This window comes from Isoptericola sp. NPDC057191 (assembly GCF_042670225.1).
Lineage (GTDB): Bacteria > Actinomycetota > Actinomycetes > Actinomycetales > Cellulomonadaceae > Isoptericola.
This window is the reverse complement of the sequence record NZ_JBHUWC010000006.1, coordinates 1-54,426: the sequence shown is the minus strand read 5'-3', so window position 1 is coordinate 54,426 and position 54,426 is coordinate 1. Positions and strand designations below refer to the sequence as shown.

At 73.3% G+C, this 54,426-nt stretch carries 57 protein-coding genes and 1 other RNA gene (1 of these 58 only partly in view); 29 read left to right on the top strand and 29 right to left on the bottom strand.

Annotated features, from left to right (window positions below; all coding sequences use genetic code 11):
• The 3 genes from ACFT55_RS02390 to ACFT55_RS02380 all read right to left on the bottom strand — a co-directional run.
• Positions 1–524 carry the beginning of a serine/threonine-protein kinase gene (locus tag ACFT55_RS02390; protein WP_380241124.1) on the bottom strand. The gene continues 1,162 nt to the left of window position 1, outside the view, so 524 of the gene's 1,686 nt are visible here — the first part of the coding sequence; its start codon is at positions 522–524; the stop codon falls past the left edge of the window.
• 219 nt (positions 525–743) lie between these two features.
• The gene (locus ACFT55_RS02385) at positions 744–1,307 is read right to left on the bottom strand and encodes a GNAT family N-acetyltransferase (RefSeq protein ID WP_380241122.1); all 564 of its coding nucleotides are present in this window, start codon (positions 1,305–1,307) and stop codon (positions 744–746) included.
• Positions 1,308–1,368: 61 nt separating this feature from the next.
• Positions 1,369–2,784 (bottom strand): dihydrolipoyl dehydrogenase family protein, encoded by a 1,416-nt coding sequence (locus ACFT55_RS02380; RefSeq protein ID WP_380241120.1) that lies wholly within the window; start codon positions 2,782–2,784, stop codon positions 1,369–1,371.
• A 123-nt stretch (positions 2,785–2,907) separates the two neighbouring features.
• Between ACFT55_RS02380 and ACFT55_RS02375 the strand changes: the two genes are divergently transcribed.
• From ACFT55_RS02375 to ACFT55_RS02360, 4 genes are read left to right on the top strand one after another with little or no spacing between them, the layout of a single operon-like run.
• Positions 2,908–4,650 (top strand): bifunctional 3'-5' exonuclease/DNA polymerase, encoded by a 1,743-nt coding sequence (locus tag ACFT55_RS02375; protein WP_380241118.1) that lies wholly within the window; start codon positions 2,908–2,910, stop codon positions 4,648–4,650.
• Between the two features lie 38 nt (positions 4,651–4,688).
• Positions 4,689–5,573 carry a Nif3-like dinuclear metal center hexameric protein gene (locus ACFT55_RS02370; RefSeq protein ID WP_380241116.1) on the top strand — a complete coding sequence of 295 codons (885 nt, stop codon included), beginning with the start codon at positions 4,689–4,691 and terminating at the stop codon, positions 5,571–5,573.
• A 47-nt stretch (positions 5,574–5,620) separates the two neighbouring features.
• Positions 5,621–6,370: a zinc ribbon domain-containing protein gene (locus tag ACFT55_RS02365; protein WP_380241114.1), complete on the top strand. Its 750-nt coding sequence runs from the start codon at positions 5,621–5,623 to the stop codon at positions 6,368–6,370.
• Positions 6,370–7,068, top strand: coding sequence for a histidine phosphatase family protein (locus ACFT55_RS02360; protein ID WP_380241112.1), 699 nt, complete (start codon positions 6,370–6,372; stop codon positions 7,066–7,068). Before ACFT55_RS02365 ends, ACFT55_RS02360 begins: the two co-directional genes overlap by 1 nt.
• Before the next feature lie 23 nt (positions 7,069–7,091).
• On the opposite strand, the gene ACFT55_RS02355 is transcribed toward ACFT55_RS02360, so the two are convergent.
• The gene (locus ACFT55_RS02355) at positions 7,092–7,439 is read right to left on the bottom strand and encodes a TfoX/Sxy family protein (protein WP_380241109.1); all 348 of its coding nucleotides are present in this window, start codon (positions 7,437–7,439) and stop codon (positions 7,092–7,094) included.
• 38 nt (positions 7,440–7,477) lie between these two features.
• On the bottom strand, positions 7,478–8,314 hold the full coding sequence (locus tag ACFT55_RS02350) for a YaaA family protein (protein ID WP_380241107.1): 837 nt from the start codon (positions 8,312–8,314) through the stop codon (positions 7,478–7,480).
• A 77-nt stretch (positions 8,315–8,391) separates the two neighbouring features.
• Here ACFT55_RS02350 and ACFT55_RS02345 point away from each other — a divergent pair, with 77 nt between their 5' ends.
• Both ACFT55_RS02345 and rnpB read left to right on the top strand, forming a co-directional pair.
• Positions 8,392–8,775: a tautomerase family protein gene (locus ACFT55_RS02345; protein ID WP_380241105.1), complete on the top strand. Its 384-nt coding sequence runs from the start codon at positions 8,392–8,394 to the stop codon at positions 8,773–8,775.
• A 48-nt stretch (positions 8,776–8,823) separates the two neighbouring features.
• Positions 8,824–9,228, top strand: an RNA gene (gene rnpB, locus ACFT55_RS02340) — RNase P RNA component class A.
• A gap of 35 nt (positions 9,229–9,263) precedes the next feature.
• Here the strand turns inward: rnpB and ACFT55_RS02335 are convergent.
• Positions 9,264–10,154, bottom strand: coding sequence for an alpha/beta hydrolase (locus ACFT55_RS02335; protein ID WP_380241103.1), 891 nt, complete (start codon positions 10,152–10,154; stop codon positions 9,264–9,266).
• A gap of 123 nt (positions 10,155–10,277) precedes the next feature.
• On the opposite strand from ACFT55_RS02335, the gene ACFT55_RS02330 reads away from it, so the two are divergent.
• Both ACFT55_RS02330 and ACFT55_RS02325 read left to right on the top strand, forming a co-directional pair.
• On the top strand, positions 10,278–10,676 hold the full coding sequence (locus ACFT55_RS02330) for a VOC family protein (protein WP_380241101.1): 399 nt from the start codon (positions 10,278–10,280) through the stop codon (positions 10,674–10,676).
• A 23-nt stretch (positions 10,677–10,699) separates the two neighbouring features.
• The gene (locus ACFT55_RS02325; RefSeq protein ID WP_380241099.1) at positions 10,700–11,353 is read left to right on the top strand and encodes a CatB-related O-acetyltransferase; all 654 of its coding nucleotides are present in this window, start codon (positions 10,700–10,702) and stop codon (positions 11,351–11,353) included.
• A 12-nt stretch (positions 11,354–11,365) separates the two neighbouring features.
• Here the strand turns inward: ACFT55_RS02325 and ACFT55_RS02320 are convergent, their stop codons facing one another.
• A complete protein-coding gene (locus ACFT55_RS02320; RefSeq protein WP_380241097.1) occupies positions 11,366–12,358 on the bottom strand; it encodes a DUF1990 family protein in 993 nt (330 codons plus the stop codon).
• A 47-nt stretch (positions 12,359–12,405) separates the two neighbouring features.
• Entirely contained in the window at positions 12,406–12,867 is a 462-nt protein-coding gene (locus tag ACFT55_RS02315; protein ID WP_380241095.1) for a hypothetical protein, read from the bottom strand.
• Between the two features lie 178 nt (positions 12,868–13,045).
• Between ACFT55_RS02315 and ACFT55_RS02310 the strand changes: the two genes are divergently transcribed.
• From ACFT55_RS02310 to ACFT55_RS02290, 5 genes are all read left to right on the top strand, one after another.
• Positions 13,046–13,495 (top strand): STAS domain-containing protein, encoded by a 450-nt coding sequence (locus ACFT55_RS02310; RefSeq protein WP_380241093.1) that lies wholly within the window; start codon positions 13,046–13,048, stop codon positions 13,493–13,495.
• A gap of 151 nt (positions 13,496–13,646) precedes the next feature.
• The gene (locus ACFT55_RS02305) at positions 13,647–14,546 is read left to right on the top strand and encodes a universal stress protein (protein ID WP_380241091.1); all 900 of its coding nucleotides are present in this window, start codon (positions 13,647–13,649) and stop codon (positions 14,544–14,546) included.
• A 73-nt stretch (positions 14,547–14,619) separates the two neighbouring features.
• Positions 14,620–15,285, top strand: coding sequence for a response regulator transcription factor (locus ACFT55_RS02300; RefSeq protein WP_380241089.1), 666 nt, complete (start codon positions 14,620–14,622; stop codon positions 15,283–15,285).
• Positions 15,282–16,493, top strand: a complete 1,212-nt coding sequence (locus ACFT55_RS02295; protein ID WP_380241087.1) for a hypothetical protein — start codon at positions 15,282–15,284, stop codon at positions 16,491–16,493. The genes ACFT55_RS02300 and ACFT55_RS02295 overlap by 4 nt, the downstream gene beginning before the upstream one ends.
• A gap of 201 nt (positions 16,494–16,694) precedes the next feature.
• Entirely contained in the window at positions 16,695–17,081 is a 387-nt protein-coding gene (locus ACFT55_RS02290; protein ID WP_380241085.1) for an STAS domain-containing protein, read from the top strand.
• 5 nt (positions 17,082–17,086) lie between these two features.
• Here the strand turns inward: ACFT55_RS02290 and ppgK are convergent, their stop codons facing one another.
• Entirely contained in the window at positions 17,087–17,854 is a 768-nt protein-coding gene (ppgK, locus tag ACFT55_RS02285; protein WP_380241083.1) for a polyphosphate--glucose phosphotransferase, read from the bottom strand.
• A 28-nt stretch (positions 17,855–17,882) separates the two neighbouring features.
• On the opposite strand from ppgK, the gene ACFT55_RS02280 reads away from it, so the two are divergent.
• Positions 17,883–18,080 carry an SPOR domain-containing protein gene (locus ACFT55_RS02280; protein ID WP_380241081.1) on the top strand — a complete coding sequence of 66 codons (198 nt, stop codon included), beginning with the start codon at positions 17,883–17,885 and terminating at the stop codon, positions 18,078–18,080.
• Between the two features lie 41 nt (positions 18,081–18,121).
• The gene (locus ACFT55_RS02275) at positions 18,122–18,982 is read left to right on the top strand and encodes an alpha/beta fold hydrolase (RefSeq protein WP_380241079.1); all 861 of its coding nucleotides are present in this window, start codon (positions 18,122–18,124) and stop codon (positions 18,980–18,982) included.
• Between the two features lie 64 nt (positions 18,983–19,046).
• Here ACFT55_RS02275 and ACFT55_RS02270 read toward each other — a convergent pair whose 3' ends face one another.
• A complete protein-coding gene (locus tag ACFT55_RS02270; protein WP_380241077.1) occupies positions 19,047–19,658 on the bottom strand; it encodes a LysE family translocator in 612 nt (203 codons plus the stop codon).
• A gap of 51 nt (positions 19,659–19,709) precedes the next feature.
• The gene (gene panB, locus ACFT55_RS02265) at positions 19,710–20,579 is read right to left on the bottom strand and encodes a 3-methyl-2-oxobutanoate hydroxymethyltransferase (RefSeq protein WP_380241075.1); all 870 of its coding nucleotides are present in this window, start codon (positions 20,577–20,579) and stop codon (positions 19,710–19,712) included.
• Positions 20,580–20,697: 118 nt separating this feature from the next.
• On the opposite strand from panB, the gene glnA (ACFT55_RS02260) reads away from it, so the two are divergent.
• The 3 genes from glnA (ACFT55_RS02260) to ACFT55_RS02250 all read left to right on the top strand — a co-directional run bounded on the left by glnA (ACFT55_RS02260) (position 20,698) and on the right by ACFT55_RS02250 (position 26,369).
• Positions 20,698–22,035 (top strand): type I glutamate--ammonia ligase, encoded by a 1,338-nt coding sequence (glnA, locus tag ACFT55_RS02260; protein WP_380241072.1) that lies wholly within the window; start codon positions 20,698–20,700, stop codon positions 22,033–22,035.
• Positions 22,032–25,208, top strand: coding sequence for a bifunctional [glutamine synthetase] adenylyltransferase/[glutamine synthetase]-adenylyl-L-tyrosine phosphorylase (locus ACFT55_RS02255; RefSeq protein ID WP_380241070.1), 3,177 nt, complete (start codon positions 22,032–22,034; stop codon positions 25,206–25,208). The genes glnA (ACFT55_RS02260) and ACFT55_RS02255 overlap by 4 nt, the downstream gene beginning before the upstream one ends.
• A gap of 132 nt (positions 25,209–25,340) precedes the next feature.
• On the top strand, positions 25,341–26,369 hold the full coding sequence (locus ACFT55_RS02250; protein ID WP_380241068.1) for a DUF808 domain-containing protein: 1,029 nt from the start codon (positions 25,341–25,343) through the stop codon (positions 26,367–26,369).
• Positions 26,370–26,372: 3 nt separating this feature from the next.
• On the opposite strand, the gene ACFT55_RS02245 is transcribed toward ACFT55_RS02250, so the two are convergent.
• The 4 genes from ACFT55_RS02245 to ACFT55_RS02230 are packed head-to-tail and all read right to left on the bottom strand — an operon-like array spanning position 26,373 to position 29,836.
• A complete protein-coding gene (locus ACFT55_RS02245; RefSeq protein WP_380241065.1) occupies positions 26,373–27,086 on the bottom strand; it encodes an ABC transporter permease in 714 nt (237 codons plus the stop codon).
• Positions 27,083–28,033, bottom strand: a complete 951-nt coding sequence (locus ACFT55_RS02240; protein ID WP_380241063.1) for an ABC transporter ATP-binding protein — start codon at positions 28,031–28,033, stop codon at positions 27,083–27,085. The genes ACFT55_RS02245 and ACFT55_RS02240 overlap by 4 nt, the downstream gene beginning before the upstream one ends.
• Positions 28,033–28,935, bottom strand: a complete 903-nt coding sequence (locus tag ACFT55_RS02235; protein ID WP_380241061.1) for an ABC transporter permease — start codon at positions 28,933–28,935, stop codon at positions 28,033–28,035. The genes ACFT55_RS02240 and ACFT55_RS02235 overlap by 1 nt, the downstream gene beginning before the upstream one ends.
• Entirely contained in the window at positions 28,922–29,836 is a 915-nt protein-coding gene (locus ACFT55_RS02230; protein WP_380241058.1) for an ABC transporter ATP-binding protein, read from the bottom strand. Before ACFT55_RS02230 ends, ACFT55_RS02235 begins: the two co-directional genes overlap by 14 nt.
• Before the next feature lie 153 nt (positions 29,837–29,989).
• On the opposite strand from ACFT55_RS02230, the gene ACFT55_RS02225 reads away from it, so the two are divergent.
• Entirely contained in the window at positions 29,990–30,283 is a 294-nt protein-coding gene (locus tag ACFT55_RS02225; RefSeq protein ID WP_380241056.1) for a hypothetical protein, read from the top strand.
• Between the two features lie 58 nt (positions 30,284–30,341).
• Here ACFT55_RS02225 and ACFT55_RS02220 read toward each other — a convergent pair whose 3' ends face one another.
• Complete coding sequence (locus ACFT55_RS02220) at positions 30,342–30,983, bottom strand: hypothetical protein (RefSeq protein ID WP_380241054.1); 642 nt, start codon at positions 30,981–30,983, stop codon at positions 30,342–30,344.
• A 463-nt stretch (positions 30,984–31,446) separates the two neighbouring features.
• Here ACFT55_RS02220 and ACFT55_RS02215 point away from each other — a divergent pair, with 463 nt between their 5' ends.
• Complete coding sequence (locus ACFT55_RS02215) at positions 31,447–32,013, top strand: sce7726 family protein (protein ID WP_380241052.1); 567 nt, start codon at positions 31,447–31,449, stop codon at positions 32,011–32,013.
• Here ACFT55_RS02215 and ACFT55_RS02210 read toward each other — a convergent pair.
• Complete coding sequence (locus ACFT55_RS02210; protein WP_380241050.1) at positions 31,979–33,019, bottom strand: beta family protein; 1,041 nt, start codon at positions 33,017–33,019, stop codon at positions 31,979–31,981. The two genes, ACFT55_RS02215 and ACFT55_RS02210, sit on opposite strands and share 35 nt — an antisense overlap.
• A gap of 250 nt (positions 33,020–33,269) precedes the next feature.
• Here ACFT55_RS02210 and ACFT55_RS02205 point away from each other — a divergent pair, with 250 nt between their 5' ends.
• Entirely contained in the window at positions 33,270–33,563 is a 294-nt protein-coding gene (locus tag ACFT55_RS02205) for a hypothetical protein (RefSeq protein WP_380241047.1), read from the top strand.
• A 110-nt stretch (positions 33,564–33,673) separates the two neighbouring features.
• Here the strand turns inward: ACFT55_RS02205 and ACFT55_RS02200 are convergent, their stop codons facing one another.
• From ACFT55_RS02200 to ACFT55_RS02180, 5 genes are all read right to left on the bottom strand, one after another.
• A complete protein-coding gene (locus ACFT55_RS02200; protein WP_380241045.1) occupies positions 33,674–34,531 on the bottom strand; it encodes a hypothetical protein in 858 nt (285 codons plus the stop codon).
• Positions 34,528–35,016, bottom strand: a complete 489-nt coding sequence (locus ACFT55_RS02195; protein WP_380241043.1) for a hypothetical protein — start codon at positions 35,014–35,016, stop codon at positions 34,528–34,530. The genes ACFT55_RS02200 and ACFT55_RS02195 overlap by 4 nt, the downstream gene beginning before the upstream one ends.
• Before the next feature lie 264 nt (positions 35,017–35,280).
• Positions 35,281–37,677 (bottom strand): bifunctional DNA primase/polymerase, encoded by a 2,397-nt coding sequence (locus ACFT55_RS02190; RefSeq protein ID WP_380241041.1) that lies wholly within the window; start codon positions 37,675–37,677, stop codon positions 35,281–35,283.
• Positions 37,674–37,916 carry a UBP-type zinc finger domain-containing protein gene (locus ACFT55_RS02185; RefSeq protein WP_380241039.1) on the bottom strand — a complete coding sequence of 81 codons (243 nt, stop codon included), beginning with the start codon at positions 37,914–37,916 and terminating at the stop codon, positions 37,674–37,676. Before ACFT55_RS02185 ends, ACFT55_RS02190 begins: the two co-directional genes overlap by 4 nt.
• A gap of 337 nt (positions 37,917–38,253) precedes the next feature.
• On the bottom strand, positions 38,254–38,457 hold the full coding sequence (locus tag ACFT55_RS02180; RefSeq protein ID WP_380241037.1) for a helix-turn-helix transcriptional regulator: 204 nt from the start codon (positions 38,455–38,457) through the stop codon (positions 38,254–38,256).
• A 140-nt stretch (positions 38,458–38,597) separates the two neighbouring features.
• Here ACFT55_RS02180 and ACFT55_RS02175 point away from each other — a divergent pair, with 140 nt between their 5' ends.
• Both ACFT55_RS02175 and ACFT55_RS02170 read left to right on the top strand, forming a co-directional pair.
• Positions 38,598–39,083: a helix-turn-helix domain-containing protein gene (locus ACFT55_RS02175; RefSeq protein WP_380241035.1), complete on the top strand. Its 486-nt coding sequence runs from the start codon at positions 38,598–38,600 to the stop codon at positions 39,081–39,083.
• Positions 39,080–40,282, top strand: coding sequence for a tyrosine-type recombinase/integrase (locus ACFT55_RS02170; protein WP_380241033.1), 1,203 nt, complete (start codon positions 39,080–39,082; stop codon positions 40,280–40,282). Before ACFT55_RS02175 ends, ACFT55_RS02170 begins: the two co-directional genes overlap by 4 nt.
• A 76-nt stretch (positions 40,283–40,358) precedes the next feature.
• Here the strand turns inward: ACFT55_RS02170 and glnA (ACFT55_RS02165) are convergent, their stop codons facing one another.
• Positions 40,359–41,783: a type I glutamate--ammonia ligase gene (gene glnA / locus ACFT55_RS02165; protein WP_380241031.1), complete on the bottom strand. Its 1,425-nt coding sequence runs from the start codon at positions 41,781–41,783 to the stop codon at positions 40,359–40,361.
• A gap of 190 nt (positions 41,784–41,973) precedes the next feature.
• On the opposite strand from glnA (ACFT55_RS02165), the gene ACFT55_RS02160 reads away from it, so the two are divergent.
• Positions 41,974–42,435, top strand: a complete 462-nt coding sequence (locus ACFT55_RS02160; RefSeq protein WP_380241029.1) for an RDD family protein — start codon at positions 41,974–41,976, stop codon at positions 42,433–42,435.
• A 99-nt stretch (positions 42,436–42,534) separates the two neighbouring features.
• On the opposite strand, the gene ACFT55_RS02155 is transcribed toward ACFT55_RS02160, so the two are convergent.
• The 4 genes from ACFT55_RS02155 to ACFT55_RS02140 all read right to left on the bottom strand — a co-directional run bounded on the left by ACFT55_RS02155 (position 42,535) and on the right by ACFT55_RS02140 (position 45,623).
• Positions 42,535–43,284 (bottom strand): DUF4191 domain-containing protein, encoded by a 750-nt coding sequence (locus ACFT55_RS02155; RefSeq protein ID WP_380241027.1) that lies wholly within the window; start codon positions 43,282–43,284, stop codon positions 42,535–42,537.
• 11 nt (positions 43,285–43,295) lie between these two features.
• Positions 43,296–44,306, bottom strand: a complete 1,011-nt coding sequence (gene lipA, locus ACFT55_RS02150) for a lipoyl synthase (RefSeq protein ID WP_380241024.1) — start codon at positions 44,304–44,306, stop codon at positions 43,296–43,298.
• A 119-nt stretch (positions 44,307–44,425) separates the two neighbouring features.
• Positions 44,426–45,091: a lipoyl(octanoyl) transferase LipB gene (lipB, locus tag ACFT55_RS02145; RefSeq protein ID WP_380241135.1), complete on the bottom strand. Its 666-nt coding sequence runs from the start codon at positions 45,089–45,091 to the stop codon at positions 44,426–44,428.
• Between the two features lie 19 nt (positions 45,092–45,110).
• Entirely contained in the window at positions 45,111–45,623 is a 513-nt protein-coding gene (locus tag ACFT55_RS02140; protein WP_380241022.1) for a MarR family winged helix-turn-helix transcriptional regulator, read from the bottom strand.
• Between the two features lie 36 nt (positions 45,624–45,659).
• Between ACFT55_RS02140 and ACFT55_RS02135 the strand changes: the two genes are divergently transcribed.
• On the top strand, positions 45,660–47,951 hold the full coding sequence (locus ACFT55_RS02135; RefSeq protein WP_380241020.1) for an MMPL family transporter: 2,292 nt from the start codon (positions 45,660–45,662) through the stop codon (positions 47,949–47,951).
• Here the strand turns inward: ACFT55_RS02135 and ACFT55_RS02130 are convergent.
• Positions 47,932–48,282 (bottom strand): hypothetical protein, encoded by a 351-nt coding sequence (locus tag ACFT55_RS02130; RefSeq protein WP_380241018.1) that lies wholly within the window; start codon positions 48,280–48,282, stop codon positions 47,932–47,934. The two genes, ACFT55_RS02135 and ACFT55_RS02130, sit on opposite strands and share 20 nt — an antisense overlap.
• Positions 48,283–48,431: 149 nt before the next feature.
• Between ACFT55_RS02130 and ACFT55_RS02125 the strand changes: the two genes are divergently transcribed.
• Positions 48,432–49,523, top strand: coding sequence for a Gfo/Idh/MocA family protein (locus ACFT55_RS02125; protein WP_380241015.1), 1,092 nt, complete (start codon positions 48,432–48,434; stop codon positions 49,521–49,523).
• A gap of 71 nt (positions 49,524–49,594) precedes the next feature.
• A complete protein-coding gene (locus ACFT55_RS02120) occupies positions 49,595–50,995 on the top strand; it encodes a hypothetical protein (RefSeq protein ID WP_380241013.1) in 1,401 nt (466 codons plus the stop codon).
• Positions 50,996–51,090: 95 nt separating this feature from the next.
• Here ACFT55_RS02120 and sucB read toward each other — a convergent pair whose 3' ends face one another.
• The gene (sucB, locus tag ACFT55_RS02115) at positions 51,091–52,899 is read right to left on the bottom strand and encodes a 2-oxoglutarate dehydrogenase, E2 component, dihydrolipoamide succinyltransferase (protein WP_380241011.1); all 1,809 of its coding nucleotides are present in this window, start codon (positions 52,897–52,899) and stop codon (positions 51,091–51,093) included.
• A 252-nt stretch (positions 52,900–53,151) separates the two neighbouring features.
• Here sucB and ACFT55_RS02110 point away from each other — a divergent pair, with 252 nt between their 5' ends.
• Together ACFT55_RS02110 and ACFT55_RS02105 are read left to right on the top strand one after the other, a co-directional pair.
• Positions 53,152–53,496: an oxidoreductase gene (locus ACFT55_RS02110; RefSeq protein WP_380241009.1), complete on the top strand. Its 345-nt coding sequence runs from the start codon at positions 53,152–53,154 to the stop codon at positions 53,494–53,496.
• Positions 53,497–53,503: 7 nt separating this feature from the next.
• On the top strand, positions 53,504–54,319 hold the full coding sequence (locus ACFT55_RS02105) for a class I SAM-dependent methyltransferase (RefSeq protein ID WP_380241007.1): 816 nt from the start codon (positions 53,504–53,506) through the stop codon (positions 54,317–54,319).
• The last annotated feature ends 107 nt before the right edge of the window (positions 54,320–54,426 follow it).

The following is a 54,426-nucleotide window of genomic DNA, read 5'->3' as shown; positions in this document are numbered from 1 at the left end:
ACGACGACGTTGCGGGGCCCGACGTCGCGGTGCACCAGCCCCGCGGCGTGCACGGCCCCGAGCCCGTCGAGCAGCCCCGCCACCACCGCGAGCGCCTCCTGCCACGGCAGGCCGTCGAGCGCCGCCAGGTCGGACAGGGGGGTGCCGGGCAGGCGTCGGGTCAGGATCCAGGGGACGTTCGCGCCCGCGACCTCGTCCTCGCCGGTGTCGAGGACCTTGACCACGCTCGGGTGGTCCACCTGGGCCGAGGCCGCGATCTCGCGCGCGAGCGCGGCGCGTGCCGCCCCGTCGTCGACCAGGTGCGGGTGGAGGACCTTCACGAGGAGCCCGGGCTCGTCCGGTGCGACCTCCGGGCCGTCTTCCGCGGTGCCCTCGTCGCCCTGTCCCGTGTCGGCGGCGGGCACGCGAGAGGCCTCGTAGACGGTGTAGGTGCCCCCGGTGCCGAGGATGTCGCCGAGGACGTACTTCCCGCCGAGCACCACGTGGCCGCCTGCCGACTCCTCGGTCGGTTCCTTCGGTGTCATGCGCTCACCGCTGCCAGGGTCGGGCGTGGAGGGGGCGTGCCGCGCGCGGCGGCGTCGGTGCGGCGATCTCGGTCATTTCAGTCATGGGCCTTCACAGGATATGGGGTGCGGGGAGGTGGTGCACGGGTCGCGCGCACCGCGGGACGGTGGGCCCCCGCTCCCTCTGCTCACGCCGCAGCCGCTCGACCGACCTTCCGCAGCGGCGGCACGGACGACGCTCTACGCAGCGACGACCGCCGCGAGTACGCCGGGGTCGAGCGCCCTGTCCGCGAGCACGAGCCGCACCGCGGCGGGGTCGGGGTTGCCGGCGTCCGGCCCGCGCCACACGAGCCGCAGGCCCGCCTTCTCGGCCGTCGCGCGCGACGCGACGTTGTGCTCCAGCAGGAAGGCGGTGACCGGGATCTCCGGACGTCGTTCCGCGGCGAGGGCCAGCGCCGCCCCGGAGAGCTCCGTCGCGAACCCGCGGCCCTGCTGGTCGGGGGAGAGCCGGTAGTAGAGGTTGAGCACGCCAGCGGGGCGCCACCGCACTCCGCCGATCCCGACGAACGCGCCGTCGTCGCGCCGGCGTGCTGTCCAGTACCCGATCCCGTCCCGCTCCCAGTCGGCCGCGAAGCCCTCGACCTGGCGTGCGGTCTGCTCGCGGCTCGTGTGCCGTCCGCTCGGGAAGTGCTCCCACACGCGTGGGTCGGCGTGCAGGTCGTGCAGCACGTCCAGGTCGCCGGGGGAGACGGGTGCGAGATCGAGGCGGGCGATGGCGCGGGGCTGCGCGGCAGGGGTCGTCACGCCGCGACGGTAGACCGGGGCACCGACACCGGCCCGTCCCGCTCGCTCATCCGTCGGTCGCTCACCCGTCGGCAAGGTCGGCCAGCGCGCTCTCGATCGCACGGTGGAACGTCGGGTAGGCGTAGATCATGCGGCGCAGCTCGGCCACGGGGACCCGCGCCTGCACGGCCAGGGTGAGCACGGCGAGGATCTCGCCGCCCGCCGGGCCGGCGACCGTCGCACCGACCAGCACGCCGGCATCGGCGTCCTCCACCAGCTTGACCAGGCCCTCGTTGCCCGGACCGTGCACGAACCCGCGCGACGAGGCCGCGAGGTCGGTGCTGCCGGTGCGGACGTTCAGCCCGGCGTCGCGCGCCGCGGCCTCCGTCAGCCCGACACCGCCGATCTCGGGGTCCGTGAACGTGACGTGCGGGACGGCGTGGTGGTCGGCCCGCTCCGTGCCGCCCTCGCCGTCCGACGCGAGGATGTCGGCCGCCGCGATGCGCGCGTGGTACATCGACACGTGGGTGAAGGCGCCCTTGCCCGTCACGTCGCCGATCACCCACACGCCGTCGGCCGCGCGGAGACGGTCGTCGACGGCGATCGTGCGTCCGGTGTCGTCGATGCCGACGGTGGCGACGCCCAGCGCGCGCAGGTCGGTGCGGCGCCCCGCGGCCACGAGCAGGCGCTCGGAGGTGAGCTGCGTGCCGTCCTCGAAGGTGAGGGTGAACCCGGAGCCGTCGTGACGCACGCTCGACACCTTCGCCCCCGTGCGGACGCCGATGCCCTCGGCGGCGAACCGCTCGGCGAGCAGCGCGCTCGCCTCCGGCTCGTCGAGGGCGATGAGGCGCGGCGCCGCCTCGACCACCTCGACCGCGGTGCCGAACCGCGCGAACACCTGGGCGAGCTCGCAGCCGATGGCACCGCCGCCGAGCACGGTGAGCGACTCTGGCGCCTCGGTGGCGCGCACCGCGTCGCGGTTGGTCCAGTACGGGGTGTCGGCCAGGCCCTCCACCGGCGGCACCGCGGGCTCGGTGCCCGGGTTGAGCAGCACGCCGCGGGTGGCGCGGAACCGGCGCTCGCCGTCGGGCGTGGCGACGACGACCTCGCCCGGCCCGACCAGGCGTCCGCGGCCCCGCACCAGCCGCGCGCCCGCCTTCTCCAGCCGCTCGACCGCGGCCGTGTCGTCCCAGTCCGCGGTGGCCTCGTCGCGCACGCGCCGTGCGACGGGAGCCCAGTCGGGCGTGACGTTCACGCTGCCGGCGAGCGTGCTCGCCCGCCGCGCCTCGGCGAGCGCGTCCGCGGCGCGCACCATCATCTTGGTCGGGATGCACCCGAAGTAGGGGCACTCACCGCCCACGAGCCGGGCCTCGACGGCCACCACGTCCAGCCCGGCGCGCGCGAGGCGTCCGGTCGCGTCCTCGCCCCCGGGGCCGGTGCCGATCACGACGACGTCGACCGTCTCGACGGACGGCTCGCTGGAGGGTGTGGCGGTCATCGGTGCTCCTGGTGCTCGCGGGCTGCGGTGGGACGGCCGGGACAGGCACGGCCTCGACAAGCGCACCATATCGGCGCGCTCGGCGCGCGCCGGGTCGTCAGTGGCACAGGGCACGATGGCGGGGTGCACGTCGTCCTGACCCGAGAGCCCGGCGGCACGGTCCGCGTGCACGACGACCCGCCGCGCGCCGTGCCGGCCGCCGACCTGCCCGCCGTCGTGGCCCAGGGCGAGGCCGCGGCGCGCGACGACGCGCCGCCGCGCTGGACCTGGGACGACACGAACCGGTGGTACCCCGGGCTGCTGCGCGCCGGTGTCCGGGTGGAGCGGTCGCACGACCTGCGGCTCGTGCACCGGATCCTGCGGCACTCCGAGCCCGCCGCGGGCGCGGCGCTCGCGACCGCGCCGCCCGGCCCCTGGGACACGATGGCGCCCACCCCGGCAGGTCGGGTGCCGGCTTCGGGAGCCCGCCGGCCCCCGCAGGGCGACGCGCTCTTCGACCTCGCCGCACCGACGCCCGCGGCCCCCGCCGTGGAGGCGGCGGGACGTCTGGACCCGGTGTCGGAGCTGACGCGCCAGGACGAGGCGGTCCGCGGGTCGGCCACCCCGGGCCGTCTCCGCCTGCTCGCCGCGGGGGAGTCGGCAGGCGCCCTGGTGGCCGCGGAGATGCACCACGCCGGGCTGCCGTGGCGGGGGGACGTGCACGACGCGATCCTCACCGAGGCCTTGGGCCCGCGGCCGCCGGAGGGGCAGCGGCCTGCCCGGCTGGAGGCGCTCGTGCGGCAGATCAGGGCCGCGCTGGACGCGCCCCCGTCGCTCAACCCCGACTCGCACCCCGACCTGCTCAAGGCGATGCAGTACGCGGGCGTCGGGGCGCGCAGCCTGCGCAAGTGGGAGCTGGAGAAGCTCGACCACCCCGTGGTCGCGCCGCTGCTCGAGTACAAGAACCTCTACCGGCTGCTCACCGCCAACGGCTGGCACTGGCTGGACGAGTGGGTGACGGACGGGCGGTTCCGCACCGAGTACGTGGTGGGCGGCGTGGTGACCGGTCGCTGGGCGTCGACGGGAGGCGGAGCGCTGCAGCTGCCCAAGGGGGTGCGGCGCGCGGTCGTGGCCGACCCGGGGTGGTGCCTCGTGGTCGCGGACGTCGCGCAGCTCGAGCCGCGCGTCCTGGCCGGCATGGCCGGGGACGAGTCGATGGCCCGTGCGGGCCGCGCCGGTGACCTCTACGCCGGCATCGTCGCCTCCGGCGCGGTACCGACGCGCGAGCTGGCCAAGGTGGGCATGCTCGGCGCGATGTACGGGGGCACGACGGGAGCCAGCGCCCAGGTGCTGCCGCGGCTGGGCCGCGAGTACCCGCGTGCCATCGCCCTGGTCGAGGAGGCGGCACGGACCGGCGAGCGCGGGGGCGTCGTGACCACGTGGCTCGGCCGGTCCTCCCCGGCGCCCGGCTCGGCGTGGGACGAGGCGCAGGCGGGCGCCTTCGCGGACGACGCCGGTGCGGACGCGGCGGCGCGCGCCCGGTCGGTGACACGGTCGTGGGGGAGGTTCACACGCAACTTCGTGGTCCAGGGCACGGCGGCCGAGTGGGCGCTGTGCTGGATGGCGTCGATCCGTCGCCGGCTCTGGGCGCTCGGGAAGACGTCGGGCGCGCCGGGCCTCGCGCCCGCCCCGTTCGCGGACCGCCCGCACCTCGCCTTCTTCCTGCATGACGAGGTGGTGGTGCACGCCCCGCGCGAGCTGGCCGACGTCGTCGCGGCTGAGGTGCGCGCCGCGGCCGAGGAGGCGGGGCAGCTGCTGTTCGGAGGCTTCCCGGTGGACTTCCCCCTCACCGTCGCGGCGGTCGACTCGTACGCCGACGCCAAGTAGATGCCCACCCACGAGGTCCGGGCCTCTAGGGTCGGGCCATGACCACCGACAGGCCGAGCACCCCCGCCCTGCGCGACGTCGTCGCCGTCCTCGAGGACCTGTACCCGCCGGGGACGGCGGAGAGCTGGGACGCCGTCGGGCTCGTCCTCGGCGACCCGGCCACGCCGGTGCGCAAGGTGCTGCTCGCCGTCGACCCGGTGGCCGAGGTCGTCGACGAGGCGATCGCCTGGGGCGCCGACCTGCTGGTCACGCACCACCCCCTGTTCTTGCGGGCCGTGCACTCGGTGGCAGCGACGACGTTCAAGGGCGACGTCGTGCACCGGCTGCTGACGGCCGGCTGCGGCCTGTACGTCGCGCACACCAACGCCGACGCGGCGCCGCGGGGCGTGGCGGACGCGCTGGCGGACCTGGTCGGCATCACCGACCGTCGGCCGCTCGTGGCGGGGGACGACGCCGACGGCGTGGAGCGCGGCATCGGGCGCGTGGGCCGGCTTGCCGAGCCGACCACGCTGCGGGCGTTCGCCGAGCACGTCGCCGCGGTGCTGCCGGCCACCGCCCAGGGCGTGCGGGTGGCGGGCGACCCGGAGGCGCAGGTCGCGACGGCCGCCGTGGTCGGCGGTTCCGGGGACTCGTTGTTCGACGCCGTCCGCGCGGCCGCCGTCGACGTGTACGTGACCGCCGACCTGCGGCACCACCCGGCGTCCGAGCTGCGGGAGCGCGCCGCGTTCGAGGCCCGCGGCACGGGCGGTGCGGCCGCGACGCCGTACCTCGTGGACGTGGCGCACTTCGCCAGCGAGTGGCCCTGGTTGCGGTACGCCGCCGAGGATCTTCTGGCGCGGCTGCCAGAGGGTACGGTGACCACCAGGGTGAGCACGACCGGCACCGACCCGTGGACCTTGCGGGTGGCGAGCGCGGCTCGCTGACGGCGGCGCCCGCCCGACCAGCTGAACACACGCGAGAGGACCTGCCCGTGGCCACTGCACCGTCCGAGGACCAGCGCCGACTGCTCGAGGTCCAGGCCCTCGACACGCGGCTGCAGCAGCTCGTCCACCAGCGGCGCCACCACCCGTCGCTCGCGACGATCGCGGAGCTCGACGGCCGCATCGGCGACCTGCACACCTCGCTCGTCGACTCCCGCACGGCCGTGGGTGACCTGGAGCGGGAGGTGGCCAAGGCCGAGGGCGACGTCGCCCAGGTGCGCACGCGCGCGGAGCGCGACCAGCAGCGGCTCGACTCCGGTGCCCTGTCCGCGAAGGACTCCCAGGCCCTGGTGAGCGAGCTCGAGTCCCTCGCCCGCCGGCAGTCCGTGCTGGAGGACGCCGAGCTGGAGGTCATGGAGCGCCTCGAGGCGCACCAGGGCGCGCTGGCCGAGGTCGAGGCCGCCCACGCCGAGCTCGCGGCGGCCAAGGCGGCGGCCACGGCGGAGCGCGACGCCGCCTGGGCGGAGATCGACGGCATCGGCTCGAAGGTCAAGGCCGAGCGCGAGGCCGCCGCCGCCGGCCTGGACGCGGGGCTGCTGGCCCTCTACGACAAGCTGCGGGCACAGCTCGGCGGCACGGGTGCCGCTGCCCTGCGCGGTGGCCGCTGCGAGGGGTGCCGCCTCGAGCTCAACCCGGGCGACCTCGCGGCCGCGAAGCGGGCGCCGGCGGACCAGGTGGTGCGCTGCGAGGAGTGCGGCCGCATCCTCGTCCGCCTGCCCGACGAGGGCGTCCCGGCCTGATGGTCCGCCCGTCCGGCGCGAGCCCGCTGGACCCCGCCGCCACCCGCACCGTCGTCCTCGTCCGGCACGGCATGACCGCGCTGACCGAGGCCCGGGCCTACTCGGGCGGCAGCGTCCCCGGCCCGGCCCTCAGCCCGCGCGGCCGCACCCAGGCGGCACGGGCCGCCGACGCCGTCTTCCGGATCGGCAAGGACCTGTGGCCTGACCTGCCGCGCGCGGGCGCGCTCGTCGCGTCGCCCCTGGTGCGCACCGTCGAGACGGCGGCCGCCGTCGGGCGCCGGATCGGGCAGCACGTGCGCACGGACGACCGGTTCGCCGAGTGCCGGTTCGGTGCCTGGGAAGGCCTGACCCCCGAGCGCATCGCCGAGGGCTGGCCGGACGAGCTCGCCGCCTGGACCGCGACCGGCACCGCGCCCGCCCCGGGCGGGGAGTCGTACGTGCAGGTGGGGGAGCGCGCCTGGCCCGGGCTGCGGGACGTCGTGGCCGCGACAGATCCGGAGGCGTCTACCGTGGTCGTCGCGCACACCGTGACCATCCGTGCGCTGACGGGCCGTGCGCTCGGCGCGCCGCCCGCCTCGTGGCCGCGGCTGCGCGTGCCGCCGTGCTCGCTCACCGTCCTGCGGTTCGGCACCGACGTCGACGGCGGCGAGCCCGCTCTGGCGGAGATCACGGTGGCGGGGTTCCCTACCGACGTCTGAGACCGCCCGCAGGGTCGGTACGCCTAGTGCTTCGCGGGCTTTGCGGGCTTCGGGGGAGACGCGAGCGCGAGGTCGACGCCGCGGTGCACCCACGCACGGAGCGCGTCCTCGTCGGCCGTGACCGCTGCCGGCACCCCGACCATCCCCCGCATGACCCGCTCGCCCATCCGCAGCTCGTGCGCGCCGGCGGCGAGGGCGGCGTCGTACCCCTCCGTGCCGACGTGCACCATCAGCTCGTCGCGCGTGACCCCGACGGCCATGTGGGTGTGCACCATGATCGCGAGCCCGCCGAACATCTTCTGCTCCGTGAAGTCGGCGCGCTCGCCGACGGCGTCGCGCACCCGCGCGGCGAGGTCCTCGTCGTAGGCCATGCGGCCAGTGTGCGCCGAAGGACCGGCGTCCCGCCCGGTCAGGCGATGACGACCTCGAGGGTGCGCGGCCCGCGGCGCGTCGCGGCGTCGTGCAGGGTCGCCTCGACCATGCGGTACGACAGGCCGGTCCCGACCTCGGTGCCGATGACCTGCCCGTCGAGCTCGCGGGCGGCGTCCAGCAGCTGAGCGCCGCTGGTCGGGGCCGGGCCGGAGCGGCGCAGCAGGTGCCCGGTGAGCACGCCCCGCGTGTGCTTCGCGTTGTGGGACACGACCGTGCGCTTCCCGTCCGACTCGCGCACCACACGCACCGTGACCCAGTCGGTCGCGGCGTCGCCGGTGGTGGCCGGCTTCCAGGCGGCCAGGTAGGCGGCGGAGCGGCAGTCGACGACGACGTCGCCCGCAGCCCGCGCGTCCAGGGCCGACGCGAGGTGCGGCCGCCAGGACGTGGCGAGCTTGCCGACGCCGGGCAGGTCCACACCCATGGACAGCCGGTAGGCGGGGATGACGTCGGCCGGGGAGACCGCGCCCCACAGGCCGGAGAAGACCCGCACGTCGCGTGCGGCGCGGTCCGCCGCCTCGGTGGGCAGGTCGCCCAGGCCGGCCGCGGCGTACAGGACGCCCGTGTACACGCGGGATGCCGGAGCGGCGGGGGCCGCCTTGAGCTCGGTGTTGCGGGCGACCTCCGCGCCGAGCGAGGCGCCCACACCCAGCAGGTCCGTGGCGTCCGGTCGGGCGCTCGCGGCCGCGAGCGCCTCCAGCACAACACGGCGCTGCGCTGTCAGGTGCTCTGCCGCCGTGAGCCGCGCGAGGTCGACCGGGGCGGCGCCGTCGGGCGCGGGGGTCTTGCCCTCGGAGGGCGGCAGGCAGATCAGCACCCGGACACCCTACGGCGGGTCTCGGCACGCGGACCCCGGGGCGACGGTGCGGTCGGTCACCGCTAGCGTCGCCGGGCATGGTCCAGGTGAAGGTCTACGGCAACCGTCGGGTGTGGGGTCAGCGGCGCGCGGAGGTCTCCGACGCGCTGCACGCGGCGCTGGTCGGCGCCTGGCAGATCCCCGAGGACAAGCGGTTCCACCGGTTCCTGCTGCTGGAGGACGGCGACCTCGTGGCGCCCCGCTCGGACGACTACCTGATGATCGAGGTCGTCGCGTTCGCCGGGCGCTCGCGGGAGGCGAAGCGTGAGCTGGTCCGCCGCCTCTACGACGACGTGGCGCCCGCGCTCGGGGTGGCAGCCGACGACGTCGAGCTCGTCGTCATCGAGTCGCCCGCGGAGAGCTGGGGCATCCGCGGCCGGTCGGGGGACGAGCTGGCGCTGAGCTATCGCGTCGACGTCTGAGGCATGGGTCGGGAAGCCCCCCGGACCGCATAGACTGTGCGACGCGGACGAGTCGGTCGGACGGTCGCGTCGGCGGTGCCCTCGGGCGTCGTCGCCGAGGAACGTCCGGGCTCCGAAGGGCAAGGTGGTGGCTAACGGCCACCCGGGGTGACCCGCGGGACAGTGCCACAGAAAACAGACCGCCGTCGCCGGGCGACCGGTGGCGGTCAGGGTGAAACGGTGGTGTAAGAGACCACCAGCGCGGCCGGTGACGGTCGCGGCTAGGTAAACCCCACCTGGAGCAAGGTCAGACAGACTGTGTTGGAGGGCGGCCCGCCCGATTCTCCTCGGAGAAGCACAGTCGGGTAGACCGCTCGAGCCCTGCGGCAACGCAGGGCCTAGATGGATGACCGTCGCCCGTGCCGGGGTGACCAGGCGCGGGAACAGAACCCGGCGTACAGACCGGCTCGTCCGCCCTTGCCTCCGATCGGCCAAGCGTCGGGCTTCCGTCAGGCGGTGGCGGGCTCCGCGTCGCTCGCGTGCTCGAGCGCCCAGGTGAGGGCGTGGTCGGCGACCTTCTCCCATCCAGGCGCGGCGCACGTCCAGTGGTCGCGGCCCTCGAACTCGTAGTACTCGGTGAGCGCCGGCGACTTCTCCCAGTGCTTGGCGTTCGACCGGTTCACCGACGGCGGCATGATGTGGTCCTTCTCGCCGGCGATGAACAGCAGCGGTGCCCGGTCGGTGCCGAAGTCCACCCAGGTCTCCTGATGGCCGGGCTTGAAGTTGGCGATGAGGCCGTAGTCCCAGACCCAGCTGCCGGGCGCGGGGATCGCGTAGCGGTCCCAGACCGCGCGAGACTCCTCGGCGGAGAGCGTGTTCGTGAACGCGTAGTGGAACTCCTCCGGCGTGAACCCGACGGGACGGTGCCGGTTGGCGGGGTTCTTGAGCGCGGGGAAGAGGGACTTCGCCTGGGAGGGCGGGGTGACCCGGACTCCCTCGGTGGGCGCCGAGTCGATGACGACTCCGGCCGCGCCGAGCCCGCGCGCCAGGAGGATCTGGGTGAGGGCGCCCCCGAACGAGTGGCCCATGAGGATCGGCGGGCGGTCGAGGGCGGTGATGACGCCGGCCAGGTGCTCGACCGTCTCTGGCACGGTCAGGTCCGCGATGATCTGCGGGTTCTCCCGCAGGGCCTCCACCTCGACCTCGAACCCCGGATATGCCGGGGTCACGACGGTCAGGCCCTTCTGCTGGAAGTGCTGGACCCAGCCCTCCCAGCTGCGGGGCGTCATCCAGAGGCCGTGGATCAGGACGACGGTGTCGGGCTTGGGGTCGGGCTTGGGGTCGGGCTTGGGGTCGGGCTTGGGGTCGGGCTTCGTGCTAGCGGGGGTTTCCGAGCTCATGGCCGGGGTCCTCTCAAGAGTCGACGAGCGCCAGCAGACACGATAGAAAGGCGCGCACCGTCGGGCGCGGCAGGTCACCAAATTCACCCGCTCGCACGCGCGCCCCCACCTCGAAGGAGAGTCATGGCAAGCAGGTTCACCGAGCTGGTCGTCGACTGTCACGACCCGGAGCGCCTCGCGACGTTCTGGTGCGAGGTCCTGGACTTCACCGTGATCGACCGGAGCGAGGGCAAGGTGGAGATCGCCTCATGGGAACCGACCGTCGAGGACGTCCGTGCCCGCCAGATGCCGCCCACGGTGGTGCTCGTCCAGGTGCCGGAGGGCAAGGCCTTGAAGAACCGGCTGCACCTGGACGTCAGCCCCGTCGACCGCAGCACCGCCGACGAGGTCGCCCGGCTGCGCGGGCTCGGCGCCACCCGCGTGGACGTCGGGCAGGGTGACGGCCGCAGCTGGGTGGTCATGGCCGACCCCGAGGGCAACGAGTTCTGTGTCCTGCGCACCCTGGCGCCAGTCGACTCCTGACCCTCCGAGAGGAAGCCGCCGCGATGACGCCTGGTCCCGCCGACCCCACCGTGCTGCACCCGATGCCCGAGCATCCGCGGGTGGTACTGCTCCGACCGCTGGTGACCTCCCCGCTGATCGACGTCGGCGACTTCTCGTACTACGACGACCCGGGCGAACCGACGTCGTTCGAGACACGCAACGTGCTGTACCACTACGGTCCGGAGCGTCTCGTGATCGGCCGCTACTGCGCCCTCGGGACGGGCACCCGGTTCATCATGAACGGCGCCAACCACCGCATGAGCGGGCCTTCCACGTTCCCGTTCCCGACGATGGGCGGCGCCTGGGCCGAGCACTTCGACCTGATCACCGGGCTGCCCGGTCGGGGCGACACGGTGGTGGGCAACGACGTGTGGTTCGGTCACGGTGCGACGGTCATGCCCGGTGTCCGGATCGGTCACGGCGCGATCGTCGCCGCCGGTTCCGTGGTCACCAAGGACGTCCCGGACTACGGCGTCGTCGGTGGCAATCCCGCCCGGCTCCTGCGGACCCGCTATGACGCGGAGGACGTCGCACGCCTTCTCGCCGTCGCGTGGTGGGACTGGCCGCTCGAGCACGTCACCCGGCACGTCCGCACGATCATGTCGGGCACGGTGGCCGAGCTGGAGCAGGCCGCGGAGCAGCGCGAGAGCGCCTGAGGTCCGGCGCCGTCAGCGCGCGCCCAGGGTGAGCGCTCGGAGGTACCGGCGGCGGTAGCGCCGCTGGAGCAGCAGCACCAGCGGGAAGAGCGCGCGCCAGCGGCCGCTGCCTGCGCGTGTGAGGGAACGCAGCGTCAGGCTCACGGTTCCGTCGTCGCTGCGACTCACGATGAACGCCTCCTCGCCCGAGACAGGATGGCCTTCCAGCGTGCCGTAGGCGAGCGCCGCCCGGCGTCCGGTGGTGACCACCTCGACGACCTGGACCGGCTCACGGACCCGGAGTGGACCCAGCCGTGCGACGAGCCAGAAGCGCTCGCCGGCGCGCACCACCTGCCCGGGCTCGGGCGGCGGGTCGACGGCGAACCCGCTGCGGGTCTTGACTCCCCAGGAGAGCACCGCCCTCGACGCGTCCTCCCACAGGTCGGCTCCGTCGCCCAGCCGGACCGTGCGCTCGTGTGCGCGCCAGCCGTCGGGCGGACGCCACCGCTCGTCCGAGGGAGCGGTGCCGCCGACGACGTCGTAGCTGAGGTCCCGACGGCCCAGGTGGTAGGTGGCCACGGGGATCAGGCGTTCCGTGTCGCCCCCGCCTCCGTGGACGGCGCGGCGTACCGCCGACGCCTCGGCGGCGGTCAGCCGGAAGGTCGCGCTGGTACCGGTGTCATTCACGCTCCACACGGGCCCCCCGCCGCCGTCGTCGTACCCCGAGCAGCCGATGCTGAACGGCGCGAGCGTCAGCGCCAGCCCGAAGTCGGCGTCGCGGCGGGGATCGAGGGTGAGCGAGATCCCGCGGCTGCGGAGGGCGGACAGGCGAGCCTCGGCAGCCCGGACGGCGTCGAGGACGGCCACGGGCCAGTCGTCGTCGGAGACGATGTCGATCTCGACCCGGTCCAGCCGGTCGCGCTGTGCCACCAGGGCGGCGCGGACCGTCGCTTCGACCGTCGACCGGTCGGCGCCGTCGGCCAAGGTGAACCAGGTCTCGTCGTCGTCCGTCGTCGTGATGCGCACACCGACATGCTGCCGCACCCCGCGGGTGCCTCAGGTCGGACTGCGGGTCACGCCGGCTGCGTGGTGGGGGGAGGCGGCGCGGAGGATGCTGCGCTCCGGCCGGGCAGGGCGGCGGCCACGACGGCAGCCAGAGCGGCCGGGGCGAAGAAGACGCCGACGGACATGGCCCCGACCAGCGTGAGCACGGGCAGCAGCACCGCCGTGGTCACGCGCAGGGCCCGGAACGCGCTCGCGCGGCGAGCGAGCAGGGGCAGTGCGGCGACGAGCACCGGGACGGCGAGGACGACGAGCACGCCTGGCCCGTTCACCTGCGCCAGCGTGGCGGTGGCGTCCGTCGTCGTCGTGGTGACCGCGCCGGTGACCGAGCCGCTGGTCGTGCTCTCGGTCGTGGTGCCGGCGTAGACCGGCAGCACGGCCGCAGCGGCGAAACCGGCGAGCGCGAGCCCGAGCGTCACGACGACGGCGATGCGCGCGGGACCACCGGCGACAGGTTCGGGCTGCGGCTGCACGGTGACCTCCGGGGCGTCGCGCGGGACGGGACCTCGGCCAGTATGCGCGGGTCGGACGCCGCACGCCGCGGGTTCCCGGACCGGACGTGCGTGGTACCACGCACGTGCCCGGCCGTGGCGGGCGGCCGTCGCCTGGGATGAAGGACGTCCACCTCACCGTGCCCCGGAGGGACCCACCGTGACCGCCGTCCTGCCTGCCCGCCCCGCCGCCGAGCCTCGAGCACTGCCCGGAATCCCCGTCCAGGACACGTTCGACGACGTCCTGGACAACCCCCTGGACAGCGCGCTCGCCGGAGCGCCCGCCCGGATGTTCGCCACGTCCTCCGCGACGGGGGTGCTGGTCCGTCTCACGGGCGAGGTCGACGCCGCGTGCCTCGCCCACCTTCCCGGCGTGCTCGCGGTGCTCGACGCCGCGGACCGCCGTCTGCCCGTCCTGCTCGACACGCAGGACGTGACCTTCATGGACTCCTCGGGCGTCGCCCTCCTGGAGCGGGTCCGGGGCGTGTGCCGCGCGACGGGTGCGCCGCTGGCGCTGCTCGATCCTGCGCCGGCCGTCATGACGGTGCTCCGTCTCGTCGGCCTCGAGGACGCCGTGCCGGTCGTTCGCACCCGCGACGACCGCGCCTGACCCGGCACGCACACGACCGGGCCACCCGGACCCGGCATGCGAGGTACCACGCAGACCCCGCCCGCCCCCGGCTGGTGCCGGGGGACCGTGGACGCAGCAAGGACCGCACCGCGGGCGACATGCCCGCGACCCTGACACGGAGGAACGAGAGATGACCGAACATCAGAGCATCCTGGTGGGTGTCGACGGCTCCGCGGAGAGCCTCCACGCCATGGAGTGGGCCGCCGCGTACGCCCGGGAGACCGGGTGCACGCTGCACCTCGTCAGCAGCTTCATGCTTCCCGGCTTCACGGGCAGCTACTCCTTCGCCCACGACATCCCGATGGTCGACGACCCGTACGCGCGGCGCTACGTCGAGGACCTGCTGGTCCGGGCGCACAAGCGCGTCGTCGAGGTCGGCGTCCCGGCCACCACCGAGGTGACGACCGGCGAGGCGACGTCCGTGCTCGCGGAACGGTCAGCCGGCCGCCGGTTCGTCGTCATCGGCGCCCGCGGGGCCGGCGGGTTCGTCGAGCGGCTCCTCGGCACCGTCTCCGCCAACCTGCCCGTCCGGGCGCAGTGCCCGACCGTGGTCGTCCCGCTGCACGCGAAGGACGCCGACGGCGACGGCGACGCGACGGACACGCGTCGCACGCGCCGGATCGTCGTCGGCGTGGACGGGTCGCGCCCCTCGGAGGCCGCGGTCGAGACCGCCGTCGCGCAGGCGCAGGCCTGGGGTGCGGAGGTCGCCGTCGTGCGGGCCGTCACGATGGTCGGCTGGAGCCACTCGCCGTGGCTCGACACCGGCTTCCGGGAGAGCGTCATGTCCTCTGCGCGTGACGAGACCGACCGGTTGCGCGCGCGGCTCGCCACGACCTATCCCGACGTCGTGACCACCACCGACGTGGTGGAGGGGCACGCCGTCGACGTCCTGGTCGCCGCCTCCCAGGAGGCCGACCTCCTCGTCGTGGGCTCGCGTGGCCGAGGCGGCATCCGAGGGCTCGTCCTCGGCTCGACGAGCCAGGCGGTGCTGCGCCGATCGCGCTGCCCCGTCCTCGTCCCGCGTCGCTGAGCCGCCGTCGGGCGGGACGGCGGACCGCGGCGTGCACGGGCGGGATCGCGTCCCCCCTGCCTAGGATCGCGACATGGTGGCCCCTGTCACACGGGTCGGCATCGTCGAGGACGAGGCGCTGATGCGGGGCATGCTCGAGCAGACGCTGTCGGCCGAGGAGTCGTTGCGCGTCGTGCACTCGGTGCCCGGCGTCACAGAAGCGCGGCTGGTCTTCACCCCCGGGTCCTGCGACGTGGCGGTGCTGGACGTGAACCTGCCCGACGGCAACGGGGTGGCGCTCGGCCTGACGCTGCAGCGCGCCGACCCCCGGCTGGCGATCATGCTCCTGTCGAGCGAGGACGTCATGGGCATGTTCACCACCGTCCAGGACGAGGCCACCCGGCCGTGGAGCTACCTGTCCAAGCGGTCGAGCTTCGCGCGCGACGTCCTGGTCCGTGCGATCGCGGCGACGGCGCACGGGCAGGTGGTGCTCGACCCGTACCTCGTCCAGCGCTCCACGCCGCGTCCCGGCTCGGCCGTCGCGGAGCTCACCCCCGCGCAGTTCGGGGTGCTGCGGCTCGTGGCCGAAGGGCTGTCGAACCACGCGGCGGCCGAACGCCTCGGCATCAACGAGCGCTCCGTGGAGAGCCACCTCAAGTCGATCTACCAGCGGCTGGGCGTCGAGGGCGGCGACCACAACAGGCGGGTCGCCGCGGTGCTCGCGTTCCTCGAGCAGACGGGACGGTCCTGGCGCGCATGAGCGCCGGGACCGCGCGGGACCCGGGCCCCGCCCCCCAGGAGCCAGGGGCGGTGCTGCGCGCCCGCGAGCCGACGCGGGTCGCGATCCTGGTCAGCGGCACGAACTTCGTGCTGTACTCGCTGGTCTCGTTGGCCGGCTGGGCCGGGTGGGGCGGCCTGCAGGCCGCGATCACGCACGAACGCAGCGTCGTCGGCGTGACGATCGACGGCGTCGTCGTGCTCCTGGTGAACCTCGCCTTCGGTGCCGTCGTCATCGCCGGCACGCTCGCCCTGCACCCCCTGTCGCGCCCGTGGCCGGCACGGGTCCTCGTGGTCTTCTGCGTGGCCGCGGTGGCGTCGGTGCCCCGGATCCTGGCGCTCGCGGCGCTGAGCAGCACGCCCTCCAGCGGTGCGTACGTGGTGGCGGTCGGCACGCTCGGCCTGCTGGCCGGCGTGGTGGGGATGTCCGCCGGCCTGCTGTCGGCGTCGCTCGTCGACCGCGCGCGGACCGAGCAGCACCGGCGCGAGGAGGAGGCTCGGCGCGCGGCGCGGGCGGTGGAGGAGCTGCAGGACGAGGAGATCCGGGTACGCAGGCACGTCTTCGACCAGCTGCACGGCACGCTGCAGTTCCACCTCGTCACCGTGACCGCCGGGCTCGACCGGGTGGCCGAGCAGCTCCAGGACGCGGGGGACGCGGCCCGGGCCGCTGACCTGCGGCACTGGGCGGAGACCCTGGAGGAGATCCGCGAGCAGGACGTCCGCTCCCTCAGCCACTCCGTCTTTCCCTCCGGGGCCGACCTGGGCACGCAGCAGGCGATCCAGCTGCTCCTGCGACGACTGCCGCCACAGATCGACGCCTCGATCGAGCTGGGAGACAACTACCGGCGACTCGTCTCGCACGACGGGCTGCGGATGCCGATGGCCGAGCGCCTCGTGGTGATCTACACCGTCGAGGAGGCTGTGACGAACGCCCTCAAGCACGGCCGGGCGAGCACGGTCCGGGTCCGTGCGGACGCGGAGCCGACCGACGATCCCGACCGCTGGGTGTTCGTGACCCAGGTCGACGACGACGGCACGGGCCCTGCGCAGCCCGTGCCCGCCCTGCACGGGCTGCGCCGCCACCGGGAGCGTGCCGAGCACCGGGGCGGCTCCCTCGAGCTGGGTGTCAACCCCTCCGGAGGCGGGCGACTGTCGCTCCGGCTACCGTTCACCGTGGACCCGGACGGCTGACCTCGGCGGACACCTGCCGAAGGCGCGACGAGGGGCTCGATCGAGTGTGAACGGTACGTAAAGAATCTCTATGCCGAGGTTCCGCCACTGGTTGGCGGAGGTGTAGCGTTACGGGCGTCGCGACGACGAGGTCGCGGGTCCGCAGTGCAGCGCTCGAGCCCGAGGCGCGCAGGACGTGGGACGTGGGACGAAGGTGTGGCAGTGACTTTCACCGACGAGGCTCAGGCCGGGGGCATCGCCCTCGTGGAGCGCACCGACGTGAGCGTGGTGGACATGTGGGGCGAGATCGACATCGCCCTGCGGAACGAGGCGAGCGCGGCCCTCGCGCGGGCCTTCGAGCGTGACCTTCCCGTGGTGGTCGACACCTCGCGGGTGACCTTCATCGACTCTGCCGGCGTGGCCTTCCTCGTCCAGCTCTGCCGCATCGGCAGGGACGAGGGCCTGCGGGTCTCGCTGCACCGGCCGCCGGCGGCCGTGCTGGACGTGCTCCGGATGCTCGACCTCGACGTGCCGCCGGACACGCCGGTCGACTGGGGCCGCACGCCGACGGCACCGATGCCGACGGCGCCGCAGAGCCTGGCGGGCTGACCGCCTCAGTGGTCGCGGCCGCTCGCCGCGAGCGCTGCCGCCCCCACGATGCCGGCCCGGTTGCGCAGCGTGGCCGGGATGATCGGGGCGTGCAGGTCGAGCAGCGGCAGGAACTTCTCGTGGTGCTTGCTCACGCCGCCGCCGACGACGATCAGCTCGGGGGAGAGCAGCATCTCGACGGTCTCGAAGTAGCGCTGCAGCCGTCGCGCCCAGTGCTCCCAGGAGAGGTCGTCGCGCTCGCGGGCGGACTCCGCCGCCCGGGACTCGGCGTCGTGCCCGTCGATCTCCAGGTGGCCCAGCTCGGTGTTGGGCACGAGCACGCCGTCCACGAGCAGGGCCGACCCGATGCCGGTGCCCAGCGTCACGACCAGGACGACGCCGTCGCGCCCCTGGGCTGCGCCGTACCGCTGCTCGCCGACGCCCGCGGCGTCGGCGTCGTTGACGGCCATCACCTCGCGGCCCGTGGCGTCCCGCACGAGAGCGGGCAGGTCGACGCCCTTCCACGACTGGTCGAGGTTGGCGATGAACCGGACGACGCCGTGGTCCATCGGGGCGGGGAACGCCACACCCACCGGCACGTGCCGGGGCAGCTCGAACGAGTCCACGAGCTCGGCGAGCACCTTCGCCACGGCGTCCGGGGTGGACTTGTCCGGCGTCGGGATGCGACGTCGTTCTGCGGCGAACTCGCCGGTCGTGAGGTCGACCGGCGCCCCCTTGATCCCGGACCCGCCGATGTCGATGCCGAACGCGACCGGCTGCGTTGCCTCCACCATGTGCCCCATCTTGATGCAGGATCGTCCTATGAGCGACACAAGCCCGGTGCAGTACTGGTACAACACCAAGACAGGCGAGGTCGAGGAGAGCCGCGACCGCTCCAGCTGGAGCAACCGCATGGGCCCTTACCCCTCGCGAGAGGCCGCGCGCAACGCCCTGGACTCGGCGCAGCGCCGGAACGAGACGTGGGAGGAGGAGGACGCCGACTGGCGCGGCGGCAAGTGACCTCGCGGCGCGGCGAGGACCCCGCCGGCAGGGGTGCGGTCGTGCCGCGGACGGCGACGGTCGAGGCGAACGGCGTCACGCTCGGCGTGGAGCACCTCGGCGACGAGGCGGCGCCGCTGCTCCTCTGCGCGGGCGGCACGACGATGCTGTCCTGGCCGGACGCCCTGTGCGAGGCCCTCGCGCGCGGTGGGCGCCACGTGGTGCGCTACGACCTGCGCGACTCCGGCGCGTCCACCACCCGCGACCCTGAGGCCCCGGCCTACACGTTGCGCGACCTCGCCGCCGACGCCGCAGCCCTGGCGCGGGTGCTCGACGACCGTCCCGCACACCTGGCGGGCATCGGCGTCGGCGGGATGGTCGCCCAGGTCGCCGTGCTCGATCACCCGGAGGCGTTCGCCGCGCTGACCCTCGTGGGCACGCGCGCCGTCGCGCCAGGCCCGGTCGACGACGACCTGCCCGACCACGACGCGGCGACGATGGGCCGGGCCTTCGCGCTGCCGATGCCGGACTGGGCCGATCGTGAGGCCGTCGCGGAGCACGCCGCCCGGGGCGCCGAGATCCTCGGTGACGACCCCGACGCCGCGCGCACCCTCGCGGGGCGCGTGTGGGACCGCACGCCGGCGACGTCGCCCGCCGTGCACCTGGCCAACCAGCTCGGCACGGTCTTCGCCCGGCTCGACTGCGCGCCGCGCTGGCGCGCGCGCCTGGCCGAGATCGCGGTCCCGGCCCTGGTCGTGCACGGGCGCCGCGACCCGTTCTTCCCCGTCGGCAACGGGGAGGCGCTCGCCCGCGAGATCCCGGGAGCGCGCCTGCTGGTCCTCGAGGACGCGTCGACCGCGATCCCCGAGGGGGACGTCGGCCGGGTCGCGGCCGCGATGCTCGACCCGCGGGGCGCGTCGTAGGACGCGCGCACCTGTCCGGTGCCCTCGCGCTCCGGGCGGTGCGCCCCGCCTCCCGGGGGAGGTGCTACGGGCGTTGCAGGGCGAGCCTGGCCCCGAACCCGACCAGCGCCAGGCCGGAGACGGCGTCCGTGATGCGGCGGACCGTCGGCTGGAGCAGCTTCTCTCGCAGCGCGCTCCCGAGGAGGACGACGACGAGGAGCCACGCGGTCCCGATGGCCGGCAGCGTCCAGGCATACACGAGCCAGGCCCCGACGGCGGCGTGGGCGCCGACGAACTGGGGCAGCAGGGACAGGTAGAACACGAGCATCTTGGGGTTGGTGATGTTGGTCAGGAACCCCTCGCGGAACGACCGGACGCGACCCCTGGCCGGCGAGGTTGCCGGTGGCGGGCCGTACTCCCCGCGCCAGGCCGACCAGAGCGCCTGCGCTCCCAGGTAGCAGAGGTAGGCGAGACCGACCCACCGCAGCGCCGTGAACAGCGGCTGCGACCGGACGATCAGGGCACCCACGCCGATCGACGCCAGCGTGCCCTGGATCAGGGAGGCCGCCCCGATCCCGAGGGCCGTCGCCACGCCGCGGCCACGGCCGTTGACGACGGTGTTCCGCAGCGTCACCACGAAGTCGGCACCGGGGACGGCCACCACCGCCACGACCACCAGCAGGAAGGCTCCGCTCATCACGCCAGCATCACGTACCGCCGCGCGGTCGGCGACCGCGCCCCGACGGGACTAGCGCTCGAAGGAGTGCGCGGCGTCGGGGAAGCTGCCCTTGCGGACCTCGTCGGCGTAGTCCTGGGCAGCCTGCCGCAGCAGGTTGCCGACCTCGGCGAACCGGCGCGCGAACCGCGGCGACCAGTCGGTCATGCCCGCCATGTCGGTCCAGACGAGGACCTGCCCGTCCACACGGGGCCCCGCGCCGATGCCGATGGTCGGGATGCGCAGGATCTCGGTGGCGCGTGCCGCGACCTCCACCGGCACCATCTCGAGCACCACAGCGACGGCGCCCGCCTCCTGGACGGCCAGCGCGTCCTCGCACAGCGCCTCGGCCGCCTCGTCGCCCCGGCCCTGCACGCGCGGGCCGCCGAGGAGGTTCTCGGACTGAGGCGTGAAGCCGAGGTGCCCGACGACGGGGATGCCGGCGTCGGTGAGCGCCCGGATCTGGGCGGCAGAGCGCCGTCCGCCCTCGAGCTTGACCGCCGCGGCGCCCGTCTCCTTCATGATCCGCACGGCGGACGCGAGCGCCTGCTCGGCTCCCGCCTCGTACGACCCGAAGGGCAGGTCGACGACGACGAGCGCGTGCTCGGCCGCGCGGGCCACGGCCCGGGCCGGCGGGATCATGTCGTCGAGCGTGACGGGCAGCGTCGTGGAGTGCCCGTGCATGGTGTTGCCGATCGAGTCGCCGACGAGGAGCAGGTCCAGGCCCGCGGCGTCGAAGAGCCGCGCCGTGACGGCGTCGTACGCCGTGAGCATCGTGAGCTTCTCGCCGCGCTCCTTGGCCTCGGCCAGGTGGTGGACCCGCACGCGGCGGCGGCGGGTCAGGTCGGCGGCGGGGGAGGGCGCGGCGGCGTCGGCGGCGGCGTCGTGACCGGGGTTCGACATGGCGGTCAGCCTATGCCTCCGACCGGCGGTACCGGGTATCCGCCGAGGTCGGGGCTCCGCGGGCCCGGACCGGGGCGCACGACATCCGCCGTTAACACTTCTCGGGCAGGATGGGTTCATGGACAGGCAGCAGGAGTTCGTGCTCCGCACGGTCGAGGAGCGCGACATCCGCTTCATCCGGCTCTGGTTCACCGACGTGCTCGGGGTGCTGAAGTCGGTGGCGGTCGCCCCGGCCGAGCTCGAGCAGGCGTTCACGGAGGGCATCGGGTTCGACGGCAGCTCCATCGAGGGGCTGACGCGGGTCTACGAGGCGGACATGATCGCCAAGCCCGACCCGACGACGTTCCAGGTGCTGCCGTGGCGCGGTGACCGGCACGGCACGGGCCGCATGTTCTGCGACATCCTCACGCCGGACGGGGAGCCGTCGCTCGCGGACTCGCGCAACGTGCTCAAGCGCGCGCTCGCACGCGCGAGCGACCGGGGCTTCACCTTCTACACGCACCCCGAGGTCGAGTTCTACCTGTTCAACCAGGTCTCCTCCCCGGAGGAGCCCCTCGTCCCGGTCGACAACGGCGGGTACTTCGACCACCTGGCGCGCGGCAGCACGCACGACTTCCGCCGGGCCGCGATCACGATGCTCGAGTCCATGGGCATCTCGGTGGAGTTCTCCCACCACGAGGCGGGGCCCGGCCAGAACGAGATCGACCTCCGGTACGCGGACGCGCTCACCACGGCGGACAACCTCATGACCTTCCGCACGGTGGTCAAGGAGGTGGCGCTCGAGCAGGGCGTCTTCGCGTCGTTCATGCCCAAGCCGATGGTCGACCAGCCGGGCTCGGGCATGCACACGCACCTGTCCCTGTTCGAGGACGACCGCAACGCCTTCCACGAGCCGGGCGCACAGTTCGAGCTCTCGAAGACGGCGCGCCAGTTCATCGCCGGCCTCCTCGTCCACGCGGCCGAGATCACGGCCGTGACGAACCAGTACGTGAACTCCTACAAGCGACTGTGGGGAGGCGCCGAGGCGCCGAGCTACATCTGCTGGGGGCACAACAACCGCTCCGCCCTCGTGCGCGTGCCGATGTACAAGCCGGGAAAGGGCAACTCCGCCCGCGTGGAGTACCGCGCCCTCGACTCGGCCACCAACCCCTACCTCGCGTTCGCGGTGCTCCTGGCCGCAGGCCTCAAGGGGATCGAGGACGGCTACGAGCTGCCGGAGGCCACCGGCGACGACGTCTGGGAGCTGACCGACCGGGAGCGCCGCGCGCTCGGCATCGCCCCGCTCCCGCAGTCGCTGAACGAGGCGATCGAGCTCATGGAACGTTCCGAGCTCGTGGCCGAGACGCTGGGCGAGCACGTCTTCGACTTCGTGCTGCGCAACAAGCGGCAGGAGTGGGACGCCTACCGCGCCCAGGTCACGCCCTACGAGCTGCGCCGGTTCCTGCAGTTCCTGTGACCGCCCGGCGCTCGACCCTCACCGGCCGGCTGCTGCACGCCGGGTTCGCCGACCTCACGCGGTCGGGGACGCTCTGGGCGGACGCCGCGCTGCAGGAGGTGCTCGGCGTGCCGGGCCGCGAGGACGCCCTGCTGGCCGTGCTGGGGGCGTGCGCCGACGCGGACCTCGCCCTCCTGCAGCTCGTCCGTCTCGTGGAGGCCCCCGCGGCGCGGGAGCGTCTGGGCGAGCTGCTCGACGCCCCGTCGCCGCACGGCCGGACCCGCCTCCTCGCGGTGCTCGGTGCGTCGTCCGCCCTCGGCGACGAGGTGATCCGTCGGCCGGAGCTCCTCGACGTCGTCGCCGTCCCCGACGGCGCCGCCAGTCCCACCGGCGACCCGGACGGCGACGGCGAGAGCCCCGCCGCCGACGGCGACCCCGGCCCGCGGACCATCGCCGGCCCCGTCGCCGTGCGCGAGGCGCTCCTGCGCGCGGTCGGCGCCGACCCCGAGGCCGACGTGCCCGTGGCGGCCGACCCGGACGGCGCACCGGGCGTCGCGTGGCCCGACGCCGGGGCGGCCACCACCACTGACGCGCTGCGGCGCGCCTACCGCGAGCGCCTCCTCGCCCTCGCCGCCGACGACCTCACCGCCGGCGAGCCGCTGACCCGGCTGCCCGTCGTCGCCGCCGCCCTCGCCGACCTCGCCTCCGCCGCGCTCGAGGCGGCGCTTGCCGTCGCACGAGCCGACCTCGACGACCACGGCCGCGGCGTCCGGCTCGCCGTGATCGGCATGGGCAAGACCGGCGGCCGCGAGCTCAACTACGTCTCCGACGTCGACGTCGTCTACGTGTGCGAGCCGGGCGAGCTGCCCGGCGGCGGCACCCTCGACGAGGAGACGGCGCTCGCCGTCGGCACCCGCCTGGCCACGCGCCTGCAGCGCGTGTGCTCCGCGCCGTCCGCGGAGCCGGCCCTGTGGCCCGTCGACGCCGCGCTGCGACCCGAGGGCGCCCAGGGCCCCCTGGTGCGCACGCTCGCGAGCCACGTCGCGTATTACGAGCGGTGGGCCGAGACCTGGGAGTTCCAGGCGCTCCTCAAGGCGCGGCCGATCGCCGGCGACACGACCCTGGGCCGCGACTACCGCGCCGCGGTGGACCCGTTCATCTGGTCGGCCGTGCACCGCGAGCACTTCGTCGAGGACGCCCGCGCGATGCGGCGCCGCGTCGAGGCGCACGTGCCCGCCGCGGAGGCGGACCGGCAGATCAAGCTCGGCAAGGGCGGGCTGCGCGACGTCGAGTTCACCGTCCAGCTGCTCCAGCTGGTGCACGGCCGCGCCGACCCGCAGATCCGCTCGCCGCACACGCTGGCCGCGCTGGCGGCGCTCGCGGCCGGGGGGTACGTCGGGCGGGAGCACGCGGCCCGGATGGCGGTCTGCTACCGGTTCCTGCGGGCGCTGGAGCACCGGGTGCAGCTGTTCCGGCTGCGGCGCACGCACCTGCTGCCCACCGCCGAGGAAGACCTGCGCCGCCTCGCCCGGTCGCTGAACATGCGCTCCGAGGGCGCGGCGGGGCTGCTGGAGCGGTGGCGCGCGACGCGTCGCGAGGTGCGCGCCCTGCACGAGGAGGTCTTCTACCGGCCGTTGCTTCCGGCGTCAGCCCAGCTGTCTGACGCCGAGCTGTCGCTGTCGCCCGACGTGGCGCGCGAACGCTTCGCGGCCGTGGGGTACCGCGACCCGGACGGCGCGATGCGGCACGTGCTGGCGCTCACCTCCGGCACGTCGCGGCGGGCGGCGCTGCAGCGCCAGCTGCTGCCCGTGCTGCTGGGCTGGTTCGCGGAGGGTGCCGATCCCGACGCGGGCCTGCTGGCGTTCCGCAAGCTCTCCGAGGAGCTCGGCACCACGCCCTGGTACCTGCGTCTCCTGCGCGACTCCGAGAACGCCGCCTACCACCTCACCCAGCTCCTGGCGTCGTCCACCTACCTCGCCGACGCGCTGGCGCGGTCGCCGGAGTCGGTGCGCTGGCTGGCGGACACCTCCGGCCTGGAGCCGCGGGGGCCGCAGCGGCTGGCCGCCGAGGTGGACGCGCTCCTCACGCGGGCCGACGAACCGCAGCCCGCGGCGCAACGGCTGCGCGCCCTGCGCCGCCGGGAGCTGGCCCGCACCGGTGCGGCGGAGGTGCTCGGGCTGCTGCAGCCCGTCGACGCCGCGGCGGCGATCTCCGACGCCGCCGACGTCGTGCTGGTCGGGGGCCTGCGGGTCGCCGAGCACACCGCCCGGGCGGAGCTCGGCCTGGGGGCCTCGCCCGACGCCAACCCGACGCGGCTCCTCGTCGTCGCGATGGGACGCCTGGGCGGGCGGGAGATGGGGTACGGATCCGACGCCGACGTGATGTTCGTGCACGACCCGCAACCCGACGCCGAGCCGAAGCTCGCCCAGGACTTCGCGGCACGGGTGGCCACGCGGCTGCGGGCGCTGCTGTCCGAGGTGGGGCCGGAGCCCGCGCTCCCCGTCGATGCCGACCTCCGGCCAGAGGGCCGACAGGGGCCCCTGGTGCGCACCCTCGCGTCCTACGCCGAGTACTACGGTCGCTGGTCCAGCGTCTGGGAGGCGCAGGCGTTGCTGCGCGCGCGCCCCGTGGCGGGCGACGTCTCCGGCTCGGACGCACTCGGGCCTCGGTTCGAGGCGATGGTCGACCCGCTGCGCTACCCGGACGGCGGGCTCGACGACGCCCGCCTGCGCGAGGTGCGGCGCATCAAGGCGCGCGTCGAGGCGGAGCGCCTGCCCCGCGGCGCCGACCCGGCGCGGCACCTCAAGCTCGGCCGGGGCGGGGTCGCCGACGTGGAGTGGACCGCCCAGCTGCTCCAGCTCCAGCACGCTGCGAGCGTGCCCGGTCTGCGCACCACCGGCACGGTGGCGGCCCTCGACGCGGCGGCGCAGGCCGGCCTGCTCGACATCGACGACGCGGCACAGCTGCGCGACGCCTGGGTGCTGGCCTCGCGCCTGCGGTCCGCCGTCGTGCTGTGGTCCGGACGCACCACCGGCACCCAGGTCGACCAGCTGCCGCACGACTCCCGGGACCTCACCGGAGTGGCCGGACTGCTCGGGGACGTCGGCACGGGTGGCGAGCTCGAAGAGCTGTACCTGCGCACCGCGCGGCGCGCCCGCGCCGTCGTGGAGCGCGTCTTCTACGGCGAGGTGTGACCTGCGCGCGCACCGGTCCGGACAGGGGACCTGTGGAGGTCCGCAGGTACGGCACGATAGGTCCATGAACCAGCCTTCGAAGCCGCCCGTGGGCGCATCGCCCGCCCGCCAGCACCGGGTGGGGGCGGCCGCGTGAGCGCCGGACTGCTCGGACTGCTCGACGACGTCGCCGCGATCGCGAAGCTCGCCGCCGCATCGTTGGACGACGTCGGAGCCGCGGCCGCGAAGGCGACGGCGAAGGCTGCGGGCGTCGTCGTCGACGACACGGCCGTGACGCCGCAGTACGTGCACGGCGTCGCCGCGAGCCGCGAGATCCCCATCGTCAAGAAGATCGCCTGGGGCTCGATCCGGAACAAGGTGTTCTACATCCTCCCGGTGGCGCTGATCCTCAGCCAGTGGGCTCCGTGGCTGCTCACACCCATCCTCATGGTGGGCGGCACGTACCTCGCGTTCGAGGGTGCCGAGAAGATCTGGGGCCGCCTGCGCGGGCACGAGGGCCACGACGCACCCGCCGCGACCGTCGGGCCGGAGGCCGAGAAGACGCTCGTCGCCGGCGCCGTCCGCACCGACCTCATCCTGTCCGCCGAGATCATGGTGATCGCCCTCAACGAGGTGGCGCACGAGCCGTTCTTCTCCCGGCTCGTGATCCTGCTCGTCGTCGCGCTCGTGATCACCGTCGTGGTCTACGGCGTCGTCGGCCTCATCGTGAAGATGGACGACATGGGGCTCGCGCTCGCGGGCCGCGACTCCCGCACCAGCCAGCGGGTGGGCCGCGCACTGGTGGCGGGGATGCCCAAGGTCCTCGCCGTCATCTCCGTCGTCGGCACCGTGGCGATGCTGTGGGTGGGTGGTCACATCCTCCTGACCGGCACCGACGAACTCGGCTGGCACGCGCCCTACGAGTTCGTCCACCACCTCGAGGAGGCCGTCGCGCACGCGGTGCCCGGCATCGGCGGGTTCCTCGGCTGGCTGGTCAACACGTTCTTCTCCGCCCTCGTCGGCGTCATCGTCGGGGCCGTCGTCGTCGCGGTGATGCACGTGCTGCCGTTCGGCAAGTCGCACGACGACGGGCACGACGAGGGGCACGACGCTGCGCCGGCGACGGACACCGAGCACGCCGCGGGCCACGACGCGCCGGAGGGCGACGACCGGACCCGCTGAGGGTCACTCGGCGGACGCGAGGGTGAGCAGCCGGAGACGGTGCCCGGCGTACCAGGTCGCGGCGGCGAACCCGCCGACCACGAGGGCGAGCGCGAGGCCGGTGCCGACGTCGGACGAGACCAGGCCGGGTGGTGCGATCGACCCCGTCAACGACAGGGCCCACTGCTGCACGCTGAGGTTCCGCGCCCCGGGTACGAAGCTGCCCACGAGGCTCTCCCAGAGCAGGGCGTACACCAGGCCGATGATCACCGCGTGCCGGGTGAGGACCGACAGGAGCAGGAAGAGCACGGCGTACACCGCGCCGGCAGCGAGCGCCCCCAGGCCGAACGCGAGCGCGGCCCGCGGGCCGAGGCCGAGCACGAAGGTCGCGACGACGGTCGGCACCACAGCGAACGCGAGCACCGCCCCGAGCGCCACGGCGAGCTTGCTCTGGACGATCGTGTGCCGGGAGACCGGCTTCGCCAGCAGGTGCACGATCGAGCCGTCGTCGATCTCGGGGGCGATCGCGCCGGTGCCGACGACGAGACCGAACAGCGGCAGGAACGTCCCGAAGGTCACGCCCTGGAGCAGGGTCGCCGCCTGGGCCTCGGTGACGGGGACCAGGACGCGCGCGAGGACGGCGATGCCGACCATGAGCAAAGCGAGGGCCGCGAGCAGCCACACGCGTCGGCCGCCCAGCATCCCGCGGGCGGTCAGGCGGACGACGGTGCCGTTCACGACGGGTCCCTCCGTGCAGTCGAGGTGGTGCGGGACGAGCTGTCCACGAGGTAGGAGAACACGCTCTCCAGCGACTCGTCGGCGGGAGCGACCTCGTACAGGCGGACACCAGCGTCGCGCGCGACGCGGGGCAGGAGCGCGGCGAACCGCAGGAACTCGCTCGCCTGCACCCGCAGCCCGCCACCGTCGAGGCTGACCCCTGCGGTCGAGCCGTCGGCCACCAGGGCGGAGGCGAGCGTACGGTCGTCGCTCGAGGAGATGGTGTAGCGGTGGGGCCGGTCGGTCATGAGCCGGCGGATCTCGCGGTAGTCGCCGGACGCCGCGTGGCGGCCCGAGACGACGACCTCGATCTGGTGCGCCAGCTGCTCGACCTCCTCGAGGATGTGCGAGCTGAACAGCACGGTGCGGCCCTCGTCGCCCATGGTGCGCAGCAGCCCGATGAGGTGCAGGCGTTGCCGGGGATCCATGCCGTTGAACGGCTCGTCCAGGAGCAGCACGGCCGGGTCGTGCACCAGCGCGGCGGCCATCTTCACGCGCTGCTTCATGCCTTTGGAGTACTCGCCCACCTTGCGGTCCTGGGCATCCGCCATGTCGACGGTGACGAGGGCACGGTCGGTCGCCGCGCCCGGGTCGGGCAGGCCCTGCAGCTCGGCGCTCGCGCGTACGACCTGGTGGCCCGTGAGGAAGTCGTACGTCGCCTCCCGCTCGGTGACGATCCCGAGGGCGCGGTAGATCTCCTGGTTCTTCCAGGTGGGCACGCCGTCGAGCGTCACTGATCCGGCCGACGGCGGCAGGAAGCCGCCGAGCATGTGGATCAGCGTGGACTTCCCGGCGCCGTTGGGCCCGAGCAGCCCGGTGATGCCCGGGCCCACCGACATCGTGACGTCGTTGACGGCGACGACGTTGCCGAACCAGCGGGAGCAGGCGTCGATCCGCAGCGTGGCCATCAGAGCCGCACCCTCCGGTATCGGGCGGCGACCGCCGCGTAGCAGAGCGCGATCACCCCGAGGGTGACAGCGAGGAAGACGACGCCGGCGGCGCCGCCGGACGGCCCGGCCGGGGACGACGGCTCGGCGCCGAACGCCCAGACCTGGACGCCGTCCACGAGCGTCATCGGCGAGAACAGGCCGATCCACCCGGCGGTGGCCGGGTCGTCGGCGTCGAACGCCACCAGGGCCTGGAGGCTGGTGACGACGGCGTAGGTGAGAGCGAGGACGGTGACGATGGCGGCCACGCCGAACCCGCGGCGCGCCGTCCACGACGCGATGAGGACCGCGACGCCGGAGAGGATCGCCGCGAACAGGAGGGCGCCGACCAGCGCCTCGAGCAGGTCGACCGTCTGCCGGCCGGCGTCGAAGCCCGCGGCGAGCGCGCCGAGGTACATGACCAGCAGCGGCGCCGCGAGGAGGAGGAAGACCGCCGTCGCGACCGCCGAGAGCTTCGCGCGTGCGTAGTCCACCCGTTCCAGCGGCCGCGCAAGGTACAGCGGCAGGGTGTGGAACCGCAGGTCGAGGGACACGGCCTGCGGCGCGGCCACGGCAAGGAAGATGGCGACGGCGGCCTGCGTCACCATCGCGTATCGCGTGTACGGCAGCACCGGGCCGGTGATCGCTCCCTGGCCGGCCAGGACCACGGTGACGACGGCGATGATCACGGCCGGCAGCAGCATCAGGGTGACCAGGCCCATGGGCACGACCTTCGACCGCGGCGCGCGGCCCAGACCGAAGACGCCCCGCAGCGTGTGGCTGTAGAGCCCGAGGGTGATCCCGCGTCGGCCGAGCCGCGGGCCCTGGTACTCGCGGTAGCCGATGTCATGGATGACGCCGGCGGGCGGGTCAGACGGCGGCATCGTCAACCTCCTGGTCGAACACCTCGGAGATGTGGTGGCGGCGCGGCGTCAGCCGGACCAGCCCGTACCCGTGGTCCGCGACGACGTCACGGACCACGTCGTAGGTCGCGTCGCCGTCAAGCCCGACGAGGAGCAGCGCGCCCTCGCGCGAGACCCGTAGCCCGGCGGCCGTCAGCGCCGCCGCCGCGTCGTCGGCGTCCGCGGTCACCTCGACGGCGAGCTGCGCGCTGGCGCGGGTGAAGTCGGCGACGGTGGACGAGCGCAGCAGCACGCCCGCATCGACCACGACCACGTGATCGCAGATGCGTTCGAGCTCGCCGAGCAGGTGCGAGGTCACGAGCACGGAGATGCCGAACTCGTCGTAGATGCGGCGGACCAGGTCGAGCATCTCGTCGCGGCCGGCCGGGTCGAGGCCGTTGGTGGGCTCGTCGAGGAAGACGACGTCCGGGTCGTGCACCAGGGCCTGCGCGAGCTTCACGCGCTGCTTCATCCCGGTGGAGTACCCGCCGACCGGGCGATAGCGCTCCTCGTACAGCCCGACGTGCCGCAGCGTGTCCGCCGCGCGCTCGCGGGCTGCGTCCGCGGGGAGCCCTGACACGCGGGCGAGGTGGACCACGATCTCGGTGGCCGACACGTCGCTCGGCAGGCAGTCGTGCTCGGGCATGTACCCGACCCGCGAGCGGAGCGCGGCGCCGTCTGCGCGGATGTCGTGCCCGAGGACGGTCGCCGTGCCGGACGTCGGCGCGGCGAGGCCCAGGAGGATCTTGATCAGTGTCGACTTGCCCGCCCCGTTGGCGCCGACGAGGCCGGTGACGCCGTCCCCGACCTCGATCGACAGCCGGTCGAGCGCCGTGACCCGCGGGTACCGCTTGGTGAGCTCATCGGTGGTGATGACTGGCACGAGCCCGACCGTAGCCCCGCAGGTCAGCCGCGGGAACCCCTCGACGCCGCCGTTCAGGGGGAATTCAGGGTGAACCCTCACGTCCGCGGGCGGCTCGGGTGCGCCACCGGCCATTGTTCGAACGCATGTTCGAGACCCGGCTATCCTTGTGGCGTGGGACAGAGGGAGGGGCGGCCGAGCGGGCGGCCGTCGGGTGCGGTCGACCGCGTGCCGCTGCGCGACGCGGCCGAGGGCGCGCCGGGCAAGTCCCGCCAGGGTGCGCACGTCACGCGGCCGGACCGCGGCATCCCCGTGCGGGCGTGGATCACGTCACGTCAGTCCGGCGAGCAGCTCGTCGACGGCGAGGCGACCGCGTGGACGGACAGCCAGGTGCACGTGCGCTACGTGGACGGCCACGGCCGTGAGGGCTTCGTGTGGCTGTGGGCGGGCGCCGTGACGCGTCGGTGAGCGGCGAGCTAGGTACGGCTCCGACGCCGAGTCCGTGGCCGGGGTGACGTGCACAGGTTCACCAGTGTGGTCCGGGTTCGATCTGCATCCCGCATGCCCACCACTGCGCCGCGACACGAATCGGATCCGCGCAGCTCATTCCCCTCATGTCGCGACCCTGAGGAGAGCCTGCGGGGGCGAACCAGAATCCTCCGGCATCGTCGATGAGTGCGGTCCACTGCGGGACGAACACCGATCCCGTCGTGTCGACGTCGACGGTTCCGTCGACCGAGGCGGCCGACAGGTTGTCCGGCAGTGACAGGTGCCGCTCTGGTGCGGCGCTCTCCACGGCAGGATCGATCGGGACGGCAGCCAGGCTCGCGCGCATCAGATCGAACGTCGCCGCGGCGCCGGGATACGGGACGGACGAGGCCGGGATGACCAGGGCGACGGCGACGATTGCCGTGGCGACGGCAGCCCAGCGCCGTCGCGCGATGCGGGCTACGACGATCGCGGTCAGGACGACGGCGGCGGCACCGGCATACCACCGGAGCAGCCTGGCGTCACCGCGGGGCCATGCCAGCCACACGACTGGCGTCGGGGCGCTGCCATCGGCAGCGACAGCCATCGCGAGCCGCCCGGAAAGAGTCGCGGCCCATGCGGCTGCTCCGACAACTGCCGCAGCGATGGTCAGGCGGTCCCCGCCTCCGGCCGTTGTCATTCCCGGAGGTTAGCGCCTGCCTTCCGCGCAACGGCCGAGCACCTCGGTTGTGGGACAAGCAGAACGGCGGCCGACGTGTACGCGCTAGGCGCGAACAGGTCAGCCGCCGTTCCGACGACGTCAGCCAGCACTACCAGGGCAGCCGATCAGATGTCGTAGTACAGCTCGAACTGTCGGGGTGGGGTCGCTGACCTGCGAAATGCTGCCTGACCAGTCTGTTTGACGGATGGTGAGCGACTGTGCCCAACGGTCATTGGTTCCGGGATATGTCCACCCGCATGTCCACTCGGACCTGGTGGCTAGCGGAAATCGGACAGGCGCGGGCAGACTCTCTTGCGCACATGCGGCTTGCGAACGCCAGGTGGCCGGGCGCCTCGGAGGGCGGGCCGAGCGTGTTGAAGTCCACCCGTCGCGTCGCGCCCTCTTGCGGTGCCCCTGGTCCTCGGTGGACTAGCGTGGCCGCATGCGTGACCTTGATGTGCGGACGGCGCTGCGCGCGCGGCTCGATGAAGAGCACGGCGGCGACGCTGACACGCTGATCGTGGACGAACTGGGCCTCTGCGGGCAGGTGCGAGTCGATGTCGCGGTCGTGAACGGGGCGCTCTCGGGCTTCGAGCTCAAGAGCGCACGGGACAACCTGCGTCGCTTGCCGAATCAGGTAGCGGTCTACTCGCGCGTCCTGGACCACGCCACGCTCGTTGTGGCGGAGAACCACCGGAAGAGCGCGGTTGCGATGCTGCCCGACTGGTGGGGGATCTACGTCGCGCGCGAGACGGATATGACTACGAGCGTCGAGCTAGAGCGCATGGGAACTCGGAACGACGACGTCGATCCCATGGCGCTGGCTCAACTCCTCTGGCGGGATGAAGCGCTGGAGGAGTTGAGCCAGCGGGGGGCTGATCGGGGAGTCAGAACTAAGCCGCGGTGGCAGGTCTGGCAGCGGCTCGCCGATGTTGTGCAGGTTGACGAACTACGCGACGTGGTACGCGGAAGGCTTAAGGCTCGCCCAGGCTGGAGAGACGCGCGTTGACCTTCGCGAGGTGATGCGAGGTTGACCAGGCCTTCCACTGAGCGCCGCCCCCGGGCCCACCATCGCGGTCAGCTCGCCTGTGGAGTTCGGCGTCACCCCAGGAGAAGGACGGGGCGTCGAAGACGCCCGCGTCGCGGAGCGTGCGCGCCACGTCGTACATGCCGTCGTGTCCCTCGTCGGGACGGAGCGTCCACTTCATGGTGGTCCAGACATCGTCCTGCGTATAGCGCACGTTGGGCGCCGAGCGGAACCCGCCCGTCGGGGCGGCCGCCGCCGGGTGGGTGACGCCGTAGTCGCCGTAATCGAGAACCCGTGCGATTGTGCGGTCCGAGGTGACCTGTCTCCACAGCCCGCTGTCCGCACGAACGATGGAGACGGTCTTGCGGGGGTTCGAAAGGCTGGCCGGGAACGCTCCGCTGAGGACCACGAGGTGCCGCCAGCGGTCGAGGTAGGGCACGGACGGGAGGGCGAGCCGGAGGATGGCAGCGTGCAACGACATGCTGACCTCGTCGGTCTGGCCGAAGTCGATCACGAGGTCGACGTCCTCGGGCTGGAGGCCCAGGCGGCCGAGCGTGGTATCGAGATCCGCGGCCACCCCGGCCGCGAGCTCCTCACTCGTCAGGCGGATGCACACGCCGTTGTTGTCGGTTCGGTGGGTGTCGCCGAGCATGGCGAGGAAATCCGCGGACGATGCAACGCTCGCGGCAGGCACTACCGCGACGTCCGTGGGGCGGAGCTTCTCCAGGAGCGTCCGGTACTGGTCCGTGCCATCGGTGCTGGCGTCCGCTGCTGTCGCGTCGAGGACAAGCCGTCCGCCGGCCCATGCGCGTTCGAGAATGGTCGTCAGCTTGGACGTCGTCCGCCCTCCCAGAGCCTCGCCCTCCTCATAGTCGAGGTCGAGGATTGGAACAGTGTTCGTCCTCTGCTCGTCAGGAACGTGTTCCAGCGCGGTGAGTTCGCCCTGCTTGGTCTTGAGGGCAGGAAAATAGGTCGGGCGGGTGGGCATCGGTGTCCTCCGGTCGCGAGACGCTAGGCCCACCAGTTATAGCCGTCGAGTTGTAGCGTTTCGGCAGGCCAACATCCAGTTCACCCGGGTGAAAGTATGCTCCGGCACCTTCGTGCCAGGGCGAAACTAATTCAGTCTTCAACCTTTCGCAGAGAAATAAACAGTGGCTCGGGGCTGCCCGGGCCCCCTGGCTCAAAAAACCACCCGGTGGTGCCGCGACGTGGCGTCCCCGACGCGTGAGCATGGAGCGATGGAATCCAGAGACATCAACGAGTTGCCCGACTTCCTGCGCGCCAACGCCGACAAGCTGGCCGATCCCGAGGCGGTGCGCCTGGTCCTCACGGCCTACGAGGACACCCTGGCCGAGTTCCGGGAGCACCCGAACTACGGCAACCCATTCGTCGCAGAGGCGCCGGTCTTCGGCGGACCACCGACCCTTGAACGGCTCTCGGGCCGCCTCGACGGGTATTTCGACGCGCTGAAGGGGTTGGCCCTGCCTCTGGCTGGGGAGCCCGACTACAACGCCGAATGGCGGGTCGAATGACGGGGTGCTGACACCTGGGGCGCCTCGACACCCCCGGGGGGGTGCTGCTGGCAGGGGGCGCCCTCGTGGCGCGGGGAAGGGGTGCAGGGGGGGCGCCGTGGTCTGTGGGGCTACCGGACGTGAATCCGAGCGCCGGGGTAGTACCTCGTCTGAGCGTGCCCGGCGGCCATGCTCAGCGCTCCGGACTCTAGGGCGCGCAGCTCGTGCTCGTCGTCGCGCTCGCGCCGTAGGGCCTCGGTGGCGAACCGGGGCACGTCGGCCACGCGGGTGACGGCGGTGTCGGCCAGGCCGAACGCGGGCGTCTCGGTCAGAGACACCTCGCCCAGCCGCATGCGCTCCGCGCGCCGCTGACCGGTGATCGCAGCCGCGCGGAGGGTCGTCATCCTGGCGTTGAATCCGGCGCTCAGGCCCACCCTGCCGAGGTCCACCAGGGCCAGGGCGCGGTCCTCCAATTCGCCGGTGTTCAACTCCAGCCAGACCTTGAGTCCTTCGGGGCGCCGTTCGATGCCGACGAGGGAGCCGCAGCGCACGTTCCGGACGTGGCTCCAGTGCACCGGGACGTCGGCAATGCTGACGCCGGTGACGTCCATCTCGCCGGTGTGGATGACGGTGTGGTCCCGGTGGTACGACACCGCGCCGACGGGCATGACGGTGCCCGTCACGGTCCGGGACCGGGGGTCGTAGGCGTCGAACACCCCGCGTCGTTCCTCGCGCCGGGCGCGGGCCGCCACCACGGCGTCAAAGCCTGACCGCCTCGTGGTCCGCGGGACGTCGGCCCGGTCGGCCGTGGCCGTCCAGCGGAACAGGGCCTCCACCACCTCGTCGTCGCTGAGCTGGTCGGGCAGGCCTGCCGCGAGGCGTTCCAGATCGTCGGCGCGGAGCGCAAGGCGCCGGTCCTCGGGCAGGTTGGCGTGGATGTCGCGTGCGAGGCTGGCTCGCTGGTCGGGTGTGGTGGGGTAGCCGTTCATCGTCGTGTCTCCTTGGTGGCCGTCAGGTCGCGCCACTGGCGACCCTTGGCCAGCAGCTCGTCGGACTCGGCCAGCAACGCGCGGCGGCGCTCCGCCATGGCCTGCTCGTCCATCTGGGCGCGCGCGGCCTCGTCGGTGTCGTCGGGGTTGTCGTCCTCGTCCTCGTCTGAGGCGTCGGTGGCGACGTGGCCGACGGGCCGGGCGCTGAGCTCCATCGGGTCGTCGGCGAGGCCGTCGTCAGGCACGGGCGTGCCGACGTCGTGGGGGTTGTCGGGGTCGGACGGCAGGGTGGGTCCGGCCTCGCCGTGGGGCTCGGCCTCCGCGTCCTCGTCGCCGTCCAGCTCGTGCAGCTCCAGCACCGTAGCGACCTCCAGGCCAGCCTCGGCCGCGAGCGCCCGTGCGGCTGCCTCCACGTCGTCGTCGCTCAAGTAGGGGGCGAGCATCGTCAGCGCCCGCCGTCGTGCTCCCCATCGTGTCGAGCTCATCGTGCGCCCTCTCCGATCTTTGTGAATTCTCCCAGAAGATTCTCAGATATGGCAGCCCGGCAAGGGCTCCCGGCTACGGGCGTGAGGGTTGCGGTTGCCATCGTGGAGCTCCATTCGAGTGGGTTGCAAGAACCGACGTTTGCGCAGGTCGTGCCGACGCCGGGGGTGTCTGGTTGCGTAGGGGAGAAATAAGGGGCGTGCGCGAGCGAGCGGCGTAAGGGGTGTTCCCGACACCTCCGGTTTGGGGGCGTGGGGTGAGGCTGCTCATGGCGAGTTGCCAGCGTCGGGTGCGGAGGCGAGTAGCACCGTCGGATCGATGCTGGGCAGCAGCTCGTAGACCTTGGCCTCCCTCGGGGTGAAGCCCAGTGGGTCGTGCCGGTCGTTGGGGTCGGCGACGAGGTAGACCAGCCGGAGCATCTGGGCCTTCTCGCACTCGCGGCGCACGGTGGTCTGGGGCAGGTTGAGCTGTCGGCTCAGCTCCACCGTGGACATCGGCCCGCCGGTGCGGGCCATGGCCTCCAGGACGGCGATGCGCTGCGGGGGCATGGAATCCCGCGCCACCCGTAGGCCCAGCCGTAGTGCCTTGGTCCGCTCCATGCCGATGGAGATTGCGCCCCGCACGATCTGGGCCACCTGCTTGGCGAACCTCGTGGGCGACTCGGGCGCGCTCGCCGAGACGGGATCGCCGCGCATGTCGGTGCTGACGTGGGTACGGGCGCGGGTCACGAGGTCGGCCGCAGAGAGAATCTTCATCTGCTCGTCGCGGCTGAGGTTGGGGGGCGTGCTCGTCGCCGCCCCGGCGATGACGCCACCGAACGCGGCGGCCAGCTCGGCGCGCATGGTGGTCTCGCCCCCGAGCCCGTCGAGCGCAGACAGCCCGGCGTCAATCCTCTGGGCCGCCTCGCCGGAGTCCACACGCAAGATGGCGAACCGGTCGCCCATCTGTGCGATGACGGAATAGTGCTCGTCCCACGCCGAGGTCACGGCGCCGATGACGGCGATGCGGCCCTCCCACGCAAGTTCCTCGCCGCCGCTGGCCCCTACGGGGCGCACCCATCGGCCGTCGGCTACCTCGCGCAGCGCGGCCAGCACCTCGGCGCGCTTCTCGCGGTGCATCGACAAGATCGACGTCACGTCCTTCAACACCAGGACGCCGCGTGCCCCCATGGCACGCAGCAGCCCGCCAGTGGCGTTCTTGGAGCGGTCGCGGAGCTGGGTGCCGGACAACAGTGCTGCCTCGCCGGACAGTGTGGACACGACGTGGGCACCGGCCCCGGTGGCGGCCGAGACAACCTCGGTCTTGGCGTTGCCCGAGCCGGACAGCACCAGCAGCCAGACGGGATCGCCGTCCATCCGTTCGACGGCCACGACCGCGAGCGTTGCCCTCAGCGCGTCTAGGTCGAACGTCGATCCGAGCCAGCGCCGGAACACCGCCTCGGCGGCGGCGAGCGCCACGGGCTCGCGTGCGTCGTCTGGGTGCTCGTCCTCCTGGTTGGTGTCGGTGTCGAGCTGGGCCGCCTGGGAGTCCGCCCCGCTGAACTCAGCCAGCAGCCCGTCGTCGGAGCTCCCGTAGCCCGCCGCCCGTAGCGCCGACGCGGCGGCCCGAAAGTCGCCGCCGTGCTCGTAGTGCGCATAGACCGCCCACTGGTCGTAGGTGCCCTCCTCGGCGGACAGCTCGGCCACCGAGGTGGAGAACACCTTCAGCCGGTCTGTCTGGGCGTTGACGATGGCGCTGTGCCCCTCGGCGGGCTGCTTGCCCGGCCGCGTCCACAGCTGCCCGCCCGGCGTCAGCTCGCCCGCCTGCCAGCCGTACGGCTCCAGCACCTCGGCCCACGACGTGCGGGCGTTGAAGTCGTCGCCGGGCCGGTTCCCGACTGTCTCGCCCGAGGCAGTCGGGGGTGGCCCACCTCGCGGCGGGCCAGGCTCACGCGGCGCCGTCTCGTCCAGCACGTCGTGCACGACCCGGTGGAGGCCAGCTCGCTCGGCGCCCGTGATGGTGGCGATGGTGTCGGGGCCTCCGGCCATCCAGTCCCACGACCCGCCGGACGGGTGGCACGTCCCGTTCGACGGCCAGGCGACCGCGTACCCGCCCTCACCGCGCGTCTCGGCGAGCACCTTGGGCACGTCGTGGACCGTCAGCGTCTCCAGATGCTGGAGCGCCCGCCGGATCTTGTCCTCGTCCCAGCCCGCCCGGCCGATCCGGTCGCGTTCTTGGGCGACGTGCTCGCCTAGCTCGTCGGGCGTCGCCGGGCGCTGAGCGATGCGGTAGTTGGGCGCCACGTCACCGTCGGCGATGCGGTAGCGCAGGTGCATCCCGCCCGACGGGGAGCTCTCGGACCAGCCGGTCACGACCCGCGCCCACACGTCGCCCAGCTCGGCGTCGTGCAAGGCTGCGGCGACGTCGCGCAACCGGTGCATGACCCGGCCCTCGAACTCCAGCAGCTCGCAGTACCCCGACACGACCCCGCTGACGATGCCCAGCCCGCGCGCCGGGTCATCGTGGTCGGCACGCACCTCGGCCTCGGTCGGCAGCTGGTGCTGGCGTTCGGTCCACTTCACGGCCGGGGCCTTGGACCCGTCGGCACGGATGGGCACAGTGGAGAATCCGGCCGCGTTGAGCTCCAGGGCGACGTCCAGGACGGACGGCCTCGTGGTCGTCACGACCGTCCACCCCCCAACACCTGGGTCAGGTAGCCGTCCGGCGCGTAGACGAACGTCGTGGAGTAGTCCACGCGCATCGCATGGCGCTTGGAACGGGCATGGCTCGCGGCGGCGCCCGTGGCGGCGGCGCCCTCGATGACGTGGCCGCAGTCGAGACACACTGCCCGCACGGTGCGCTCCACGGTGATGCGCTGCATGCCACCGGCGCGGGGGCCGTCGGTGTCGTTGTTGGTGGTCATGATCGACCACCCCCAGCACGGCGCGGGCCAGTCGGCGGGCCGTAGGCGTCAGCGCCGACGTGCCCCGCCGTGCAGCCCCGTGCGTGCCGGTAGACCCCGGCGGGACCGCCGATGCCCTGACGGGCAGCCAGGCGACGCTCAGCGCGGCTCAGGGCCTCGGGACGCGCCCCGCAGTACGGGCACGGGCGCCCGGTGCGTGACCCCACGATGGCCGCCTCCAGGGCTGTGCGCGGCCGGGCCGCCTCGGTAGCCTGAGTACGACTGGTCTGGCTACCTCGGCGGGTGACGTTCTGGTCCTCGGCCCCCGGCGTTCCCGCGCCGGGGGCTTCCTCGTTGTTCATCGACGGCCACCGTCGCGCTGTGCCTTGATCCAGCGCGTGACGTCGGCACGGTCGTAGGCCACGCGACGGCCGATCAGGAACGACTTGGGTCCGCCCTCGCCCAGGCGTCGCCAGTGGCGCAACGTCGCCAGGGGGATGCCCAACTCGTCGGAGAGCTCTTCGATCCAGTAGTAGGTGCGCACTGGGGTGGTGGTGCTCATGACGCCTCCAGAGAATCAACGTGACGATCACGGGTGCTCGGGTGCGACCAACGATGATGCGCGCGGGGCATTGCGTCAATGCTCATAGCGAATCTAGACTCTGGCACGTGACGACTAGAGACGATCAAGAACGACAGCCGATGAAGTCGCCCCCGCCCGAGGTTGCAGCGCTGGGCCGCCGCCTGCGGAGAGCTCGTGACGACAAGGGGTTCACTCAACGTCAGGTGGCCCAGCGCCTGGCCGACAGGCTGGGGCAGGCGTTCTCCCAGGCCCAGATTCACCGGATCGAGTCAGGTGCTCGTGAGATCACCGTTCGAGAGCTTCAGCACCTTGCGGACGTCCTTGAGGTCAATGGGGCCTCGCTCATCGCCAACCCCGGCGGTACTGAAGGGTTTGACCTTTGGGTGGAGATGAAGGCCGCCGACACCGAACTGCTGGAGTGCCTGGGTCGGGCGATCCAAGACGTGACCAACCTGGCCGAAGCCGTGGCGAAACTCTCCCGAGCCCTGGATGCCCACGCCGCCGCCGATCCCGATGTCGATCTGTCGGATGAGCGGGAGCGTCTGGAGCACGCAAGGTCTGTCGCCGTGGGCATGGACGCGGTTCTGAATGGGGGGCGGGCATGAGCGCGGGCAGTCTTCCCCCCGGTGTCTCCGACGAGGGGAACGGGCGCTACCGGGTCCGGGTCTACAACCCCTCCACGCGCGCCTACATCCAGCGGCGCGTCGTCGGGCTGCGGGAGGCGCGCCGCGTCCAGGCCGAGCTGCGGGCCGACGTCGCCAAGGCCGACAACGGCCGTCGGCGGGGGCGCGCCCCGACGGTTGAGGCGTTCGGGGAATCCTGGCGCACAGAGCTGCGTCACGGCCCGCTCACGGAGGCCGACGTCGCCGCGACGCTGCGGCTTCACGTCTACCCAGGGCTTGGCCATCTGCGGGTAGACGAGGTGACGCACCGCGACGCCATGGGCTTCATGCGCCGCCTGGAGCAGACCGACCTAGCGCCCAGTACCCAGGGAAAGATCGATTCCCAGGTGCGTGCCCTCTTCGGCGCCGTGGTGGCCGACGGCTGGCGCGACCTGAGCCCGTTCGCCCGCGTGAACCGGGTCCGACTGAGCCGCGCTCAGACGCGCCGCCAGGATGAGCACGTGCCGAGCGCGGCCGAGGCGCTGCACCTGGCCGACCTCGCCCGCGACGAGGGGCGCCTGGACGTCTGGGCGTTCATCCGGCTAGCAGTCGGCACGGGGCTGCGGGGCGGCGAGCTCGTGGGCCTCTCAGTCGATGAGCTCGACTATCCGCAGCCGACCCGCCTAGAGGTGACGCATCAGCTCCAGCGGCGTGCCGGGGGAGGCTTCTATCTGTGTCCGCCCAAGACCGAGGCCGGGCTGCGGACGGTGCCACTCGCGCCTGCCGTCGCGGAGACGCTCGCCGTCCTCACCGCGCAGCGCTCGCCCCATGAGGTGACCTTGCCCTGGGTGGAGCGGGGGACCGAGCGCGGGGAGCGCACGGTTGGGCTGCTGCTCTCCGGGCGGTACGGCCCCGCACCCGTGCATGAGTCGGTCATGGCACGTGCTGTACGTGCACTCGCTGAGCGAGCGGGGCTGCCGGGGAGGGTTACGGCGCACAGTCTGCGAAAGACGTACACCACGATCCTGGGCGACGCCGGGGTGCCGTTGAAGGTCATCGACACCGTGACCGGTCACGAGTCGTCGGGCCTGACGCTCGGGGTCTACACCACGGCGACGGCCGAGGGGGTGGCGCGGGCACGGCAGGCAGTGCAGAACGCCCTCACGACGGCCGATTCCGAGAATTCGGTTCGGGCGTCGTGAGGGCGTTCGATGGGGCGGATATGTCCACACGTATGTCCACCTAGGCCAGAAAAATGCTCTGACCTCGGGCTACGGCCTAGATGTCGTAGTACAGCTCGAACTCGTGCGGGTGCGGGCGCAGACGGATCGGGTCGATCTCGTTGGCGCGCTTGTAGTCGATCCAGGTGGCGATGAGGTCCTCGGAGAAGACGTCGCCCTGCGTGAGGAACTCGTGGTCGCGCTCGAGGTTGTCGAGAGCCTCCTCGAGGGACGCGGGCACCTGGGCGATCTGCGCGTGCTCCTCCGGGGGCAGCTCGTACAGGTCCTTGTCGATGGGCGCCGGCGGCTCGATGCGGTTCTTGATGCCGTCGATGCCCGCGAGCAGCTGGGCCGCGAACGCGAGGTACGGGTTGGCCGTCGGGTCCGGCACGCGGAACTCGACGCGCTTCGCCTTCGGCGACGAGCCGGTGACGGGGATGCGGATGCACGCGGAACGGTTGCGAGCCGAGTACACCAGGTTGACGGGGGCCTCGTAGCCCGGCACCAGGCGGCGGTAGGAGTTCACCGACGGGTTGGTGAAGGCGAGCAGCGACGGCGCGTGCTTGAGCAGGCCGCCGATGTACCAGCGGGCCGTGTCGGACAGGCCGCCGTAGCCCTTCTCGTCGTAGAACAGCGGCTCGCCGTTCAGCCACAGGGACTGGTGGGAGTGCATGCCCGAGCCGTTGTCGCCGAAGATCGGCTTCGGCATGAAGGTGACGGTCTTGCCGTGCTGCCAGGCGACGTTCTTGATGACGTACTTGAACTTCATCAGGTCGTCGGCCGAGTGCAGCAGCGTGTTGAACCGGTAGTTGATCTCCTGCTGGCCGGCGGTGCCCACCTCGTGGTGCGCGCGCTCGACGTCGAGGCCGACCTCGGCCAGGACCGCGCACATCTCGTCGCGCAGGTCGGCGAACTGGTCGTTGGGGGAGACGGGGAAGTAGCCGCCCTTGTACCGGGTCTTGTACCCGAGGTTGCCGCCCTCCTCCTCGCGACCCGTGTTCCACGCCGCCTCGACCGAGTCGAGGTGGTAGTAGCTCTCGTGCTGATTCGTCGAGAACCGGACGTCGTCGAAGATGTAGAACTCGGCCTCGGGGGCGAAGAACGCCGTGTCCGCGATGCCGGTCGACTTGAGGTACGCCTCCGCCTTCGCGGCGATCGTGCGCGGGTCACGGGCGTACGGCTCGTCCGTGAACGGGTCGACGATCGAGAAGTTCACGATGAGCGTCTTGCGCTTGCGGAACGGGTCCAGGTACGCCGTCGTGACGTCCGGGACCAGCTTCATGTCCGACTCGTGGATCGCCTGGAAGCCGCGGATCGACGACCCGTCGAACATGAGGCCCTCGGTGAAGGAGTCCTCCGAGAACTGCTCCACGGGGATGTTGAAGTGCTGCATCACGCCCGGCAGGTCGATGAACCGGACGTCGATGAACTCCACCCCCTCGCGACGGGTGAAGGCGATGGCCTCCTCGGCGTTCGTGAACATGCATGCGCTCCTTGCGTGGATGGTGCCGTCCGCATGGTGCCGCCGGACGGTTCCGAAGGACGGGGCGCGGCCAGCTCACGCTCGCCGCTCGGCGTCCACGACGGTATGGCGGCGGCGTTTCTCCGGCATGGCGCTTTTGTTTCGAACAGGTTACGGGGGACGCCTCCGGGCCGCCGCGTAGCCTTGAGCCATGGCATCGCGGGAGGACATGGGGTCGTGGCTCGAGGGCGGACGGCGGGACGACGCGCCGGACGCGGCCGGGCGGCTGGGACTGCCGGAGTCCGGTCCCGGGTCCCAGGCCCGGCTCGGCCGCCGCGTCGTGGCGCTCGTCGTCGACTGGGCGGTGGCGACGCTCATCGCGTACCTGGTGACGACGCCGGCGTCGTTCGCCGAGCTGAACTCGTGGGCCACCCTGCTGGTGTTCGCGCTGGAGAACGTCCTCCTGGTCAGCACCGTCGGGTTCACCATCGGTCATCGCCTGCTGGGCATGCAGGTGCGCGTGCCCGGTGCGCCGCAGGGGATGGCGCCCGGGTTCGCGCGCGGCGCGGTCCGCACGGTGCTGCTGTGCCTCGTCATCCCCGCCGTCGTGTGGGACCGCGACGGCCGCGGCCTGCACGACCGCGCCGCCGGCACGGTCCTCGTCCGGCGCTGAGGTCCGCCGCCGACCCCCACGACCCTCGCTGAGGAAAGACGTCGGGCCGGGTCGCGCGAGGCGACCCGGCCCGGCGCCGGTCGTGCGAGAGAGCAGCCGTCAGCGGCCGCGCAGCCCCTTGCGGTCGGGGCGGGCGCGCATCGGGTCCACGCCCTTCGGGATCGGCAGGCGAGCGCCGCCGAGCGCCTTGAGCCGCTTGTGGACCTGGTCGGCCTCCGGCTTGGTGAGCGAGCGCTTGAGCTTCTGCACCTTGCGGGCGACCTTGGGCAGCGGGACCTGCCCCTCCTCGTTGCCGCACTGGATCAGCGTGATCGGCACGTTCGGGACGATGCGCGCGACCTTGCGGCGCTCGTCCTCGAGGAGACGCTGGACGCGGTGCGACGGTCCCTCGCTCACGAGGACGATGCCCGGCCGGCCGACGCCGCGGAACACGAAATCCTGGGTGCGCGGGTTGATCGCGACCGGCTCGTCCTCGAAGGTCCAGCCGCCACGGACTGTGCCGAGCGCGGCGCGGGCGGCGCCCGGCTGGCCCTCGATCTGCGTGTACGCGGCCTTCTCCGCCTTGCGGGTCAGGACGAACATCGCGCCCAGCGCCGCGAACGGGATGCCGAGCACCACGATGTACAGGATCTGGAAACCGGTCGGGACGTCGAGCAGCAGCACGACGGCGCTGACGACGGCGAGGATCCCGACGAACACGCCCAGGAGCAGCCACGTGACCGTGGGGTCCTGCTTGCGCGTCATCTGGTACGCGGCCCACACCTGGTGGTACCAGCGCTGCTTCTTGGGCTTCTTCTGCTGACCGGTGGCGTCGGAGGGCGCGCCGGCGTCGGACTTGGTGCGGGCCATGGTCGTCAAGTCTAGTGCGCCGGACGGGCCAGCAGGCTCGCGGCCTCCTGGCGCGACGTCGTCGGCTCCGCGAGGTGCGCGAGCGCCTCCGGGACGGGCAGGCCGCGACGCGTCATCGCCTGGCCCCACAGCCGGCCCGCGCGGTACGACGACCGCACCAGCGGACCCGCCATGACGCCCAGGAAGCCGATCTCCTCGGCCGCGTCGGACAGCTCGACGAACTCCTCCGGCCGTACCCAGCGGTCCACGGGATGGTGGCGCAGGGAAGGGCGCAGGTACTGCGTGATCGTCACCAGGTCGCAGCCGGCGTCGTGCAGGTCCTGCAGGGCGTCGCGGGCCTCGGCGACGGTCTCGCCCATGCCGAGGATGAGGTTGGACTTGGTCACCAGGCCGGCCTCGCGGGCTCGGGTCAGGACCGACAACGAGCGGTCGTACCGGAAGCCCGGCCGGATCTGCTTGAAGATGCGCGGCACCGTCTCCACGTTGTGCGCCAGGACCTCGGGCCGCGACCCGTTGACCTCGTCGAGCAGCTCCGGGATGGCGTTGAAGTCCGGGATCAGCAGCTCGACGCCCGTGCCCGGGTTGAGCGCGTGGATCTGGCGCACCGTCTCCGCGTACAGCCAGGCTCCGCCGTCGGCCAGGTCGTCGCGGGCGACGCCGGTGACGGTCGAGTACCTCAGGCCCATGGTCCGGACCGACTCGGCGACGCGGCGCGGCTCGTCGGCGTCGAAGTCCGCCGGCTTGCCCGTGTCGATCTGGCAGAAGTCGCAGCGGCGCGTGCACTGGTCGCCGCCGATGAGGAACGTGGCCTCACGGTCCTCCCAGCACTCGAAGATGTTGGGACAGCCGGCCTCCTCGCACACCGTGTGCAGGCCTTCGCCCTTGACCAGGCCCTTCAGCTCCCGGTACTCGGGACCCATCGTGGCCTTGGTCTTGATCCATTCGGGCTTCTTCTCGATGGGGGTGGCGGCGTTCCGGGCCTCGATGCGCAGCATGCGGCGGCCTTCGGGTGCGATCGTCACGGGTGTCTCCCGGTCGTCGTCGAGCAGGTGGACGTCGGCGGGGGCTGGCCTGTGCGGACCCTGACCGCGCCGGACCTCGTCAGACTACGGGAGCGTGGTCGCCCGGTGTCGGGACCTGCTCAGCGCGTGGACGTGACGTCAGCAACACCGGAGCGCTCCGCGCTGGCGCGCAGCGGCCCGAGGTGGTGGGCGAGGGCGTCGACCAGCGGTGACCGCACCTCGTCGAGCGTGACGACCCGGCCGGTCTCGATGCTCAGGGAGGTCACGTCGGCGTCCGTGATGCCGCACGGCACGATGCGGTCGAACCTGCTCAGGTCGGGGCAGCAGTTCAGGGCGATCCCGTGCATCGTGACCCCCTTGGCGGTGCGCACGCCGATGGCGCACACCTTGCGCTCACGACGGTCGCCGGCGGCGGCGAACCAGACGCCTGTGCGGTCGGCGACCCGGACCGTCTCCAGGCCGAAGCCGGCGCACACGTCCATGACCGCCTCCTCGAGCGCGCGCACGTACGCGACGACGTCGATCGGCTCCGCGAGCCGCAGGATCGGGTAGACCACCTGCTGCCCCGGTCCGTGCCAGGTGACCTTGCCGCCGCGGTCCACGTCGACCACGGGGGTGCCGTCGTCCGGGCGCTCGTCGCGGTGGGTGCGCCGCCCCGCGGTGTAGACGTCGGGGTGCTCGACGACGATCAGGGTGTCCGGCCGGTCGCCGGCGACGACGTCGGCGTGCACGCGGCGCTGCAGCTCCCACGCCTCGTGGTAGTCGGTCAGTCCGGGCAGCGTCATCACGTCCACCCGGCCGAGGCTAGTCCTCGTGGTCCCCGCGCTGTGCGCGCACCAACGTGACGAGGATCTCACGCAGCGCGGCCACCTGGTCGCCGTCCAGACCGCGGGCGGTGAGGTCCTCGGCCGGCTGCACCCGGCTGGCCTCGATGACGGCGGCGCGCCCGTCGTCCGTGATCGCGACCGCGCGCCGCCGGCGGTCCTGCGGGTCGTCGCCGCGGGTGACGTAGCCGGAGCGCTCCAGGCGGGCGACGACGCGGCTCATCGTCTGCTCGGTCACGCCGTTGAGCCGCGCGAGCTCGCGCTGCGTGCGCGGTCCGGCGAGCAGGTGCAGGAGGACCGGGTGCCCGGCATGGTTGAGGTCCCACCTGCCGAGGTGGGCGTTCCAGTCGTGCTCGATGCGCCGGACGGCCGTGAACAGGAGGCGGCCGGTGGGCCACTGCGCCGGGTCGTCGCTCGTCGGGTCGGCGGTGGCGGCCTCGAGCCATCGGGCAGAGGGCGACGTCGCGTCGGGTACGGGCGCGTCGTGGGTCACTTGCTGCTCACCTCCCAGTCAGGCAGGATACTCAGCATGCTGAGCAATCGTGGATCAGGACTCCTCCGGGGCCTCGCCATTCTGGCAGCCATCGGGGTGTGGCTCGCCATCGGCGCGTTCGGAGGGCAGGCCCAGGGCAACCTCAGCAGCGTCCAGACCAACGACAACGCGGCGTTCCTGCCCGCGAGCGCCGAGTCCACGCAGGCGGCCGAGCTCGCCCGCGAGTTCACCGACTCCGAGACGCTGCCGGCGCTGGTGGTCACCGAGACGTCCGACGGGTCCGCCCTGACCCCCGAGCAGCTCGCCGACGTCCAGGCGTTCGCGGACGCGATCGCCGACGCCCCGCTGGAGGGCACCTCCGGTGACGAGCCGCGGACCGTGGGCGACGTCAGCGTCGCCGACCCCGTGGTCGTGCCGTCCGAGGACAAGCAGGCCGCGCTCGTGGTCGTCTCGCTCGACGCGGCGCAGGCGTCCGAGGACGTCGGTGCCGAGGAGTCGAGCGTCTCCGAGCTCGCGATCGGCGCGCTGCGGACGCTCGCCGCCGCCGACGCCGCCGACGGCGGGCTGGCCGGCACCGGCCTGGAGACGTGGGTCACGGGGCCCGCGGGCTTCGTCGCGGACCTCGTGAGCGCGTTCGGGGCGATCGACACCGTGCTGCTGCTCGTCGCGCTCGGCGCCGTCCTGGTGATCCTCGCCCTCGTCTACCGCTCGCCGATCCTGCCCTTCGTCGTGATTCTCACGGCCGTGCTGGCGCTCTGCCTCGCAGGCCTCGTCGTCTACCAGCTCGCCGCGAACGACGTCCTGACCCTCAACGGCCAGTCGCAGGGGATCCTGTCCATCCTCGTGGTGGGTGCCTCCGTGGACTACGCCCTGCTGCTGGTCGCGCGCTACCGCGAGGAGCTGCGCACCAGTGAGTCGCCGTACACGGCGATGCGGCGTGCGGTCCGCGCGTCGGTCGAGCCGATCGCCGCCAGCGCGGGGACGGTCGTCGTGGGCCTGCTGTGCCTGCTGCTGTCCGACCTGTCGTCGAACCGCAGCCTGGGACCGGTCGCGGCCATCGGCATCGTCGCGGCGTTCCTCTCGGCGATGACGCTCCTGCCCGCCATGCTGCTCGTTGGTGGCCGGCGGGCGCGGTGGGTGTTCTGGCCCAAGGTGCCCCATGCCCAGCCCGCCGAGGTGGCCGGGGCGGACGGGAACCCCGCCCCGACGGCCGCCGTCGCGCCCGACGACGACACGCACGTCGAGGTCGCCGGCCACGGGGTGTGGTCGCGGGTCGCCGGCTTCGTCGGCCGGCACGACCGGGTGGTGTGGGTGGTCACCGCCGTCGTGCTCGCCGCGGGAGCGGCGTTCGTCCCGACGCTGGACGCCAACGGCACCGGCGACTCCGAGGTGTTCCTCACCCAGGTCGACTCGGTCGACGGCGAGAAGGTGCTCACGAACCACTTCGAGGGGGTCTCTGCCCAGCCTGCCACCGTCATCGCGCCCCAGGAGGACGCGGACGCCGTCGTCGACGCCGCCGAGGGCACGGCCGGGGTCACCGCGGCGACGATCGTCACCGACCAGCCTGCCACCGCCCCGGGCATGCCCGCGCAGGGTGACCCGCTGGTCGTCGACGGACAGGTGCGCGTCGACGTCACGACGGAGGCGCCGTCCGACAGCCAGGAGGCCGTCGACACCGTGGCGGACCTGCGCACCGCGGTGCACGACGTGAGCCCCGACGCCCTCGTCGGCGGGGCGGCCGCCGAACGGCTGGACACCCAGGTGGCCGGGCAGCACGACCTGCGCACGATCGTCCCCGTCGTGCTGGCCGTGATCCTCGTGATCCTGGTCCTGCTGCTGCGCTCCGTGCTCGCCGCGGTGCTGCTCATGGCGGCGAACGTGCTGTCCTTCGGGTTCGCGCTCGGCGTCGCCGCCCTCGTGTTCAACCACGTCCTGGACTTCCCGGGCGCCGACCCGGCCGTGCCGCTCTACGCGTTCTGCTTCCTCGTCGCGCTCGGGGTCGACTACTCGATCTTCCTCATGACGCGGGTGCGTGAGGAGAGCCTGCGGGTGGGCACGCGTCCCGGCGTGCTGCGCGGGCTGGCGGTCACGGGCTCGGTGATCACGTCGGCGGGCGTGGTGCTGGCCGCGACGTTCGCCGCGCTCGGCGTCATCCCGCTGCTGTTCCTCGCCCAGCTCGCCTTCATCGTGGCGTTCGGCGTGCTCGTCGACACCCTGGTGGTGCGCAGCCTGCTGGTGCCGGCGCTCGTCCACGACGTGGGGGACCGCGTGTGGTGGCCCGCACGGCTCGGGCGCCGGGCGCCGGCCGTCACCCCGTCGAGTCGATGAGCTCCAGCAGGGCGCGGGCCGCGTCCCGGATCTCGTCGTGGTCGTGCTGGCCCGCCCGGCTCTCCAGGGAGACGACGGCGCACCGGTGGACCTTCGTCAGGTCGCCGTAGGGGAACGACACCGCCTGCTTCGTCTCCGGGTTCTCGTCGTCGTCGACCCCGAGGTGCCAGTGGCGGAACTCGGTCCACCCCTCCCGCTCGACGAACCGGTTCTCCGCGTCCGTGGTGGGCGCGTGCTCGCTCCAGTCGTCGCGCTCGTCGCGGACCACCTTGCCGTCGCGGACCAGCGCGCGCGCCTGCTCGAGGCCGGGCTGGTTGAGTCGTGTCGCCATCGCCGTTCGCTCCTTCCGTCGTCGTGCGTCGTCGGTCCGGGCCAGCACCCGGCCTCGTCCCGGTCTACGGGAGGGCCCGCCTGCAGGCAACCGGCCCGGCGCCGCGTGGCACGGCGACGCCCGACGGCGCGGTCCGGCACCATGGAGCCATGGTCACGGACGAGGCAGCACAGGCGGGCGCGACCGACGGCACGACGGCGCCGCCGCCACCGCGCCTGGCGATCGTCGGGTACGGGGGAGCGGGGCGCGAGATCCACGGCCGCCTGGCCGCGGAGGCAGGCCTGCAGGTGACCGCGGTGGTGACGCGCGACCCGGGTCGGCGCAACCAGGCGGCCGGAGACTGGCCGGGGGCCCGCCTCCTGTCGGACCTCGACGCGCTGATCACCGCGCGCCGGTCGTACGACGTCGTGGTGGTCGCCAGTCCCACCACCCTGCACGCCGAGCACGCCGCGGCCCTCGCCCGTGCCGAGATCCCGTTCGTGCTCGACAAGCCGATCGGTCTGGACGCGCACCAGGCGCGCGCCGTCGTCGAGGAGGCCGGTGCCACCGGCACCCCGTTCACCGTGTTCCAGAACCGGCGCTGGGACCCCGAGCAGCTCACCCTCGCGGCGCTGCTCGACGGCGGCGACCTCGGCGACGTGCACACGTTCGAACGGCGCTGGGAGCGCTGGCGCCCCACGCCGAGGCAGCGCTGGAAGGAGAACGACCCCGTCGGCGGCGGTCTGCTCCTGGACCTCGGCCCGCACCTGGTGGACTCGGCGACGCAGCTCTTCGGTCGCGTGCAGTCCGTCTGGGCGCAGACCCGCAAGCTCACCACCCCCACCGAGGACGACGTCTTACTGGTGCTGCAGCACGAGCCCGGCGGCGGGCGGGCCGCGAGCCCCCAGGGCGTCGTGTCACGCCTCTGGGCGGGTTCCGTGGTGGGTGCCCCCGGTCCGCGCACCCGCGTGCTGGGTTCGTCCGGGGCGTACCTCGTGACCACGTTCGAGCAGGACGCGTCCCCGTTCGAGACGCTCGACGACGACGCGCCCGAGGGCTCCGTGGGCTGGTTCACGCGCGGCCGCGACCGCCGGGCCGTGCCCGCCGCGCCCGGCGGCCACGCCGACTTCTACCGGGCCCTGGGCCCCTGGCTGCGCGGCGACGAGCCCGCACCGGTGGACCCTGCCGACGCCGTGCGCACCGCGGAGGTGCTCGACGCCGCGCGCGTGTCCGCCCGCGAAGGTCGACGCGTCGCCCTCTGACGGCAGGTGGCGCTGACCGGGCCTGTGGATGACGGCGCAGCCCGAGCACCGCGGAGGTGTTCGATGGCATCGTGCCGACCCAGACGCTCCCCATCCCGACCGACGCCGGTGCCCGTGACGCTCTCCTGGCACGCGTGAGCGCGCTCGCTGAGCTGCGCCACCCGTGCGTGGAGCCCGTCGCCGCCGTGGACGTGCGCGACGACGGCACGCTCGCCGTGCGTCGCGGTGGGGCCGCCACCGACCTGCCGACCGTCCTCGCCGTGCGGGGCAGGCTCACGTCGCGGGAGGCTGCCGGGGTGGTGGTCGCCGTGGCTCGCGGGCTCGCCGCGCTGCACAGCGCCGGGCTGCGACAGGGTGGGCTCGACGCCGGCGACGTGGTGCTCGGGCCCGACGGGACCGCGCTGCTGCGCCCGCGCGCCACGGTCGCGCTCGACCTCACCATGACCCGGGCCGACGAGGACGAGGCCGCCGACGTGCACGCCCTCGCGCTGCTCGTGGCCGAGCTTCTCGGCGACCGCGACGACGACGACGCCGTCGGGCTGCGCGCCGTGCTCGCGGCGGCGTCCGCGCCCGACCCCCGGGTTCGGCCCGAGGCCGGCACGCTCGCCGCCCAGGCCGACCGAGCGGTGCCGCCCGAGCCGGTGCGCCTGCCCGAGGCCGCAGCGCTCGCCGGCGCCACTCTCGGACGGCGGCCCGCCACCCGCGCAGCCGTGCAGGGTTCCCTGCCATCCCGTCGGCGAGTCGTCCGGGGCGGTCGTGGTGCGCACGGTCCGCAAGACGCTCGTCGTGGTCGTGGTCGTGGTCGCGGCTCGGTGGCGCCGCCGCCCCCGCGTGCGGACGCCGGCGGCCCGCGCCGCGGCGTCCGGCACGGGCGGGTGACCCGGGCGACCCGGGGGAGGTCTGCGGGTCACGTCCTCGCTGCCGTCGGCGCCGTGGGGCTGGTGGCCTTGCTCGCGGTCGTCGTGCTCGAGGTCCGGTCGCCGTCCGGCGGCGCCGTGCCTGCCGTCGCGCCGGCGCCGGCCACGGTCGCTCCTGCGGCGTCGGGCACGACCGTCGAGCACGCGGACCCGACCGGCGACCCTGCGGACCCCGCAGCCGCCGCGGCGGAGCTGACCCGCAGGCGTGTCGAGCTGCTGTCGCCTGGGCCCGGCGGGAACGCGGTGACAGGCGCCGCCACCCTGCACGACGTGGACGTGCCGGGGTCGCCCGTGCACGAGGCCGACACCGAGCTTCTCACCGACGCCGCCCGATCAGGCACCGCCGTGCGCGGCGCCGAGGCGCGCGTCCAGGCCGCGCGCACGCAGCGCCATCAGGACGGCCAGGCCGATGTCGTGGTGCGTTATGTGGTCGGTGCGCACGAGCAGGTCGCGGCCGACGGCACCGTCACCGCGGTGCCCGAGACCGAGCGTCGCACCGCCACCCTGCGGCTCACCTGGACGTCGGACGGCTGGCGCGTGGCAGACGTCGCCTGACCGCTCGCCGCGACGAGAGCGCTGCCCGGGGGACGGCGAAGGGCGCCCCAGCCGAAGCCGGGACGCCCTTCGCCGTCGTCAGGGACGAGACGCGATCAGAGGCCGACCTCGGCCTCGAACGACGCCTCCTCGATGCGGGCCTTGACCGCGGTGAGGAAGCGCGCGGCGTCCGCACCGTCGACCAGGCGGTGGTCGTACGAGAGGAACAGGTACGCGAACTGGCGGATGGCGATGGTCTCCTCGCCGTCCGGGCCCGTCACGACGGCCGGCTTCTTGGTGATCGTGCCGGTGCCGAGGATGGCGACCTGACCACCGGGCACGATCGGCGTGTCGATGAGCGCGCCGCCCGAGCCGGTGTTCGTGATCGTGAAGGTCGCGCCGGACAGCTCGTCCGGGCCGACCTTGTTGGCCCGGGTGCGCGCACCCAGGTCGCCGATCTGGCGGGCGATGCCCGCGAGGTTCAGGTCGCCGGCGTTCTTGATGACCGGGACCACCAGGCCGCGCTCGGTGTCGACGGCGATGCCGACGTTCTCCGACGGGTGGTAGGTGATCTCGCCCTTCTCCTGGTCGATCGAGGCGTTGATCTTCGGGAACGCCTTGAGCGCCTCGACCGCCGCGAGCGTGTAAAAGGGCAGGAAGGTGAGGTTCGCACCCTCGCGGGCCTTGAACGACTCCTTCGCCTTCGCGCGCAGCTTGGCGACCTTGGTGACGTCCACCTCGACCACGGTGGTGAGCTGGGCCTGCGTGTGCAGGGACTCGACCATGCGCTCGGCGACGATCTTGCGCAGACGCGACATCTTCTCGGTGGTGCCGCGCAGCGGGGAGACCGGCGGGACGGCCGCCTTGGCGGCGGGGGCCGCGGCGGGCGCGGCAGCAGCCGCAGGCGCCGGAGCGGCAGCCTTCTCGGCCGCGGCGAGCACGTCCTCCTTGCGGATGCGGCCACCGACGCCGGTGCCCTGGATCGCGGAGACGTCCACGCCCTTCTCGGCCGCGAGCTTGCGCACGAGCGGCGTCAGGTAGGAGCCCTTGCCCGACGCGGCGGCAGGAGCCGGCGCAGACGGCGCGGCGGGGGCCGGAGCGGGCTCGGCAGGCTTCTCCGCAGCAGGCTTCTCGGCGGCGGGCTTCTCCGCGGCGGGGGCCGGTGCCGACGGAGCCGGAGCGGGCTCCTCCGGCTTCTCGGGCGCGCCCACGGGCTCGGGTGCCTTGGCGGGCGTCTGCTCGGCGGGCTTCTCAGCAGCCGGCGCGGCGCCGGAGCCGATGACGGCCAGCACGGCGCCGACCTCGACCGTCGCGTCCTCCTCGACCAGGAGCTGCTGGACGGTACCGGCCACGGGGGACGGGATCTCGGTGTCGACCTTGTCGGTCGAGACCTCGAGCAGCGGCTCGTCGACCTCGACCGAGTCGCCGACGGCCTTGAGCCAACGGGTCACGGTGCCCTCGGTGACGGACTCGCCCAGGGCGGGCAGGGTCACCTCGGTGCCCTCGCCGCCACCGGAGGCGGGCGCCTCGGCGGGGGCCTCGGGCTCCTCGGTGGTCTCGGGCTCGGCGGCCTCGGGCTCCGCGGCGGGCTCGGGCTCGGCGGGGGTCTCGGGCTCGGCGGGGGTCTCGGGCTCGGCGGGGGTCTCGGGCTCGGCGGCCGGGGCCGCGTCGTCGCCGCCCGCGCCGGAACCGTCACCGACGACGGCGAGGGTGGCGCCGACCTCGACGGTCTCGTCCTCCTCGACGAGGATCTGCTCGAGGACGCCGGCGACCGGCGACGGGATCTCCGTGTCGACCTTGTCGGTCGAGACCTCCAGCAGGGGCTCGTCGACGGCGACGGTGTCGCCGACGGCCTTGAGCCAGCGGGTGACGGTGCCCTCGGTAACGGACTCGCCGAGTGCAGGAAGCTGCACGTTCTCTGACATGACCTGTGGAGTCTCCTTCGATCAGTGGGTCAGGCGACCTGCCGAGGCGTGCCGGTCCTGCCGGCCCGCGAAACCTCTGGTTGCCGCGTTCTGGTCACTGCCTGCCATCTTGTCACCTCGACCGGGTGCGCCCCAATCGTTCGGGGGCACTGGTCGGTGTGACGCTGGGTACACCTGACCGCTCCATGACCTTCAGGACACCTCCGGACCGCCTCCAGAACATGGTGCGGACGGCGGCGGTAGTCTCGCGCCATGTCGCTTCGGACCTCGTGGGGACGCCTGCTGGGCAGGTCGTCGTCCCCGGCCTCCGGCACCGCCCCGACCTCCGGCTCGCGGGGCGAGACCGTCGCGTACCTGCAGGACTTCGTGCGGACGCGCGTCGGGGTCGAGGCGTACGTGGAGCCGCCCAACGCCCAGACCCCCACGACGGTGCTGCTGGTCGCCACCACGGGGGAGTGGACGCGCCGCCGCGTGCCCGACGAGCGCACGGGGTTCGAGGTCGCGCGCTCGCTGGGCGTGCCCGTCTACAACGTGCGGTTCACGGGCTACCCGCAGCGCATGCGGGACTGGACCTCCGCGCAGCGCCGCAAAGACTGAGCGCGGCGTGACGCCGGGCGGCGGGGAGCAGGGCGTGGGCGAGTGGGCCCAGTACGACCACGGCGACGCGCCCGACGAGGGCACGGACGACGTGTGGTCGGCGGTCGCGGACGGCTGGGCCGAGCTCTGGGGCGCGGTCGCTGCCCCGGTGTGGGGCCCGCTCCTGACCGCCACCGGCGTCGGACCGGGCACGCGCGTGCTGGACGTGGGGTGCGGCACGGGCGAGCTCCTCGAACGGGCGGCCCGCGACGGTGCGGAGGCCACCGGCGTCGACCTCGCCCCGGCGATGGTGCGGCACGCGCGCGAGCGCGTCCCGGCCGCGACGGTCCGGGTGGGGGCGGCGGAGCGGCTGCCGTTCCGTGCCGGCGTGTTCGACGTCATCCTGGCGGTGAACGCCCTGCAGCTCGTCGAGGACGCCGGCGCGGCGCTGGCGGAGCTGGTCCGGGTGCTGGCACCCGGCGGTCGGGTCGGGCTCGCGGGCTGGGCCGAGGGCGCCCGCAACGACCTCGACGTCGTCGAGCGAGCGGTGGCGGCGGCGTACGAGGAGGACCCGCCGGTGGACGGGCCGCTGCGTGCGCCGGGAGGGTTCGAGACGGCGCTCCGCGCGGCCGGCCTCGACGTCGTCGGCTCCGGTGTCACGGACGTCGCATGGTGCCCCGCCGACGCCGACGGCCTGGTGCGCGGCGTCCTGCTCGGGGAGGACCCGGCCACGCAGGCCGAGCTCGCCCCCGCGGTCATCGCTGCCGCGGCGCCGTTCCGGGCGGCGGGCGGCGGCTACCGGCTCGCGGGCGCGTTCCGCTGGGCCGTGGCCCGCGCCGTCTGACCGCGGCGTCTGACCGCGGCGTCTGACCGCGCCGTCTGACCGCGCCGTCTGACCGCGCCGTCTGACCGCGCCGTCTGACCGCGCCGTCTGACCGCGCCGTCTGACCG

Coding starts and splice junctions, on each gene's coding strand:
- ACFT55_RS02200 (WP_380241045.1), bottom strand. CDS start 34,531: ATGAACGGCTACCCCACCACACCCGACCAGCGAGCCAGCCTCGCACGC.
- ACFT55_RS02195 (WP_380241043.1), bottom strand. CDS start 35,016: ATGAGCTCGACACGATGGGGAGCACGACGGCGGGCGCTGACGATGCTC.
- sucB (WP_380241011.1), bottom strand. CDS start 52,899: ATGTCAGAGAACGTGCAGCTTCCTGCACTCGGCGAGTCCGTTACCGAG.
- ACFT55_RS02330 (WP_380241101.1), top strand. CDS start 10,278: ATGGCAAGCAGGTTCACCGAGCTGGTCGTCGACTGTCACGACCCGGAG.
- ACFT55_RS02220 (WP_380241054.1), bottom strand. CDS start 30,983: ATGACAACGGCCGGAGGCGGGGACCGCCTGACCATCGCTGCGGCAGTT.
- ACFT55_RS02240 (WP_380241063.1), bottom strand. CDS start 28,033: ATGGCCACGCTGCGGATCGACGCCTGCTCCCGCTGGTTCGGCAACGTC.
- ACFT55_RS02125 (WP_380241015.1), top strand. CDS start 48,432: ATGGTCACGGACGAGGCAGCACAGGCGGGCGCGACCGACGGCACGACG.
- lipB (WP_380241135.1), bottom strand. CDS start 45,091: ATGACGCTGCCCGGACTGACCGACTACCACGAGGCGTGGGAGCTGCAG.
- ppgK (WP_380241083.1), bottom strand. CDS start 17,854: ATGGTGGAGGCAACGCAGCCGGTCGCGTTCGGCATCGACATCGGCGGG.
- ACFT55_RS02185 (WP_380241039.1), bottom strand. CDS start 37,916: ATGACCACCAACAACGACACCGACGGCCCCCGCGCCGGTGGCATGCAG.
- ACFT55_RS02135 (WP_380241020.1), top strand. CDS start 45,660: ATGCTGAGCAATCGTGGATCAGGACTCCTCCGGGGCCTCGCCATTCTG.
- ACFT55_RS02130 (WP_380241018.1), bottom strand. CDS start 48,282: ATGGCGACACGACTCAACCAGCCCGGCCTCGAGCAGGCGCGCGCGCTG.
- ACFT55_RS02180 (WP_380241037.1), bottom strand. CDS start 38,457: ATGAGCACCACCACCCCAGTGCGCACCTACTACTGGATCGAAGAGCTC.
- ACFT55_RS02110 (WP_380241009.1), top strand. CDS start 53,152: ATGTCGCTTCGGACCTCGTGGGGACGCCTGCTGGGCAGGTCGTCGTCC.
- ACFT55_RS02355 (WP_380241109.1), bottom strand. CDS start 7,439: ATGGCCTACGACGAGGACCTCGCCGCGCGGGTGCGCGACGCCGTCGGC.
- ACFT55_RS02155 (WP_380241027.1), bottom strand. CDS start 43,284: ATGGCCCGCACCAAGTCCGACGCCGGCGCGCCCTCCGACGCCACCGGT.
- ACFT55_RS02280 (WP_380241081.1), top strand. CDS start 17,883: ATGAGCGACACAAGCCCGGTGCAGTACTGGTACAACACCAAGACAGGC.
- ACFT55_RS02205 (WP_380241047.1), top strand. CDS start 33,270: ATGGAATCCAGAGACATCAACGAGTTGCCCGACTTCCTGCGCGCCAAC.
- ACFT55_RS02335 (WP_380241103.1), bottom strand. CDS start 10,154: ATGAGCTCGGAAACCCCCGCTAGCACGAAGCCCGACCCCAAGCCCGAC.
- ACFT55_RS02235 (WP_380241061.1), bottom strand. CDS start 28,935: ATGCCGCCGTCTGACCCGCCCGCCGGCGTCATCCATGACATCGGCTAC.
- ACFT55_RS02370 (WP_380241116.1), top strand. CDS start 4,689: ATGACCACCGACAGGCCGAGCACCCCCGCCCTGCGCGACGTCGTCGCC.
- glnA (WP_380241072.1), top strand. CDS start 20,698: ATGGACAGGCAGCAGGAGTTCGTGCTCCGCACGGTCGAGGAGCGCGAC.
- ACFT55_RS02345 (WP_380241105.1), top strand. CDS start 8,392: ATGGTCCAGGTGAAGGTCTACGGCAACCGTCGGGTGTGGGGTCAGCGG.
- ACFT55_RS02270 (WP_380241077.1), bottom strand. CDS start 19,658: ATGAGCGGAGCCTTCCTGCTGGTGGTCGTGGCGGTGGTGGCCGTCCCC.
- ACFT55_RS02210 (WP_380241050.1), bottom strand. CDS start 33,019: ATGCCCACCCGCCCGACCTATTTTCCTGCCCTCAAGACCAAGCAGGGC.
- ACFT55_RS02380 (WP_380241120.1), bottom strand. CDS start 2,784: ATGACCGCCACACCCTCCAGCGAGCCGTCCGTCGAGACGGTCGACGTC.
- ACFT55_RS02300 (WP_380241089.1), top strand. CDS start 14,620: ATGGTGGCCCCTGTCACACGGGTCGGCATCGTCGAGGACGAGGCGCTG.
- ACFT55_RS02215 (WP_380241052.1), top strand. CDS start 31,447: ATGCGTGACCTTGATGTGCGGACGGCGCTGCGCGCGCGGCTCGATGAA.
- glnA (WP_380241031.1), bottom strand. CDS start 41,783: ATGTTCACGAACGCCGAGGAGGCCATCGCCTTCACCCGTCGCGAGGGG.
- ACFT55_RS02325 (WP_380241099.1), top strand. CDS start 10,700: ATGACGCCTGGTCCCGCCGACCCCACCGTGCTGCACCCGATGCCCGAG.
- panB (WP_380241075.1), bottom strand. CDS start 20,579: ATGTCGAACCCCGGTCACGACGCCGCCGCCGACGCCGCCGCGCCCTCC.
- ACFT55_RS02360 (WP_380241112.1), top strand. CDS start 6,370: ATGGTCCGCCCGTCCGGCGCGAGCCCGCTGGACCCCGCCGCCACCCGC.
- ACFT55_RS02175 (WP_380241035.1), top strand. CDS start 38,598: ATGAAGTCGCCCCCGCCCGAGGTTGCAGCGCTGGGCCGCCGCCTGCGG.
- ACFT55_RS02160 (WP_380241029.1), top strand. CDS start 41,974: ATGGCATCGCGGGAGGACATGGGGTCGTGGCTCGAGGGCGGACGGCGG.
- ACFT55_RS02170 (WP_380241033.1), top strand. CDS start 39,080: ATGAGCGCGGGCAGTCTTCCCCCCGGTGTCTCCGACGAGGGGAACGGG.
- ACFT55_RS02305 (WP_380241091.1), top strand. CDS start 13,647: ATGACCGAACATCAGAGCATCCTGGTGGGTGTCGACGGCTCCGCGGAG.
- ACFT55_RS02295 (WP_380241087.1), top strand. CDS start 15,282: ATGAGCGCCGGGACCGCGCGGGACCCGGGCCCCGCCCCCCAGGAGCCA.